Origin of the sequence: Enterobacter sp. BNK-14 (assembly GCF_047456095.1) — a bacterium.
Taxonomy (GTDB): domain Bacteria; phylum Pseudomonadota; class Gammaproteobacteria; order Enterobacterales; family Enterobacteriaceae; genus Enterobacter; species Enterobacter kobei.
In genome coordinates this window covers 862,605-919,069 of sequence record NZ_CP179897.1, presented here as the reverse complement: position 1 = coordinate 919,069, position 56,465 = coordinate 862,605, and the positions used below count along the sequence as shown (strand labels likewise).

Annotated in this window: 58 protein-coding genes, 1 pseudogene and 1 riboswitch (2 of these 60 cut by a window edge); of the genes and pseudogenes, 34 read left to right on the top strand and 25 right to left on the bottom strand. The window is 54.6% G+C overall.

Translation table 11 applies throughout. The annotated features are described in order from the left end of the window. The 7 genes from aspS to ACMGGM_RS04410 all read left to right on the top strand — a co-directional run. Positions 1-398, top strand: partial view of an aspartate--tRNA ligase gene (aspS, locus tag ACMGGM_RS04440; protein ID WP_014884322.1) — the final stretch only. It extends 1,375 nt beyond the left edge of the window; the window shows 398 of its 1,773 coding nt (coding positions 1,376-1,773); its start codon lies off the left edge, out of view; its stop codon occupies positions 396-398. Position 399: 1 nt separating this feature from the next. Then, positions 400-843, top strand: coding sequence for a dihydroneopterin triphosphate diphosphatase (gene nudB, locus ACMGGM_RS04435; protein WP_032636195.1), 444 nt, complete (start codon positions 400-402; stop codon positions 841-843). A gap of 27 nt (positions 844-870) precedes the next feature. Next, a complete protein-coding gene (locus ACMGGM_RS04430; RefSeq protein ID WP_014884320.1) occupies positions 871-1,611 on the top strand; it encodes a YebC/PmpR family DNA-binding transcriptional regulator in 741 nt (246 codons plus the stop codon). A gap of 34 nt (positions 1,612-1,645) precedes the next feature. After that, positions 1,646-2,167 (top strand): crossover junction endodeoxyribonuclease RuvC, encoded by a 522-nt coding sequence (gene ruvC, locus ACMGGM_RS04425; protein ID WP_014884319.1) that lies wholly within the window; start codon positions 1,646-1,648, stop codon positions 2,165-2,167. Between the two features lie 81 nt (positions 2,168-2,248). Beyond that, positions 2,249-2,863: a Holliday junction branch migration protein RuvA gene (gene ruvA, locus ACMGGM_RS04420; RefSeq protein ID WP_023330723.1), complete on the top strand. Its 615-nt coding sequence runs from the start codon at positions 2,249-2,251 to the stop codon at positions 2,861-2,863. Between the two features lie 8 nt (positions 2,864-2,871). Then, positions 2,872-3,882: a Holliday junction branch migration DNA helicase RuvB gene (gene ruvB / locus ACMGGM_RS04415; RefSeq protein WP_014884317.1), complete on the top strand. Its 1,011-nt coding sequence runs from the start codon at positions 2,872-2,874 to the stop codon at positions 3,880-3,882. Between the two features lie 195 nt (positions 3,883-4,077). Continuing rightward, on the top strand, positions 4,078-4,530 hold the full coding sequence (locus ACMGGM_RS04410) for a hypothetical protein (protein ID WP_047625631.1): 453 nt from the start codon (positions 4,078-4,080) through the stop codon (positions 4,528-4,530). Positions 4,531-4,673: 143 nt separating this feature from the next. On the opposite strand, the gene znuB is transcribed toward ACMGGM_RS04410, so the two are convergent. Then, positions 4,674-5,462, bottom strand: a complete 789-nt coding sequence (gene znuB, locus ACMGGM_RS04405; RefSeq protein WP_014884315.1) for a zinc ABC transporter permease subunit ZnuB — start codon at positions 5,460-5,462, stop codon at positions 4,674-4,676. Continuing rightward, the gene (znuC, locus tag ACMGGM_RS04400) at positions 5,459-6,214 is read right to left on the bottom strand and encodes a zinc ABC transporter ATP-binding protein ZnuC (protein ID WP_014884314.1); all 756 of its coding nucleotides are present in this window, start codon (positions 6,212-6,214) and stop codon (positions 5,459-5,461) included. The genes znuB and znuC overlap by 4 nt, the downstream gene beginning before the upstream one ends. A gap of 77 nt (positions 6,215-6,291) precedes the next feature. On the opposite strand from znuC, the gene znuA reads away from it, so the two are divergent. The 3 genes from znuA to lpxM all read left to right on the top strand — a co-directional run bounded on the left by znuA (position 6,292) and on the right by lpxM (position 9,662). Continuing rightward, positions 6,292-7,236 carry a zinc ABC transporter substrate-binding protein ZnuA gene (gene znuA, locus ACMGGM_RS04395; protein WP_047625632.1) on the top strand — a complete coding sequence of 315 codons (945 nt, stop codon included), beginning with the start codon at positions 6,292-6,294 and terminating at the stop codon, positions 7,234-7,236. A gap of 15 nt (positions 7,237-7,251) precedes the next feature. Then, positions 7,252-8,571 carry a murein DD-endopeptidase MepM gene (gene mepM, locus ACMGGM_RS04390; RefSeq protein ID WP_063943280.1) on the top strand — a complete coding sequence of 440 codons (1,320 nt, stop codon included), beginning with the start codon at positions 7,252-7,254 and terminating at the stop codon, positions 8,569-8,571. 119 nt (positions 8,572-8,690) lie between these two features. Continuing rightward, positions 8,691-9,662 carry a lauroyl-Kdo(2)-lipid IV(A) myristoyltransferase gene (lpxM, locus tag ACMGGM_RS04385; RefSeq protein ID WP_023330719.1) on the top strand — a complete coding sequence of 324 codons (972 nt, stop codon included), beginning with the start codon at positions 8,691-8,693 and terminating at the stop codon, positions 9,660-9,662. Between the two features lie 45 nt (positions 9,663-9,707). On the opposite strand, the gene pyk is transcribed toward lpxM, so the two are convergent. Together pyk and ACMGGM_RS04375 are read right to left on the bottom strand one after the other, a co-directional pair. Next, the gene (pyk, locus tag ACMGGM_RS04380; RefSeq protein ID WP_063943278.1) at positions 9,708-11,150 is read right to left on the bottom strand and encodes a pyruvate kinase; all 1,443 of its coding nucleotides are present in this window, start codon (positions 11,148-11,150) and stop codon (positions 9,708-9,710) included. A 134-nt stretch (positions 11,151-11,284) separates the two neighbouring features. Then, positions 11,285-12,160 carry a MurR/RpiR family transcriptional regulator gene (locus ACMGGM_RS04375; RefSeq protein ID WP_032629265.1) on the bottom strand — a complete coding sequence of 292 codons (876 nt, stop codon included), beginning with the start codon at positions 12,158-12,160 and terminating at the stop codon, positions 11,285-11,287. 358 nt (positions 12,161-12,518) lie between these two features. Here ACMGGM_RS04375 and zwf point away from each other — a divergent pair, with 358 nt between their 5' ends. The 3 genes from zwf to kdgA all read left to right on the top strand — a co-directional run bounded on the left by zwf (position 12,519) and on the right by kdgA (position 16,721). Beyond that, the gene (gene zwf / locus ACMGGM_RS04370; protein ID WP_014884309.1) at positions 12,519-13,994 is read left to right on the top strand and encodes a glucose-6-phosphate dehydrogenase; all 1,476 of its coding nucleotides are present in this window, start codon (positions 12,519-12,521) and stop codon (positions 13,992-13,994) included. 234 nt (positions 13,995-14,228) lie between these two features. After that, the gene (edd, locus tag ACMGGM_RS04365; RefSeq protein WP_250365869.1) at positions 14,229-16,040 is read left to right on the top strand and encodes a phosphogluconate dehydratase; all 1,812 of its coding nucleotides are present in this window, start codon (positions 14,229-14,231) and stop codon (positions 16,038-16,040) included. Positions 16,041-16,079: 39 nt separating this feature from the next. Next, a complete protein-coding gene (gene kdgA, locus ACMGGM_RS04360; protein ID WP_014884307.1) occupies positions 16,080-16,721 on the top strand; it encodes a bifunctional 4-hydroxy-2-oxoglutarate aldolase/2-dehydro-3-deoxy-phosphogluconate aldolase in 642 nt (213 codons plus the stop codon). 42 nt (positions 16,722-16,763) lie between these two features. Here the strand turns inward: kdgA and purT are convergent, their stop codons facing one another. Continuing rightward, the gene (gene purT, locus ACMGGM_RS04355) at positions 16,764-17,942 is read right to left on the bottom strand and encodes a formate-dependent phosphoribosylglycinamide formyltransferase (RefSeq protein WP_250365868.1); all 1,179 of its coding nucleotides are present in this window, start codon (positions 17,940-17,942) and stop codon (positions 16,764-16,766) included. 169 nt (positions 17,943-18,111) lie between these two features. Here purT and ACMGGM_RS04350 point away from each other — a divergent pair, with 169 nt between their 5' ends. Together ACMGGM_RS04350 and ptrB are read left to right on the top strand one after the other, a co-directional pair. Further along, complete coding sequence (locus ACMGGM_RS04350; protein WP_058690986.1) at positions 18,112-18,762, top strand: tellurite resistance TerB family protein; 651 nt, start codon at positions 18,112-18,114, stop codon at positions 18,760-18,762. Between the two features lie 85 nt (positions 18,763-18,847). Next, positions 18,848-20,908, top strand: a complete 2,061-nt coding sequence (gene ptrB / locus ACMGGM_RS04345; protein ID WP_058690985.1) for an oligopeptidase B — start codon at positions 18,848-18,850, stop codon at positions 20,906-20,908. Here ptrB and exoX read toward each other — a convergent pair. From exoX to ACMGGM_RS04330, 3 genes are all read right to left on the bottom strand, one after another. After that, on the bottom strand, positions 20,905-21,567 hold the full coding sequence (exoX, locus tag ACMGGM_RS04340; protein WP_014884303.1) for an exodeoxyribonuclease X: 663 nt from the start codon (positions 21,565-21,567) through the stop codon (positions 20,905-20,907). The two genes, ptrB and exoX, sit on opposite strands and share 4 nt — an antisense overlap. A 24-nt stretch (positions 21,568-21,591) precedes the next feature. Further along, on the bottom strand, positions 21,592-22,242 hold the full coding sequence (locus tag ACMGGM_RS04335) for a carbon-nitrogen hydrolase family protein (RefSeq protein WP_014884302.1): 651 nt from the start codon (positions 22,240-22,242) through the stop codon (positions 21,592-21,594). A 110-nt stretch (positions 22,243-22,352) separates the two neighbouring features. Next, positions 22,353-22,583: a DNA polymerase III subunit theta gene (locus ACMGGM_RS04330; protein ID WP_013096102.1), complete on the bottom strand. Its 231-nt coding sequence runs from the start codon at positions 22,581-22,583 to the stop codon at positions 22,353-22,355. Positions 22,584-22,720: 137 nt separating this feature from the next. Here ACMGGM_RS04330 and yobA point away from each other — a divergent pair, with 137 nt between their 5' ends. The 3 genes from yobA to ACMGGM_RS04315 are packed head-to-tail and all read left to right on the top strand — an operon-like array spanning position 22,721 to position 24,318. Further along, positions 22,721-23,092, top strand: a complete 372-nt coding sequence (gene yobA, locus ACMGGM_RS04325; protein ID WP_023338431.1) for a CopC domain-containing protein YobA — start codon at positions 22,721-22,723, stop codon at positions 23,090-23,092. Between the two features lies 1 nt (position 23,093). Further along, on the top strand, positions 23,094-23,963 hold the full coding sequence (gene copD, locus ACMGGM_RS04320; protein ID WP_045134189.1) for a copper homeostasis membrane protein CopD: 870 nt from the start codon (positions 23,094-23,096) through the stop codon (positions 23,961-23,963). Between the two features lie 16 nt (positions 23,964-23,979). Beyond that, positions 23,980-24,318: a YebY family protein gene (locus ACMGGM_RS04315; RefSeq protein ID WP_014884299.1), complete on the top strand. Its 339-nt coding sequence runs from the start codon at positions 23,980-23,982 to the stop codon at positions 24,316-24,318. Between the two features lie 405 nt (positions 24,319-24,723). Here the strand turns inward: ACMGGM_RS04315 and ACMGGM_RS04310 are convergent, their stop codons facing one another. Next, entirely contained in the window at positions 24,724-25,665 is a 942-nt protein-coding gene (locus tag ACMGGM_RS04310) for a VirK/YbjX family protein (RefSeq protein ID WP_023338430.1), read from the bottom strand. Positions 25,666-25,832: 167 nt separating this feature from the next. Between ACMGGM_RS04310 and pphA the strand changes: the two genes are divergently transcribed. After that, positions 25,833-26,477, top strand: a complete 645-nt coding sequence (gene pphA, locus ACMGGM_RS04305; RefSeq protein WP_348565426.1) for a protein-serine/threonine phosphatase — start codon at positions 25,833-25,835, stop codon at positions 26,475-26,477. Positions 26,478-26,511: 34 nt separating this feature from the next. Here the strand turns inward: pphA and ACMGGM_RS04300 are convergent, their stop codons facing one another. From ACMGGM_RS04300 to yebS, 4 genes are all read right to left on the bottom strand, one after another. After that, positions 26,512-26,751: a YebV family protein gene (locus ACMGGM_RS04300; protein ID WP_008500472.1), complete on the bottom strand. Its 240-nt coding sequence runs from the start codon at positions 26,749-26,751 to the stop codon at positions 26,512-26,514. Between the two features lie 104 nt (positions 26,752-26,855). Continuing rightward, positions 26,856-28,253 (bottom strand): 16S rRNA (cytosine(1407)-C(5))-methyltransferase RsmF, encoded by a 1,398-nt coding sequence (rsmF, locus tag ACMGGM_RS04295; RefSeq protein ID WP_023330644.1) that lies wholly within the window; start codon positions 28,251-28,253, stop codon positions 26,856-26,858. 122 nt (positions 28,254-28,375) lie between these two features. Continuing rightward, positions 28,376-31,009: an MlaD family protein gene (locus ACMGGM_RS04290; protein ID WP_414149121.1), complete on the bottom strand. Its 2,634-nt coding sequence runs from the start codon at positions 31,007-31,009 to the stop codon at positions 28,376-28,378. Beyond that, the gene (gene yebS / locus ACMGGM_RS04285; protein ID WP_047624802.1) at positions 30,978-32,261 is read right to left on the bottom strand and encodes a membrane integrity lipid transport subunit YebS; all 1,284 of its coding nucleotides are present in this window, start codon (positions 32,259-32,261) and stop codon (positions 30,978-30,980) included. Before yebS ends, ACMGGM_RS04290 begins: the two co-directional genes overlap by 32 nt. Before the next feature lie 132 nt (positions 32,262-32,393). Between yebS and ACMGGM_RS04280 the strand changes: the two genes are divergently transcribed. The 4 genes from ACMGGM_RS04280 to htpX all read left to right on the top strand — a co-directional run bounded on the left by ACMGGM_RS04280 (position 32,394) and on the right by htpX (position 36,817). Beyond that, a complete protein-coding gene (locus tag ACMGGM_RS04280; protein ID WP_014884293.1) occupies positions 32,394-32,891 on the top strand; it encodes a GAF domain-containing protein in 498 nt (165 codons plus the stop codon). A 96-nt stretch (positions 32,892-32,987) separates the two neighbouring features. Then, positions 32,988-33,674, top strand: a complete 687-nt coding sequence (gene proQ, locus ACMGGM_RS04275; protein WP_014884292.1) for an RNA chaperone ProQ — start codon at positions 32,988-32,990, stop codon at positions 33,672-33,674. 19 nt (positions 33,675-33,693) lie between these two features. After that, positions 33,694-35,742, top strand: a complete 2,049-nt coding sequence (gene prc, locus ACMGGM_RS04270; protein WP_014884291.1) for a carboxy terminal-processing peptidase — start codon at positions 33,694-33,696, stop codon at positions 35,740-35,742. A 193-nt stretch (positions 35,743-35,935) separates the two neighbouring features. Beyond that, the gene (htpX, locus tag ACMGGM_RS04265; protein WP_014884290.1) at positions 35,936-36,817 is read left to right on the top strand and encodes a protease HtpX; all 882 of its coding nucleotides are present in this window, start codon (positions 35,936-35,938) and stop codon (positions 36,815-36,817) included. Positions 36,818-36,867: 50 nt separating this feature from the next. Here htpX and ACMGGM_RS04260 read toward each other — a convergent pair whose 3' ends face one another. After that, positions 36,868-38,241, bottom strand: coding sequence for an MFS transporter (locus tag ACMGGM_RS04260; RefSeq protein ID WP_014884289.1), 1,374 nt, complete (start codon positions 38,239-38,241; stop codon positions 36,868-36,870). Positions 38,242-38,419: 178 nt separating this feature from the next. Here ACMGGM_RS04260 and kdgR point away from each other — a divergent pair, with 178 nt between their 5' ends. Further along, the gene (gene kdgR / locus ACMGGM_RS04255) at positions 38,420-39,211 is read left to right on the top strand and encodes a DNA-binding transcriptional regulator KdgR (protein ID WP_014884288.1); all 792 of its coding nucleotides are present in this window, start codon (positions 38,420-38,422) and stop codon (positions 39,209-39,211) included. A gap of 66 nt (positions 39,212-39,277) precedes the next feature. On the opposite strand, the gene ACMGGM_RS04250 is transcribed toward kdgR, so the two are convergent. Then, positions 39,278-39,517 carry a YobH family protein gene (locus ACMGGM_RS04250; RefSeq protein WP_045281186.1) on the bottom strand — a complete coding sequence of 80 codons (240 nt, stop codon included), beginning with the start codon at positions 39,515-39,517 and terminating at the stop codon, positions 39,278-39,280. A gap of 160 nt (positions 39,518-39,677) precedes the next feature. On the opposite strand from ACMGGM_RS04250, the gene mgrB reads away from it, so the two are divergent. From mgrB to rlmA, 6 genes and pseudogenes are all read left to right on the top strand, one after another. After that, the gene (gene mgrB / locus ACMGGM_RS04245) at positions 39,678-39,821 is read left to right on the top strand and encodes a PhoP/PhoQ regulator MgrB (RefSeq protein WP_014884286.1); all 144 of its coding nucleotides are present in this window, start codon (positions 39,678-39,680) and stop codon (positions 39,819-39,821) included. A 74-nt stretch (positions 39,822-39,895) separates the two neighbouring features. Further along, on the top strand, positions 39,896-40,186 hold the full coding sequence (locus tag ACMGGM_RS04240) for a YebO family protein (protein WP_014884285.1): 291 nt from the start codon (positions 39,896-39,898) through the stop codon (positions 40,184-40,186). 671 nt (positions 40,187-40,857) lie between these two features. Continuing rightward, positions 40,858-41,002, top strand: a pseudogene (locus tag ACMGGM_RS04235) (DUF2627 domain-containing protein). A 12-nt stretch (positions 41,003-41,014) separates the two neighbouring features. Next, positions 41,015-41,224, top strand: a complete 210-nt coding sequence (gene cspE, locus ACMGGM_RS04230; RefSeq protein WP_001062678.1) for a transcription antiterminator/RNA stability regulator CspE — start codon at positions 41,015-41,017, stop codon at positions 41,222-41,224. 236 nt (positions 41,225-41,460) lie between these two features. Further along, positions 41,461-43,161 carry a peptidoglycan glycosyltransferase FtsI gene (gene ftsI, locus ACMGGM_RS04225; RefSeq protein WP_072093614.1) on the top strand — a complete coding sequence of 567 codons (1,701 nt, stop codon included), beginning with the start codon at positions 41,461-41,463 and terminating at the stop codon, positions 43,159-43,161. Positions 43,162-43,228: 67 nt separating this feature from the next. Next, positions 43,229-44,044: a 23S rRNA (guanine(745)-N(1))-methyltransferase gene (gene rlmA / locus ACMGGM_RS04220; RefSeq protein WP_032636216.1), complete on the top strand. Its 816-nt coding sequence runs from the start codon at positions 43,229-43,231 to the stop codon at positions 44,042-44,044. Here the strand turns inward: rlmA and mntP are convergent. From mntP to manX, 5 genes are all read right to left on the bottom strand, one after another. Beyond that, a complete protein-coding gene (mntP, locus tag ACMGGM_RS04215; RefSeq protein WP_032629253.1) occupies positions 44,041-44,607 on the bottom strand; it encodes a manganese efflux pump MntP in 567 nt (188 codons plus the stop codon). The genes rlmA and mntP overlap by 4 nt on opposite strands. Before the next feature lie 10 nt (positions 44,608-44,617). Then, positions 44,618-44,808: riboswitch (yybP-ykoY riboswitch) on the bottom strand. A gap of 199 nt (positions 44,809-45,007) precedes the next feature. Further along, positions 45,008-45,466 (bottom strand): DUF986 family protein, encoded by a 459-nt coding sequence (locus tag ACMGGM_RS04210; RefSeq protein WP_047026974.1) that lies wholly within the window; start codon positions 45,464-45,466, stop codon positions 45,008-45,010. 61 nt (positions 45,467-45,527) lie between these two features. Then, a complete protein-coding gene (locus tag ACMGGM_RS04205) occupies positions 45,528-46,379 on the bottom strand; it encodes a PTS mannose transporter subunit IID (RefSeq protein ID WP_006810994.1) in 852 nt (283 codons plus the stop codon). A 12-nt stretch (positions 46,380-46,391) separates the two neighbouring features. Continuing rightward, complete coding sequence (gene manY, locus ACMGGM_RS04200; protein ID WP_008500490.1) at positions 46,392-47,192, bottom strand: PTS mannose transporter subunit IIC; 801 nt, start codon at positions 47,190-47,192, stop codon at positions 46,392-46,394. A 47-nt stretch (positions 47,193-47,239) separates the two neighbouring features. Beyond that, on the bottom strand, positions 47,240-48,202 hold the full coding sequence (gene manX / locus ACMGGM_RS04195) for a PTS mannose transporter subunit IIAB (protein ID WP_014884279.1): 963 nt from the start codon (positions 48,200-48,202) through the stop codon (positions 47,240-47,242). A gap of 264 nt (positions 48,203-48,466) precedes the next feature. Between manX and ACMGGM_RS04190 the strand changes: the two genes are divergently transcribed. After that, the gene (locus ACMGGM_RS04190) at positions 48,467-48,676 is read left to right on the top strand and encodes a protein YoaL (protein ID WP_370991304.1); all 210 of its coding nucleotides are present in this window, start codon (positions 48,467-48,469) and stop codon (positions 48,674-48,676) included. Continuing rightward, entirely contained in the window at positions 48,664-50,223 is a 1,560-nt protein-coding gene (gene yoaE / locus ACMGGM_RS04185) for a CNNM family cation transport protein YoaE (RefSeq protein ID WP_014884278.1), read from the top strand. The genes ACMGGM_RS04190 and yoaE overlap by 13 nt, the downstream gene beginning before the upstream one ends. Positions 50,224-50,229: 6 nt before the next feature. Here the strand turns inward: yoaE and ACMGGM_RS04180 are convergent, their stop codons facing one another. The 4 genes from ACMGGM_RS04180 to pabB all read right to left on the bottom strand — a co-directional run bounded on the left by ACMGGM_RS04180 (position 50,230) and on the right by pabB (position 55,417). Continuing rightward, positions 50,230-51,828: an EAL domain-containing protein gene (locus tag ACMGGM_RS04180; RefSeq protein WP_063943270.1), complete on the bottom strand. Its 1,599-nt coding sequence runs from the start codon at positions 51,826-51,828 to the stop codon at positions 50,230-50,232. 130 nt (positions 51,829-51,958) lie between these two features. Further along, entirely contained in the window at positions 51,959-53,323 is a 1,365-nt protein-coding gene (gene sdaA / locus ACMGGM_RS04175; protein WP_196347413.1) for an L-serine ammonia-lyase, read from the bottom strand. A 184-nt stretch (positions 53,324-53,507) separates the two neighbouring features. Beyond that, a complete protein-coding gene (locus ACMGGM_RS04170) occupies positions 53,508-54,086 on the bottom strand; it encodes a CoA pyrophosphatase (protein WP_014884275.1) in 579 nt (192 codons plus the stop codon). Between the two features lie 2 nt (positions 54,087-54,088). Further along, positions 54,089-55,417 carry an aminodeoxychorismate synthase component 1 gene (gene pabB, locus ACMGGM_RS04165; RefSeq protein ID WP_414149174.1) on the bottom strand — a complete coding sequence of 443 codons (1,329 nt, stop codon included), beginning with the start codon at positions 55,415-55,417 and terminating at the stop codon, positions 54,089-54,091. A 61-nt stretch (positions 55,418-55,478) separates the two neighbouring features. Here pabB and ACMGGM_RS04160 point away from each other — a divergent pair, with 61 nt between their 5' ends. Next, positions 55,479-55,673, top strand: a complete 195-nt coding sequence (locus ACMGGM_RS04160) for a YoaH family protein (protein ID WP_014884273.1) — start codon at positions 55,479-55,481, stop codon at positions 55,671-55,673. 6 nt (positions 55,674-55,679) lie between these two features. On the opposite strand, the gene ACMGGM_RS04155 is transcribed toward ACMGGM_RS04160, so the two are convergent. After that, a complete protein-coding gene (locus tag ACMGGM_RS04155; protein ID WP_014884272.1) occupies positions 55,680-56,024 on the bottom strand; it encodes a RidA family protein in 345 nt (114 codons plus the stop codon). 133 nt (positions 56,025-56,157) lie between these two features. On the opposite strand from ACMGGM_RS04155, the gene ACMGGM_RS04150 reads away from it, so the two are divergent. Continuing rightward, positions 56,158-56,465, top strand: partial view of an ATP-dependent DNA helicase gene (locus ACMGGM_RS04150; RefSeq protein WP_023330632.1) — the 5' portion only. 1,603 nt of this gene lie beyond the right edge of the window; 308 of the gene's 1,911 nt are visible here — the first part of the coding sequence; its start codon is at positions 56,158-56,160; its stop codon lies beyond the right edge, outside the window.

Below are 56,465 nucleotides of genomic sequence, written 5' to 3'. Positions count from 1 at the left end.
CGGCAGAGCTGAAAGCGTCTCCGGAAGATGCAGTGGCAAACGCCTACGACATGGTGATCAACGGCTACGAAGTGGGCGGCGGTTCCGTGCGTATTCACAGCGGCGAAATGCAGCAGACCGTGTTCGGCATCCTGGGCATTAACGAACAGGAGCAGCGTGAGAAATTTGGCTTCCTGCTGGACGCCCTGAAATACGGTACACCGCCACACGCGGGTCTGGCTTTCGGTCTTGACCGTCTGACCATGCTGCTGACCGGCACCGATAACATTCGTGATGTTATTGCCTTCCCGAAAACCACTGCCGCAGCGTGTCTGATGACCGAAGCGCCAAGCTTTGCTAACCCGACTGCACTGGCTGAGCTGGGCATTGAGGTGGTGAAGAAGGAAGAGAAAAACTGATATGACATACAAGCTTCCCGTTTCTGTCTTAGTTGTCATTTATGCCCAGGACACGAAGCGGGTGCTAATGTTGCAGCGGCGCGACGATCCTGATTTCTGGCAGTCGGTTACCGGCAGCCTGGAAGAGGGGGAAACCGCGCAGCAGGCCGCCGCGCGTGAAGTAAAGGAAGAGGTCACCATTGATGTTGCTCGCGAGCAACTGACCCTGAAGGACTGTCAGCGCACGGTGGAGTTTGAAATTTTTAGCCATTTACGTCATCGCTACGCGCCGGGCATTGAGCGCAATACGGAATCGTGGTTCTGTCTCGCGCTCCCCCATGAGCGGGAGATCGTGTTTACCGAACACCTGAACTACCGCTGGGTGGATGCGACGGATGCCGCCGCACTGACCAAGTCGTGGAGCAACCGGCAGGCGATTGAAGAATTTGTAATTAACGCTGCCTGAGAAGGCGCGATTTTTGGAGAACTTTTTATGGCAGGTCATAGTAAGTGGGCCAACACCAAACACCGTAAAGCGGCACAGGATGCCAAACGCGGTAAGATCTTTACCAAAATCATTCGTGAGCTGGTGACAGCGGCACGTCTGGGCGGCGGCGATCCGGCCTCTAACCCGCGTCTGCGCGCGGCGGTGGATAAAGCGCTGTCTAACAACATGACGCGTGACACCCTGAACCGTGCCATCGCACGTGGTGTAGGCGGTGATGAAGACGCGAACATGGAAACCATCATTTATGAAGGTTACGGCCCTGGCGGTACTGCCGTAATGGTTGAGTGTCTGTCCGACAACCGTAACCGTACCGTTGCGGAAGTGCGCCATGCATTCACTAAAACCGGCGGCAACCTGGGTACCGACGGTTCCGTTTCTTACCTGTTCAGCAAAAAAGGCGTCATCTCCTTCGAGAAAGGCGACGAAGATGTGATCATGGAAGCCGCCCTGGAAGCCGGTGCGGAAGACGTGGTGACCTACGATGATGGCGCAATTGACGTTTACACCGCGTGGGAAGAGATGGGCGCCGTGCGCGATGCACTCGAAGCCGCGGGTCTGAAAGCGGACAACGCTGAAGTTTCCATGATCCCATCCACCAAAGCGGACATGGATGCGGAAACTGCGCCAAAACTGCTGCGTCTGATCGACATGCTCGAAGACTGCGACGACGTGCAGGAAGTGTATCACAACGGTGAAATCTCTGATGAGGTTGCAGCGACTCTCTGATGAGAGCGTATAAGCCGTTTACGGGAGACGCGTGATGTCGATTATCCTTGGGATTGACCCCGGCTCGCGCGTCACCGGTTATGGCGTTATCCGCCAGGTGGGACGCCAGCTAACCTACCTCGGCAGCGGCTGTATTCGCACCAAAGTGGACGATCTGCCGTCGCGCCTGAAGCTGATTTATGCGGGCGTGTCGGAAATCATCACCCAGTTTCAGCCTGATTTTTTTGCCATTGAGCAGGTCTTTATGGCAAAAAACGCCGATTCGGCGCTAAAGCTGGGGCAGGCGCGCGGCGTGGCGATTGTTGCCGCCGTGAACCAGGATCTTCCGGTGTTCGAATATGCCGCACGTCAGGTAAAGCAGACGGTGGTGGGGATAGGTAGCGCGGAGAAAAGCCAGGTGCAGCATATGGTGCGTACCTTGCTGAAGCTTCCCGCGAACCCGCAGGCCGATGCCGCCGATGCACTGGCCATTGCGATTACCCACTGTCACGTCAGCCAGAACGCGATGCAAATGAGTGAATCGCGGCTCAATCTGGCGCGAGGCAGGTTACGATAAAGAGAAATCAGGCTGGATAAACATCCAGCCTTTTTTTATTATGTCGCCAGTCAAACATTTTCCAGAACGCAGGAGCGTCACGTGATAGGCAGACTCAGAGGCATCATCATTGAAAAACAACCCCCGTTAGTGCTGCTGGAAGTGGGTGGCGTGGGCTATGAAGTCCACATGCCAATGACCTGCTTCTACGAGTTGCCGGACGCGGGTAAAGAGGCGATTGTCTTTACTCAGTTCGTGGTGCGTGAAGATGCTCAGTTGCTTTACGGCTTCAACAACAAGCAGGAACGTACCCTGTTCCGCGAGCTGATTAAAACCAACGGCGTGGGACCGAAGCTGGCGCTGGCGATTTTGTCCGGTATGTCTGCTCCGCAGTTCGTGAATGCCGTTGAGCGCGAAGATCCTGCGGCGCTGATTAAACTCCCGGGGATTGGTAAGAAAACCGCCGAGCGTCTGATTGTTGAGATGAAAGACCGCTTTAAAGGTCTGCATGGCGATCTGTTCACCCCGGCCACCGATCTGGTTCTGACGTCACCTGGGGCGCCGTCAACAGATGATGACGCTGAGCAGGAAGCGGTTGCCGCGCTGGTGGCGCTGGGCTATAAACCTCAGGAGGCCAGTCGGATGGTAAGCAAAATTGCCAAACCGGATGCCAGCAGTGAAACCCTGATTCGTGAAGCGCTGCGCGCTGCATTGTGAGGTAAAGGATGATTGAAGCAGACCGCCTGGTATCGGCAGGCACCCTTCAGGCAGAAGACGTGGTGGATCGTGCGATCCGCCCGAAACTGCTTGATGAGTATATCGGCCAGCCGCAGGTACGTTCCCAGATGGAGATTTTCATCCAGGCGGCAAAGCTGCGCGGCGATGCGCTCGATCACCTGCTGATTTTTGGCCCGCCAGGGTTGGGGAAAACCACGCTGGCGAATATCGTTGCCAATGAAATGGGCGTCAACCTGCGCACGACCTCCGGCCCGGTGCTGGAGAAAGCCGGCGATCTGGCGGCGATGCTGACCAACCTTGAACCGCATGACGTACTGTTTATCGATGAAATCCACCGTCTGTCTCCGGTGGTAGAGGAAGTGCTCTATCCGGCAATGGAAGATTACCAGCTGGATATCATGATTGGTGAAGGCCCGGCTGCGCGCTCCATCAAGATCGATCTGCCGCCGTTTACCCTGATTGGCGCAACGACCCGTGCCGGATCGTTGACCTCTCCACTGCGCGACCGCTTCGGTATCGTGCAGCGTCTGGAGTTTTATCAGGTGCCGGACCTGCAACATATTGTCGGTCGTAGCGCGCGCTATATGGGGCTGGAGATGAGCGAAGAGGGCGCTTTTGAAGTGGCGAAGCGTTCGCGCGGTACGCCGCGTATTGCCAACCGCCTGCTGCGTCGCGTGCGCGACTTTGCCGAAGTGAAGCACGATGGCACCATTTCGGCAGAGATTGCCGCCCAGGCGCTGGATATGCTTAACGTCGATGCCGAAGGCTTTGACTATATGGACCGCAAACTGCTGCTGGCGGTGCTGGATAAATTCTTTGGCGGACCGGTCGGGCTGGATAACCTGGCGGCGGCGATCGGTGAAGAGCGTGAAACTATCGAGGATGTTCTGGAGCCGTATCTGATCCAGCAGGGATTCTTACAGCGTACGCCGCGTGGTCGTATGGCGACGGTGCGGGCGTGGAATCATTTCGGCATTACGCCACCGTCAATGCCGTAATGATGAGCAGGCGGGATGTTAAATTTCGCCTGCGACGCTGACCGATTAGTTACCTCATCTGATTTATCATCCATATTATTTTGGATAAATTTATCCTACCTATCATTTTAGATAATTCGCTTATTCCCTCTATGATGAATTTATAGCGATATCCATGCTATGAATAAATTTCATCACCCCTTTAGGAATAACAAAATGAAATTAATGACGGTTATATCTATTGCCGCTCTGACGATGGCGGCTTTGTCTGGCGCCGCGAATGCCGCTATTTCCGGAACCCAAACATGGAAAATGGTGGATAATAAACTTGAAAATACCAGTAACGGACGAAAATTATGTATGACTGGCATTGCTTACCAGCAGGCGGTGATGGAGCCATGTGGTTCTAATCCAGAATTGCAGAATATTCGTGAGCTCAATTTCGCTATGAATGGGATGCTGATGCTGGAAACATATCCAGAATATGCCTTCGCACCAGCAAGCGGCAAAGTTTATATACGCGAATATGAACCTATTGCGAGTCATTGGGACTATGTTAACGGACAGCTGAAAAAAGTTGATACCGATGGTATTGTCAAGTGTCTTGATATGGAAGGCGGTATAAACGTCCCAGGTGCCAAATTGCATTTAGCAACGTGTACCAGGTAATAAAATAAGCACCGATAATTTTATCGGTGCTTATTTACGCTGGCACCCAACATGGGCGCACTCCAGAGGTTTAAGTCCCGCCATGCGTTGATCACAGCACATGAAGCGAAGCGCCACCCTCTGTGGAAGCGCCAATCGTTCATTCAGGCATTTGGTTGTTTTTTCATCATACTAAAAATAAACAACACCGCCGCACACAACACCACTGACGGCCCCGCAGGCGTGTCATAGAACGCCGAGAAGGTTAACCCACCCGTTACCGCAATCATCCCGATAATCACGGCCACACCGGCCATCTGCTCCGGCGTGCGGGCAAAACGGCGCGCCGTGGCGGCAGGGATGATCAGCAGCGAGGTAATAATCAGCGCCCCGACGAACTTCATCGCTACGCCGATGGTTAATGCCGTCACCAGCATCAGCAGTAGCTTAACCCGCTGCAGCTTCACTCCGTCGACGAAGGCCAGGTCAGGGCTGACGGTCATCGCCAGCAGATTACGCCACTGCCAGAGCAGAATACCGAGTACCACCACCACACCGAAGGCGATGGAAATTAAATCTTCCGGCGTCACGGCAAGCAGATCGCCAAACAGATAGGCCATCAGGTCGACGCGGATATTCGACATCAGACTCACCACCACCAGACCCAGCGAGAGCGCGCTGTGGGCCATAATGCCAAGCAGCGTATCAATGGCGAGGTGCGGACGTTTCTCCAGCCAGACCAGCCCGGCTGCAAGCAGCAGGGTGACGACAATCACCGCGTAGAAGGGATTTACATCCAGCAGTAAACCAAAAGCCACGCCCAGCAAAGAGGCGTGCGCGAGGGTATCACCGAAATAGGACATTCTGCGCCAGACCACAAACGAGCCGAGTGGACCCGCGGCGCAGGCAAGCATAATCCCGGCCAGCCAGCCGGGCAGTAACAGTTCAATCATGAGTGTCCATTTCCCCGGCGCAGGACAATTCGTCCCTGTAAATCATGGCGGTGATTATGATGATGACGGTAAATACCCAGCTGTTCAGCGCCACGAGGGCCAAACATGGAGATAAACTCCGGGTGCATCGAGACCACTTCAGGCGTGCCGGAACAGCAAATATGATGGTTAAGGCACAGCACTTCGTCCGTTTTCGCCATGACAAGATGGAGATCGTGGGAGACCATCAGCACGGCGCAATTCAGTTCACGGCGAAGCTGATCGATCAAATCATAAAGCGCGACCTGACCATTAACGTCCACCCCCTGGGTAGGCTCATCAAGCACCAGCAGTTGCGGGCTGCTCAACAGCGCGCGCGCCAGCAAAACGCGCTGCGTCTCACCCCCGGAAAGTTTTTGCAGCGGCGCGTCAATCAGGTGGCCCGCCTGTACGCGTTTCAGCGCCGGGAGAATATCGGCTTTCCGCGTGCCGGGGCGCAGGCGCAGAAAGCGACTCACCGTTAAAGGCAGCGTGGCATCCAGATGTAATTTCTGAGGCACATAGCCGATACGCAATTTTTCCTCGCGGGTGATAACACCTTCATCGGGCGTCACCAGACCCAGTACAACCCGTACCAGCGTGGATTTACCTGCGCCATTAGGACCAAGCAGCGTCAGAATTTTGCCGGGCTTCAGATCCAGCGACACGTCAGAGAGGACGCGGCGCTGGCCGAAAGAGACCGAAATATTATCGAGAGAAACCAGTGTCGTCATGTCAATTTAAGCTTGAAGAAGTCAACGAATGTTATAATATCACATTTCACGCATTCACTACGATGATTAGTCGCATTATGTTACATAAAAATACGCTTCTTTTCGCAGCATTATCCGCTGCCCTTTGGGGTACAACCGCACAAGATGTTAACGCGGCGGTTGTCGCTTCGCTTAAACCGCTTGGATTCATCGCGTCGGCCATTGCCGATGGGGTGACGGAAACCCAGGTTTTGCTGCCTGACGGGGCGTCTGAGCATGACTATTCTCTTCGCCCTTCAGATGTAAAACGCTTACAAAACGCGGACTTAGTCGTCTGGATTGGACCAGAGATGGAAGCGTTTATGCAGAAGTCGGCCAAACAGATTCCAGGCGATAAACAGGTTGCGATTGCCGGGCTTTCCGGCGTGAAACCGTTGCTCATGAAAGGCATGGATAACGACGGTGATGAACATGACCATCACGCGGCAGAGGGTGAAAAAGGTGATGGAGATCACCATCATGGTGAGTACAACATGCATCTCTGGCTTTCCCCAGAGATAGCGCGGCTTTCAGCGGTTGCAATCCACGACAAATTAGTGGAACTTATGCCGCAAAGTCGAGCCAAACTAGACGCCAACCTGAAGGATTTTGAGGCACAATTAGCCGCAACCGATAAGCAGGTAGGTAATGAGCTCGCACCGTTGAAAGGAAAAGGGTATTTCGTTTTTCATGACGCCTATGGCTACTATGAAAAACACTATGGTTTGACCCCGCTTGGGCACTTCACCGTCAACCCTGAAATTCAACCTGGTGCGCAGCGTTTACATGAAATCAGAACACAGTTGGTTGAGCAAAAAGCGACATGCGTTTTTGCTGAGCCACAGTTCAGGCCAGCGGTCGTAGAAGCCGTGGCCAGGGGGACATCCGTGCGCATGGGGACCCTTGACCCGCTAGGAACGAATATCCAGTTGAGCAAAGCGAGCTATTCGCAGTTCCTCAGCCAACTGGCGAACCAGTATGCGAGCTGCCTGAAAGGAGATTAACGAGGAAGTGAATACGTGCAACAGATAGCCCGCTCTGTCGCCCTGGCATTTAACAATCTGCCTCGACCCCACCGCGTTATGCTGGGGTCGCTTACAGTACTCACCTTAGCGGTCGCCGTCTGGCGGCCCTATGTTTACCACCCGAGTTCTGCCCCTATCATCAAAACCATCGAGCTAGAAAAGAGCGAGATCCGTTCTTTACTGCCTGAAGCCAGTGAGCCTATCGACCAGGCTGCTCAGGAAGATGAAGCGATTCCCCAGGATGAACTGGACGATAAAATCGAGAACGAGGCCGGGATCCACGAGTATGTTGTCTCTACCGGTGACACGCTGAGCAGCGTGCTCAACCAGTACGGTATCGACATGGGGAATATCAGTCAGCTCGCTGCTGCAGATAAAGACCTGCGTAACCTGAAAATAGGGCAACAGCTCTCCTGGACCTTAACGGCGGATGGCGATCTCCAGCGGTTAACCTGGGAGATGTCCCGCCGTGAAACCCGCACCTACGATCGCATTGCAAACGGTTTCAAAATGACCAGTGAAATGCAGAAGGGCGACTGGGTGAACAGCGTGATGAAAGGCACAGTAGGCGGAAGCTTCGTTTCCAGCGCCCGTGATGCCGGTCTCACCAGCTCTGAAATCAGTGCGGTGATCAAAGCCATGCAGTGGCAGATGGATTTCCGCAAGCTGAAGAAGGGCGATGAATTTTCCGTGCTGATGTCTCGCGAAATGCTCGACGGCAAGCGTGAGCAGAGCCAACTGGTGGGCGTACGTCTGCGCTCTGATGGCAAAGATTACTACGCCATCCGTGCCGAGGACGGTAAGTTCTACGATCGCAGCGGTACGGGACTGGCGAAAGGCTTTATGCGCTTCCCGACGGCTAAACAGTTCCGCGTTTCCTCTAACTTTAACCCGCGTCGTCTGAACCCGGTTACCGGGCGCGTCGCACCACACCGTGGCGTTGACTTTGCCATGCCGCAGGGCACGCCGGTGCTGGCTGTGGGTGATGGTGAAGTGGTCGTGGCTAAACGTAGCGGTGCCGCAGGCTACTATGTCGCGGTGCGTCACGGTCGTACCTACACCACCCGCTATATGCACCTGCGTAAACTGCTGGTTAAGCCTGGACAGAAAGTGAAACGTGGCGACCGTATCGCGCTCTCCGGCAACACCGGACGCTCGACCGGCCCGCACCTGCACTATGAAGTGTGGATTAACCAACAGGCCGTAAACCCGCTGACGGCGAAACTGCCACGCACCGAAGGCCTGACGGGTAAAGATCGTTCTGATTACCTGGCGCAGGTGAAAGAGGTGATACCGCAGCTGAGCTTAAACTAAGCCTTCTGTTTTTGTGAAAAAAGCCGGTGTCAGTATGCGCCGGCTTTTTCTTTTGTGCGTGGACGACTGCCTCGCTACACTATCAATAAAATTTTGCGTCACCAGACCCTGGAACCAGCATGGAAACAAAAAAAAACAATATTGAATACATTCCTGAGTTTGAAAAATCCTTTCGCCATCCGCGCAACTGGGGCGCCTGGCTCGGGGTCTACACCTTTGCAGGCATCGCTATGCTGCCTGCTGCGCTGCGCGATCCCCTGCTGGGGAAAATTGGCCGTCTGGCCGGGCGTTTAGGCAAAAGCGCGCGTCGCCGTGCGCAGATCAACCTCTATTACTGTTTTCCCGAAAAAAGCGATGCCGAGCGCGAGGCTATCATCGATGCGATGTATACCACCGCGCCGCAGGCAATGGCAATGATGGCAGAGCTGGCGCTGAAAGGGCCGGAAAAAATCGTTGACCGTGTTGACTGGAAAGGGCTGGAAATCATTGACGAAATGCGTCGCAATGACGAGAAGGTGATTTTCCTCGTTCCTCACGGTTGGGGTGTCGACATTCCGGCGATGCTGATGGCTTCTCAGGGTCAGAAGATGGCGGCCATGTTCCATAACCAGGGCAACAAAATCTACGACTTTGTCTGGAATACCGTACGTCGTCGTTTTGGCGGTCGTTTGCATGCGCGTAACGATGGTATCAAGCCGTTTATTCAGTCCGTACGTCAGGGATACTGGGGCTACTATCTGCCGGATCAGGATCACGGACCGGAGCACAGTGAGTTTGTCGACTTCTTTGCGACCTACAAAGCCACACTTCCCGCGATTGGCCGCCTGATGAAGGTGTGTCGCGCCCGCGTGATCCCGCTGTTCCCGGTCTATGACGGCAAAACGCATCGCCTGAGTATTGAGGTTCGTCCGCCGATGGATGATTTGCTGACCGCTGACGATCGCACCATTGCGCGTCGCATGAACGAAGAGGTGGAAATCCTGGTGGGGCCGCATACCGAACAGTACACGTGGATATTGAAGCTGCTTAAAACGCGAAAGCCGGGTGAAACGGAGCCCTATAAGCGTAAAGAGCTTTATCCGAGGAAATAAAAAAAGCCCTCTCCATCTGGAGAGGGCTTTTTAACACAGACGTTGTTACTCAACGGTCATAACGCGGGTGGTGTTGGTTGAGCCAATGGTGCTCATCACATCACCCTGCGTCACGATAACGATATCACCGGACACCAGGTAACCTTTGTCGCGCAGCAGATTGACGGCATCGTGCGCGGCTGCCACGCCGTCATTGGTGCTGTCGAAGTGCACTGGCGTCACACCGCGGTACAGCGCCGTCAGGTTCAGCGTACGTTCATGACGGGACATGGCGAAGATCGGCAGACCGGAGCTGATACGGGAAGTCATCAGCGCGGTACGGCCTGATTCGGTCATGGTGATGATCGCGGTAACCCCTTTCAGATGGTTTGCCGCGTACATGGCAGACATCGCAATCGCTTCTTCCACGTTGTCGAACTGCACGTCCAGACGGTGTTTAGAGACGTTGATGCTTGGGATCTTCTCTGCGCCCAGGCAGACACGCGCCATCGCGGCCACGGTTTCAGCAGGATATTGGCCCGCAGCGGTTTCCGCAGACAGCATTACCGCATCGGTACCATCCAGCACGGCGTTAGCGACGTCCATCACTTCCGCACGGGTTGGCATTGGGTTGGTGATCATGGATTCCATCATCTGGGTCGCGGTGATCACCGCGCGGTTCAGTTGACGTGCGCGACGAATCAGCGCTTTCTGGATACCAACCAGCTCAGGATCGCCGATTTCCACACCCAAATCGCCGCGGGCCACCATCACCACGTCAGAAGCCAGGATCACATCGTCCATGGCGTCCTGATCGCAAACGGCTTCCGCGCGTTCAACCTTGGCAACAATTTTGGCATCACAGCCTGCATCACGGGCCAGACGGCGTGCATAGTTCAGATCTTCGCCACAGCGTGGGAAGGAGACTGCCAGGTAGTCAACGCCGATCAGAGCCGCAGTAACGATGTCCGCTTTGTCTTTATCGGTCAGCGCTTCCGCAGAGAGGCCGCCGCCCAGTTTGTTGATACCTTTATTGTTGGAGAGCGGGCCGCCGACGGTGACTTCGGTGAACACTTTCATCCCCTGAACTTCGAGCACCTTCAGCTGTACGCGTCCGTCGTCGAGCAGCAGGATATCGCCAGGCACCACGTCAGTTGGCAGGCCTTTATAGTCAATCCCGACTTTTTCTTTATCGCCTTCGCCTTTGCCCAGGTTGGCATCCAGCAGGAATTTATCGCCGATATTGAGGAAAACTTTACCTTCTTTGAAGGTGGAGACACGAATTTTAGGACCCTGCAGATCGCCGAGGATAGCGACATGGCGGCCCAGTTTAGCGGCGATCTCACGCACTTTGTCGGCACGTAATTTATGGTCTTCTGGCGTACCGTGAGAGAAGTTCATGCGCACCACGTTGGCACCCGCGGCGATAATCTTTTCAAGGTTATTATCGCGGTCGGTAGCCGGGCCTAAGGTGGTAACGATCTTGGTTCTGCGAAGCCTTCTGGACATGTAATACTCCGTTGACTGAAACAACTTTGGTGTTGCGTGAACATTGAATCGGCCTTCATCTGCCGCAAGGCAGCAAAGAGTGGACCGAATGCCGTAAATCATTACATCGTAATTATTGGTTACGTCTTCGTTATCTACTTTAAGGAAACATCGCTCTTTATGAGCAATTCTTTATCAAAACGCGATTCCTTCAGCGCTTCCTTGACTCGCTTCAAGTTATCTCTGAATTTTGCGCCCCGGCGCAAGGTAAAACCGGTCGCCAGCACGTCTATAACCGTGAGCTGTGCCAGACGGGAAACCATAGGCATATACATATCGGTATCCTCCGGGACGTCCAGCGTAATGGCGAGCGTCGCCTCTCGTGCCAGCGGCGTACCGGCGGTGGTGAGGGCGATCACCATGGCATCGTTTTCACGGGCCAGCTGCGCCAGTTCCACCTGACTTTTGGTGCGGCCAGTATGCGAAATGAGTACCACGACGTCATCTTCACTGCAATTCATACAGCTCATGCGTTGCAGCACAATGTCATCGGAATAAATCACCGGCACGTTGAAGCGGAAGAATTTATTCATGGCATCGTGCGCCACGGCGGCCGACGACCCAAGTCCGAAGAACGCGATCCGCTTGGCCTGGGTAAGTAAATCCACCGCACGGTTCACCGAACTCATATCCAGAGACTGACGAACGTGGTCAAGCGTGGCCATAGCTGACTCAAAAATTTTCGCCGTGTAGGCATCTACGCTGTCGTCTTCATCCACATTACGATTAACATAAGGGGTGCCGTTTGCCAGACTTTGTGCCAGATGCAGTTTAAAATCAGGAAAGCCGCGCGTTTCCAGGCTACGGCAGAAGCGGTTAACGGTCGGTTCGCTAACGCCTGCTTCCTGAGCCAGCGCGGCGATGCTTGAATGAATCGCCTGAGCGGGAGAGGCAAGAATGACTTCAGCCACTTTTCGCTCGGATTTGCTAAGGTGTTCCAGTTGATACTGGATTTTTTCAAGCATATTCATTGTTAACAGGGCGCTCGTGGGGGTGGAAACGATTTCATAAATGGATGAAATCTTCTTTCGATTAGCCGATATTACCCCTGTGGCTTCCATAAAGGGTAACAGTCGACAAGATAATGTTGTTGTTTTTTTTCATTACTTGATCGATGTCGGGTTTTGCTATGACCCTGTTGCGCAAATTATCGACGCTTGTTGCGTCATAATGCCCCCTTAATCGGCTGCAAGGCGAAAAATTGCCGTATCGCACGAGACGATAAGTGCTAATGGTTTCGGGAATGACGTAAAAGCAGTACAGTGCATTGTAATAAAATTACAACGATACCTGGCAGAAGTACCAGGTGATCCAACTGAGGAGAATGACATGGCGGTAACGCAAACAGCCCAGGCATGTGACCTGGTCATTTTCGGCGCGAAAGGCGATCTTGCACGCCGAAAATTGCTGCCTTCCCTGTATCAACTGGAGAAAGCGGGCCAAATTCATCCGGATACCCGTATCCTGGGGGTAGGGCGCGCCGACTGGGATAAGGACGCTTATACCAAAGTCGTCCGCGAGGCGCTCGAAACTTTCATGAAGGAAAAAATTGATGAAAGTTTGTGGGATACTCTGAGCGGTCGTCTTGATTTCTGCAACCTGGACGTCAATGACGTCAGCGCGTTTAACCGCCTGGGCGCCATGCTGGATCAGAAAAACCGTGTCACCATTAACTATTTCGCCATGCCGCCAAGCACTTTCGGCGCCATCTGCAAAGGTCTCGGCGAAGCTAAACTGAACGCCAAACCGGCGCGCGTGGTGATGGAGAAGCCGCTGGGTACCTCTCTGGCAACCTCGCGTGAAATCAACGACCAGGTGGGCGAGTTCTTCGAAGAGTGCCAGGTTTACCGTATCGACCACTATCTCGGTAAAGAGACGGTACTGAACCTGCTGGCGCTGCGTTTTGCTAACTCCCTGTTTGTGAATAACTGGGACAACCGCACTATCGACCACGTGGAAATCACCGTGGCGGAAGAGGTAGGTATCGAAGGCCGCTGGGGTTACTTTGACCAGGCAGGCCAGATGCGCGACATGATCCAGAACCACCTCCTGCAAATTCTGTGCATGATCGCCATGTCACCGCCGTCTGACCTGACGGCAGACAGCATTCGCGACGCCAAAGTCAAAGTGCTCAAGTCGCTGCGCCGCATCGACCGCTCCAACGTGCGCGAGAAGACCGTTCGCGGCCAGTACACTGCCGGGTTTGCGCAAGGCAAAAAAGTGCCGGGCTACCTGGAAGAAGAGGGCGCGAACAAATCCAGCAACACAGAGACTTTTGTGGCGATCCGCGTGGACATCGATGACTGGCGCTGGGCGGGCGTGCCGTTCTACCTGCGTACCGGTAAACGTCTGCCAACCAAATGTTCCGAAGTCGTCGTCTACTTCAAAAACCCGGAACTGAACCTGTTTAAAGAGTCCTGGCAGGAGCTGCCGCAGAACAAACTGACCATTCGTTTGCAGCCGGACGAAGGGGTAGATATCCAGATCCTCAACAAAGTGCCGGGCCTGGATCACAAGCATAACCTGCAGACCACCAAACTGGATCTGAGCTACTCCGAAACCTTCAACCAGACGCACCTCGCGGATGCTTATGAGCGTCTGCTGCTGGAAACCATGCGTGGTATCCAGGCGCTGTTCGTGCGTCGCGACGAAGTGGAAGAGGCGTGGAAATGGGTCGATTCCATTACCGAAGCCTGGGCAGCCGATCAGGATGCTCCAAAACCGTATCAGGCGGGCACCTGGGGGCCGGTTGCATCGGTGGCCATGATCACCCGTGATGGCCGCTCCTGGAACGAGTTTGAGTAGGATAATCCACTAGCCCGAAAGTGTTATTTTACCGGTAACATGATCTAACACAGCTAGTGGCACAATTTTTATTTTTTTAAGCGCCGCGTGGATTTCCCCGCGGCGCTTTTTTTATTACACTGCCGGAAGTGATTTTGCCCCAGAGCTCCGGACGGCAAGCGTTTCAGCGGTGTTAACAACTGCCAGCGACGTTGTAAACTCCTGAGCCCGGACAGATAAATTAGAGGAGCTTTTATGAATCCGACATTGTTACGCGTAACACAACGCATTATTGAGCGCTCGAAGGAGACCCGTTCGGCCTACCTCGCCCGGATTGAACAGGCAAAGAGCAATACCGTCCATCGCTCCCAGCTGGCCTGTGGTAACCTGGCGCACGGCTTCGCGGCCTGCCAGCCCGATGATAAAGCCTCCCTGAAAAGCATGTTGCGTAACAATATCGCCATTATTACCTCCTATAACGACATGCTCTCCGCCCACCAGCCGTATGAGGTCTATCCCAATATCATTCGTAACGCGCTGCACAGCGTGAATGCGGTAGGTCAGGTCGCGGGTGGCGTGCCGGCAATGTGCGACGGTGTGACCCAGGGGCAGGATGGTATGGAGCTGTCGCTGCTCAGCCGCGAAGTGATTGCGATGTCTGCTGCAGTAGGCCTGTCACACAACATGTTTGATGGCGCACTGTACCTGGGCGTGTGCGACAAGATCGTTCCGGGACTGGTGATGGCAGCGCTGTCGTTTGGCCATCTGCCCGCGATCTTTGTGCCGTCTGGCCCGATGGCAAGCGGTCTGCCGAACAAAGAAAAAGTGCGTATTCGCCAGCTGTATGCGGAAGGAAAAGCAGACCGTCAGGCGCTGCTGGAGGCGGAAGCCGCGTCCTACCATGCGCCGGGTACCTGTACATTCTACGGCACGGCCAACACAAACCAGATGGTGGTGGAATTTATGGGCATGCAGCTGCCGGGCTCGTCCTTTATCCAGCCGGATGCACCTCTGCGTCAGGCCTTGACTGAGGCCGCAGCACGTCAGGTGACGCGTCTGACCGGAAACGGCAATGAATGGATGCCGATGGGCAAAATGGTCGACGAAAAAGTGATCGTCAACGGTATCGTGGCTCTGCTGGCCACCGGCGGTTCGACCAACCATACCATGCACCTGGTGGCCATGGCGCGCGCGGCGGGCATTCTGATCAACTGGGATGATTTCTCTGAGATCTCTTCCGTGGTGCCGCTGATGGCACGTCTTTACCCGAACGGTCCGGCGGACATCAACCACTTCCAGGCTGCGGGTGGCGTACCGCTGCTGATGCGCGAGCTGCTGAAAGGCGGTTTGCTGCATGAAGACGTCAACACCGTGGCAGGCTTTGGCCTGCAGCGCTATATCCAGGAGCCGTGGCTGAACAATGGCGAGCTGGACTGGCGCGACGGGGCGACCGCATCTCTCGATGCGCAGGTGATTGCCACCATCGACAATCCGTTCTCTCCTCATGGTGGCACCAAAGTGCTGAGCGGCAACCTCGGTCGTGCGGTGATGAAAACGTCTGCTGTACCGGAAGAGAACCAGGTTATTGAAGCGCCGGCTGTGGTGTTTGAAAGCCAGCACGACGTATTACCCGCTTTTGACGCGGGTCTGCTTGATAAAGACTGTGTGGTGGTAGTGCGTCATCAGGGGCCAAAAGCGAACGGCATGCCAGAATTACATAAACTTATGCCACCACTTGGTGTATTATTGGACCGCCGTTTCAAAATTGCGTTAGTGACCGATGGACGCCTCTCCGGTGCATCCGGCAAAGTGCCTTCAGCTATCCACGTCACGCCGGAAGCTTATGACGGCGGTTTGCTGGCGAAAGTGCGCGACGGTGACATGATCCGCGTGAACGGTCAGACAGGTGAGTTAACCCTGCTGGTGGATGAGGCAGAGCTGGCGGCACGTCAGCCACATATTCCTGACCTGGGCGCATCGCGCGTGGGGACCGGACGCGAAATGTTCAGCGCGCTGCGTGAGAAACTCTCCGGTGCGGAGCAGGGCGCAACCTGTATTACGTTTTAAGACGACTTGATTTTAACGATCTGGCGAGAGAAGACTCTGATGAAAAACTGGAAAACAAGTGCAGAAGCAATCCTGACCACTGGCCCTGTCGTGCCAGTTATCGTGGTAAACAAGCTGGAGCACGCTGTGCCAATGGCGAAAGCGCTGGTTGCGGGTGGCGTTCGTGTTCTGGAAGTGACCCTGCGTACCGCCTGCGCGATGGATGCGATTCGCGCTATCGCCAAAGAAGTGCCGGACGCCATCATCGGTGCGGGCACTGTTCTCAACGCGCAACAGCTGGCAGAAGTCACGGAGGCCGGAGCTCAGTTCGCTATCAGCCCTGGCCTGACCGAGCCGCTGCTGAAAGCAGCGACCGAAGGCACTATTCCTTTGATCCCGGGTATCAGCACCGTGTCTGAACTGATGCTGGGCATGGACTACGGCCTGAAAGAATTCAAATTCTTCCCGGCAGAAGCCAACGGCGGCACCAAAGCGCTGCAGGCGATTGCAGGTCCATTCTCTCAGGTGCGTTTCTGCCCGACGGGCGGTATCTCTCCGGCGAACTACCGTGACTACCTGGCGCTGAAAAGCGTGCTGTGCATCGGGGGTTCATGGCTGGTGCCAGCGGATGCGCTGGAAGCGGGCGACTGGGATCGCATCACGAAACTGGCTCGCGAAGCGGTTGAAGGCGCGAAGCAATAAGTTTTTTATCGTATGAAAAACGGGCCTTTCGGCCCGTTTTTTTTATCCTGCTACCTTAACGTTCGCTGCCGCCGTTTTTGCGCGTGCGATGGCCTCGTCGACGTTATTCCCGGTTGCTAACGCCACGCCCAGACGACGGGTGCCGTCGATCTCCGGCTTACCGAACAAACGTACCTGTAACCCGGCGCCCGTTGCGCCCTCGACGTTATCAAACGTCACGTTCTTACTGGTCAGCTGCTGCAGGATCACCGCCGAGGCCGCCGGGCCGTACTGACGAATACCGCCAACCGGCAGGCCAAGGAAGGCGCGAACATGCAGGGCGAACTCGGAGAGATCCTGCGATATCAACGTCACCATACCGGTGTCATGCGGGCGAGGGGAGACTTCGCTGAAAATCACCTCGTCGCCGCAGACAAACAGCTCCACGCCGAACAGACCGTAACCACCTAACGCCAGAACGGTTTTACGGGCGATATCCTGGGCACGTTCCAACGCCAGGGCGCTCATCTGCTGTGGCTGCCAGGATTCGCGGTAATCGCCATCCTCCTGGCGGTGACCAATCGGATCGCAGAAATGGACGCCATCCACGGCGCTGACGGTAAGCAGGGTGATTTCGAAATCAAACTTCACCACCCCCTCGACGATCACGCGGCCAGCTCCGGCACGGCCACCCTGTTGCGCATAATCCCAGGCTTTGTCCAGCGTGCTGCTGTCGCGGATAAAACTCTGCCCTTTTCCGGAGGAGCTCATCACCGGCTTAATGATGCACGGGTAACCCATCTCGTCGACGGCCTGCAGGAATGCGGTTTTATCGCCCGCAAAACGGTAGCTTGAAGTGGGCAGCCCCAGCTCCTCTGCCGCCAGGCGGCGAATGCCCTCGCGGTTCATGGTCAGTTTCGCTGCGTTGGCGCAAGGCACCACGCGCTGACCTTCCTGCTCAAGCGCGATCAGCGTATCGGTCGCGATAGCTTCAATCTCCGGCACCACAAAATCCGGTTTCTCCTGCGTGATGAGTGTCCGCAGAGCCTCTCCGTCCAGCATGTTAATCACATAAGAACGATGGGCAACATGCATGGCGGGCGCGTCGGCGTAGCGGTCTACGGCAATCACTTCTACCCCTAAACGCTGGCACTCAATGGCGACTTCTTTCCCCAGCTCGCCCGATCCTAACAGCATCACACGCGTCGCCGCAGGTCGCAGCGCGGTTCCTAAACGAGTCATAACATTCCCCCTGAAAAAGATGCGCGCAGTATAAACGAAAACGTTTGCGTCTGTCTTGCGCAGGGCAAAAAGGCCGACGAGAAATTTGCGCTTCTTTAGCCTCGACGGACATTTCCTGACGCCTGCTCGCTTACGCTGTGGAAATGTTAACCGTTAAGTGAGGGAAACTATGTCAGGCTGGTTAAATCAACTGCAATCCATGTTAGGGCAGAAAACATCAGGTTCCGGCGACCAGGGGCTAAGCAAACTGCTGGTACCGGGGGCGCTCGGAGGGCTGGCAGGGCTGCTGGTCGCCAATAAATCCTCACGTAAGCTGCTGGCAAAGTACGGTACCGGCGCGTTGCTGGCCGGTGGCGGCGCTATCGCCGGTACCGTGCTGTGGAATAAGTACAAGGACAGGGTACGCGCGGCGCACCAGGATGAACCCCACTTTGGGGAGGATACTTCGCCGCTGGATCTGCGTACGGAGCGGCTCATTCTTGCGCTGGTGTTTGCCGCAAAAAGCGACGGGCATATTGATGATAAAGAACGAGCGGCTATCGAGCAGCAGATGCGAGAAGCCGGCGTGGAGGAGCAGGGCAGAACGCTGGTGGCGCAGGCCATTGAGCAGCCGCTCGATCCGCAGCGTCTGGCGCAAAGCGTGCAGAATGAGGAAGAGGCGCTGGAACTCTATTTCCTGAGCTGTGCCGCCATTGATATTGACCACTTTATGGAACGCAGCTATCTCAACGCCCTGGGCGATGCGTTGAAAATTCCTCAGGATGTTCGCGAGGGGATCGAGCAGGATATCCGGGAGCAAAAACAGACGCTACAGGGCTAGCTATCGCTGATGTAGCCATGTTTCGCTTGCATCATGCGCGGGTTTTGCCAACCTTATAGGGTGTAAAACTTAAAAGAATGATGTCATGCCACCGAAAGCCCGACGTACTCCGTATGCGATCACCACCCATGGCGATACGCGTATAGATAACTATTACTGGCTACGGGACGATTCACGTTCCCGGCCAGAGGTACTCGACTACCTGCATGAAGAAAACGATTACGGTCGCAAGGTCATGTCCAGCCAGCAGGCGCTTCAGGACCAGCTGCTGAACGAAATGGTGCAGCGCATTCCTCAGCGCGATATCTCCGCGCCCTGGACCAAAAACGGCTATCGTTATCGGCATATCTACGAGCCCGGCTGTGAATATCCCATCTATCAGCGACAGTCGGTATTAAGCGCCGAGTGGGATGAATGGGATATTCTGCTGGATGCCAACCAGCGTGCCGCCCACAGCGAGTTTTATACGCTGGGCGGTATGTCCATCTCCCCGGATAACACCATTATGGCGCTGGCGGAGGATTATCTCTCCCGTCGTCAGTATGGCCTGCGATTCCGCAATCTGGATACCGGTAACTGGTATCCGGAAATGCTGGAAAACGTCTCCCCGGATTTTGTCTGGGCGAACGATTCCGAGACGGTCTACTACGTTAAAAAGCACGCCGCCACGCTGCTGCCTTATCAGGTGTGGCGCCACAGTGTAGGCACGGACTCCGCCGATGACGAACTGGTCTATGAAGAGAAAGACGAAACGTTTTATGTCAGCCTGCATAAAACGTCCTCGCGCCACTATGTGATTATTTTCCTTGCCAGCGCTACCACCTCAGAGGTGCTGCTGCTGGATGCCGAGCTGCCTGATGCCCAGCCGCTCTGCTTTCTGCCGCGCCGAAAAGACCATGAGTACAGTCTGGATCACTTCCAGCACAGCTTTTATCTGCGCTCAAACCGCGAGGGAAAAAACTTTGGCCTGTATAAGACCAAGGTGCGCGACGAGCGCAAGTGGGAGGTGCTTATTCCCGCGCGGGAACAGGTGATGCTCGAAGGGTTCACGTTGTTTACCGACTGGCTGGTGGTGGAAGAGCGTCAGCGGGGGTTGACCAGTATCCGGCAAATCAACCGCAAAACGCGCGAGGTGATAGGGATCGCGTTTGACGACCCGGCCTACGTCACCTGGATTGGTTTTAATCCTGAGCCTGAATCGTCCCGGCTGCGCTATGGCTACTCGTCGATGACCACGCCGGATACGCTGTTCGAACTGGATATGGATACCGGCCAGCGCCAGGTGTTGAAGCAAACAGAAGTGAAGGGATTTGAATCCGACAATTATCGTAGCGAACACCTGTGGGTTACCGCGCGCGATGGTGTCGAGGTGCCGGTTTCGCTCGTGTATCACAAGGCGCATTTTCAGAAAGGTAAAAACCCTATCCTGGTTTACGGCTACGGCTCCTATGGTTCCAGCATGGATGCCGACTTCAGCAGCAGCAGATTAAGTCTGCTCGACCGCGGCTTTGTTTTTGCCATCGCTCATATTCGCGGCGGCGGTGAGCTGGGCCAGCACTGGTATGAAGACGGGAAATTCCTGAAAAAGCAAAACACGTTCAATGATTACCTCGACGTTTGCGACGCCTTAATTGAACAAGGCTATGGCGATCCGCAGCTCTGCTTTGGCATGGGCGGCAGCGCGGGCGGCATGCTGATGGGCGCTGTGATCAATCAGCGTCCCGAGCGTTTTAAGGGCATCGTTGCGCAGGTACCGTTTGTCGATGTGGTCACCACCATGCTCGACGAATCTATCCCGCTCACGACCGGGGAGTTTGAAGAGTGGGGGAATCCACAGGATGAAACCTATTATCGCTATATGAAAGCGTACAGCCCGTACGATAACGTGGAAGCGAAAGCCTACCCGCACATGCTGGTGACCACCGGTTTGCACGATTCACAGGTGCAGTACTGGGAACCGGCGAAATGGGTGGCAAAGCTGCGGGAACTGAAAACCGACGACAACCTGCTGCTGCTCTGTACCGATATGGACTCCGGGCACGGAGGGAAGTCGGGGCGGTTTAAATCTTATGAAGGGGTGGCGCTGGAATACGCCTTTTTGATCGGCCTGGCGCAGGATACGCTTCCAGGCCAGGCTGAACGTTAAGCTTCACCCAGATAATGCTTCAGGGTTAAGCGTAGCTCCGGGCTCATCTTGTCGAGGTTGTTATACAGCCAGCGCAGATAGCCTGGATCTTTATCTGCAATATCCGATACTGCTCTCCCGCGGTATTTTCCGAAGGTGAACGTCGTCAGCAGTGCAGGACGGCCGGTAATCGTCGCCATATCATCCGGTGTCCAGCCGGAAGTATTCATAATATCGATCAGCAGCGCAGCGGTGATATAGCAGTCATACAGCGCGCGGTGATGGTGAAGCCCTTCAGGCGTTCTGACGCTGAGCTTGCGGGATTTATACAGCGCCATATTGCTGTATTTGATCCCCGGCCACAGGCGACGCGCCAGCTTCATGGTGCAAATCCATTCCCCGGGCATGTCGGGGAGAACCCGACGGTCGAAGCTGGCATTGTGGGCGACATACCACGGGCTGCCATAGTAGTGCGGGATAATGTCTTCTATCCAGGGTTTATCCGCCACCATTGATTCAGTGATGCGATGGATAGCCATGGCCTGCGGGCTAATAGGGCGATCGGGCCGCACCAGATGGCTCATCGGGTTGACTATTTTTCCGTCAACGACGTCGACCGAGGCCACCTCCACAATTCCGCCCTGAAGATCGCAAGTTTCGGTATCAATGACGCGCAGCATGAAAATCTCCTGAGCTTAAAACGCTTAGCCTAAAGGAATGATATCGCCTTGCCAACCCTGTCGGTTAAGCGTGCCGGTTAACAGCAGCTCGCCTTTATCCGCCCGCACGATCAACTGGCCTTTTTCATCCCATAATGCGCTGCCGGTGCTGGCGTTCGCCATTAATACCGCAATGGCATATTTGTGTGCAAAGCGTTGCAGGGTGCTGATGGACTGCCGCCAGCGGTTGTCCCTTACCGACTGGCTGCTGGTGAACAGCGTTGCCTGCGGATCGAGATTGGGGGAATCGCCCTGCGCATCAATGATGGTGAGCTGTTTATCCCCCGGAACCAGGCTCGCACCGCCGCCTTGCGGATAGCGCACGATGCTCGGCCGAGAGGGCGTAAAGAGCACGAGACCTTTCTGACGCTGGCCATTCCGCTCAAGGGGAAGCCCGGCAATAACGCTAATCTGGTAAAAATGTGCCGCATCAAGCAAGGGTTCCAGCTGTGCGTCGCACGGTGGGGGAGGTAACGTCGTTGTGCCTGAGCCGGTTAAGGAGAGTTCCGGGAAGACCAGCAGATCGCACTGCTGCTGTGCCGCTTCGGCAATGAAGCGTAGGTGGTGGGTAACGTGTTCATCAACACTGTGATACTGCCCGCCATACTGGGCTGCCGCTATATTCCATTGTGACATCGTGACTTCCTTATACACTGAGTCGCAGGGATTTAAGAATACACCTAATTTAATCAGGGTTTTCTTATCCTGCCAGATTTCGCGTAAGGAAGTGTAACGACTCGTTAAGCTTATTTAACTTTAGGCTCGTACGGCAGACGAGAGAGGTTGACCGAAGCGAGACGGTGAGCAATTAATCTTTCCCGGAACCAGTCGCGCAAATGGGCGGGTTGTTCCCGTTCCACAACTTCAGCTACGATGGGCATGTTGTAACGCTCTTTGAACGCAACGCCAGCGGCTGCGAGATCGACATTCACTTTATCCATCTCGTCCTGAGGAAGGGCGGCCAGATTGATTTTCATTTCCTTCTCCTGTTTATGCGGCGGCAACGTTACCGCGATTGCGCGACGATGACAAGCGGAGGCGGGATGATCCTCGACTCGTCTATTATACAGCGTTATTCTTTAGCATACAGACATAACAAAAAGGAATGATCGCGATGGGGTTATCCACTTCCCGCACGGTATGCGCGCTGGTTTTTCTGGCATCAGTCATTATCTCGCCCGCTGTGCTGGCGCATGCGCATCTTAAACAGCAGAGCCCGGCAGCAGACAGCGTGGTGAGCGCTCCGCAGTCACTGACGCTGAATTTTTCGGAAGGTATCGAACCGGGATTTAGCGGTGTGGTGGTGACGGATGCGCACAAGCAGGTCGTCAAAACGGGAGCCGTAACGCGAGACGAAAAGAACAAGGCTCAACTGATCGTTCCGCTGGCGCAAACGCTGGCGACCGGAACCTACCAGGTGGACTGGCATGTGGTTTCCGTCGACGGCCACAAAACCAAAGGCAGCTATCACTTTAGCGTGAAATAGCATGCTGGCACTGGTCTATGTTGGGTTGCGCTTTATCCATTTCGCGGCGCTGATGCTCGTTTTTGGTAATGCGCTATACAGCGTCTGGTTGGCGCCTTCCTCTCTCCACCGTCTGATGGCTCTGCGTTTCGCGCTACAGCAGCGGGTGGCATCTTTAATCAGCCTGGCCGCTGCGCTTCTGATGTTCATGCTTCAGGGCGGATTAATGGGCGACGGCTGGGGAGATGTGATTAACACGCAAGTCTGGCACGGCGTACTGGGGACGCAGTTTGGCAGCGTCTGGCTGTGGCAAATTATCCTGGCTTCCATTACGGTTGCTGCCGCGTGGCTTGCGCCGCTGAAAGGCTCCCGGCTGCTACTGCTCGCAATGGGGCAGTTTGTCCTGCTGGCAGGGGTAGGCCACGCGACGATGAACGAAGGTCCGTTGGGGGCTGTGCAGCGTCTCAATCATGCCGTTCATCTGTTATGTGCCGCAACCTGGCTCGGCGGATTACTGCCGCTGCTGTTCTGCATGCATCTGGCAAAAGGGCGCTGGCAGAACGCGGCCATCTACACCATGATGCGTTTCTCGCGCGTAGGCCACTATGCCGTCGCGGGCGTGCTGCTCACAGGGACGATCAATTCGCTCTTGATTCTGGGCGTCCATATTCCCTGGCAGGCTGGCTACGTGCAGCTTTTATTGTTCAAATGTGCGCTGGTGGCGTTGATGGTGGCAATTGCGCTGGCAAATCGGTATTTTCTGGTGCCACGGTTTCGTCCGGATTCCGGGTGGGCACAACAGCTTTTTATCAGGATGACACAGGCAGAAGTGGTGCTGGGAGCGCTGGTTCTGGCAGCGGTCAGCCTGTTCGCCACCTGGGAACCCTTCTGACAAGGTTAACTAACATATGAAAAAAACAGTACTTTCGCTCTTATTGCTGGCCTGCACGGGGAGCGCTCTGGCCGCGCCGCAGGTGATCACCGTCAGCCGTTTTGAAGTGGGTAAAGACAAGTGGGCGTTTAATCGCGAAGAGGTGATGCTGACCTGTCGTCCGGGCCATGCGTTATACGCGATCAACCCGAGTACGCTGGTGCAATACCCGTTGAATGAGGTTGCAGAGCAGCAGGTGGCCAGCGGCAAGAGCAGCGGCCAGCCCATCAGCGTGATCCAGATTGATGACCCGGCTCACCCAGGGCAGAAGATGAGCCTGACACCGTTTATCGAACGCGCTGACAAGCTCTGCTAGCGTTCAGGTTTCCAATAAAAAACCGCAGATGCTCGCGAAAGCACTGCGGTTTTTTGTTTTTGATGATGATTTAACGCTTTTTTTCTGGCCGCTTTAACTGTGGACTGGAAAACCTGGCGTCGTCATCTATTCTTAAAAGGCAAGGCGACTTAGCCTGCATTAATGCCAACTTTTAGCGCACGGCTCTCTCCCAAGAGCCATTTCCCTGGACCGAATACAGGAATCGTATTCGGTCTCTTTTTATCTGTATGAAAGACAATACGTTACGCCTTTTATCATCTTTATGCAGCGGATGCATCCTGTGCGACTTCGTAAAACATATCACAACACCGCAGGCGGAAGTCCAGCCCTTTTTGCCTGTTTTGTTAAATTTTTGTGAGCAATTAAGGAAAGTCAGCGCCGTGCTTAAAAGCGGGATTTTACCGACGCCTCAATTTCATCAAGCAATTCAAAACGACGGCGGTATTCCGCACGCTTCTTGCTCGCGATCTCGTCGAGAGATTTGCGTTCCATCTGCAGCGGGAGTTGCCAGCAGAAGCCGGAGACCTTTTTACCGCCCAGAGAATCCCAGAATTCGTCATAGCTGGCGTGGAAATGGCGGCCTTTGCTGAGGCGATAGCGCAATGCGCGGAAAACGTGTCCCTCGTCGCTGACGGCAAAAATCGCCTTAACAGATGACTGTAAGGCCAGCTGGAAAAGAACTTCCATCAGCACGCGTTTAGGGAACAGGCCGTGACAGGCGCGGGTGGATTGTTTAATGACGTCCCGCGACACGCAGCGGCGGGGGCCCTGAAGCCCGCCAATTACTATTACGCGTTGTCCGTTGCTGCGGGCTACGCTAAAGGTCAGGCTGGCAAGCAGCGTATCCTCGTTATCGCGCAGCCACAGCGTGCTCTCACCTTCGCGCTCGGCTTTCCCGGCAGAGGATGCATTAACCGTATAGATCACGCCCTCTTTTGCATGGAACTGAACAACGGTTTGTTCCTGCGGGCTGGTCAGCGCCTGGGCGAGGGTGCGCTCTTTCAGGCTATCGATCCAGTAATAATGGTTAACGATAGCGTCGGCGCGATCGTTCGCGGTCAGGCCACGCATCAGATACTGCCGATGGGTCTTGCTGGGCAATGTAATTTGAGCGGCGAGCAGTTTGTCGAAATCGTCACGCCCTGAAAGGGCTTCCAGCATGCGACGGGTGGAAGACCAGAACAGAAGCGAACGTAAAAGGAACTTCAGCCGATAATCGCGTTTTCGCCAGATGGGTCCCGGGACACGTTCGCCGTTCACCAGCTCGGAAATTATATTTGTGCGATGTGGGTAGAACACATCGTTATGCAGGTGTGTATTAGACACGTGAAGATCCCTCGTTTTTTTCTGCCTCTATTCTAAGGAGCCAGGAATAAGGGATTAATAGCGTGAGGATCTTTATTTCTGGTTGGTTTACCGTTTGTTTGACTTTGTCAGGACCGCTCCCGTCTTTTGCTTTTTATACGGCGGCTATACTGTTTAAAGGAGGCCTTATGTATCAGCGAATAGAGGGTGGGATGTGGCGTCACGTCTGGGTTGTCAGCGATATACATGGCTGTTATCAGTGGCTTATGGACGAACTGAAACGCCGCCATTTTAATCCGTATGAGGATTTGCTTATTTCCGTTGGCGATTTGATCGATCGCGGTCCTGACAGCGTAAAAACACTGCAGCTCATCAATGAGAAATGGTTCAGAGCCGTGCGGGGTAACCATGAGCAAATGGCAATGGATAGTCTGGACAATAATGATTCTGCGCTGTGGGCGATGAATGGTGGAGTGTGGTTTACGCGCCTTGATCGCGAGCAGCAGGCGCTGGCGCGAACGTTACTAAACGCCTGCCGCGAATTGCCGCATATTATCGAGATAACCTGCGCAAACGGTCTCAATGTTATTGCGCACGCAGATTACCCCGCCGCGGAATACCGCTGGCAAAAACCGGTGAGCGCCCAGCGCGTGCTGTGGGATCGCGACAGGTTGATGGGCTTTATGGTGGGCAAAGGGCAGGGGATTAGCGGTGCGGATCATTTCTGGTTCGGGCATACGCCCGTCGACAGGCGGTATGATTTTGAAAACCTGCACTATATTGATACCGGAGCGGTGTTCGACGGTTACTTCACGCTGGCACAGCTACAGTAATAAATAACCCGCCTTCGGGCGGGTTCTCTTTAGATCAGGCAAGGCGCATGACCCAGGCATCGGTTTTGCTATCGTAATGCTCACGGTAAAGAACAGAGTGTTCGCCATCAAGTATCGCCGGGACGCTGGTATCCGCATCCCATGCGTCGAGTTGCATGCACAAATCCGGGTCGGATTTGCAGGGAATACTTAACGTTCGATCGCCTTGTGCTTCGCCGCGCAGCTCTGCGTCGTCGATCTCAAAAGCGCCAATACGCACGCTGGTTTTCGTCATAGTGCTCTCCGGGTCGGTTTTCAGAATCTGGTATGACCAGTATGGGCATCCATTTTTGATCGTAGACAAGGAGAGCAAAATCGCCAGTAAAAAAATGCGCTTTTTTAGTCGGTGGGACTGTTACCCGTAAACAACCGGCCATCGCGGACCAACTCCCGCGGATAACTATTTTTCAGCCGCGAGCCGACCTTTTTCGCCAGACCCAACGGGAAGCCCTGATACGTCACAATAACCTCATCCTGAGACGGGGTGGTTTCCGGGTAAACGTCGCGACCACGATACCACTCTTCGGCTTCCTGATGCGTCAGTTCAAACGTGTTATCGCTGTCCGCCAGGGCGATGACCGCTTCGTGCTGCCAGCGGTACCCTTTATTATGCACTTCCGCCAGGCGGATCCCGATACGTGAAAAACGGACTTTGCCAATAAGCGGCTCAATGGGTGCCGGGAACAGCCATATCTCTTTATCACGCATCCAGAGGTGCAGATTCTCATCCCAGATCAGCCCAACCTTGTTGGCGGCGGCTTTAAGTTGCACAGCATCGCGGCCTTTCAGCGGGGCGAACGGGAAATTGCCGACCTTGAATTTCGGGGCTGGCAGGGGAGCCACCGCCTGAGTTTTGCGCAGACGAGCCACAAAGAACCCTTCGCAGTCGTAAATCTGCGGGAACACGTGCAGGAAACCTTCCGGCGTGGCGGCCTCATCTGCCGTGGCAAACAGATCGTTAAGTGGCAGGAACTCAACGGCATCCGGGTATTGCGCTTTCAACCACAGACAGACGTCTTCGTTTTCATCGCGGTTGAGGGTACAGGTGGAGTACACCAGCGTGCCGCCGGGGCGCAGGGCGTGAAAGGCGCTGTCGATCAGTTCGCGCTGCGTGGCAGCGATCTCAAGATTGCTTTCCACAGACCAGTTCTTTAACGCATCGGGATCTTTACGCACCACCCCCTCGCCGGAGCAGGGGGCGTCGAGCAGAATGGCATCGAACGCTTCCGGCAAGGCGGCGCCAAACACGCGTCCGTCAAAATGCGTCAGGGCGACATTCTGGATACCGCAGCGGCTGATGTTGGCATGCAAGACTTTCACGCGGCTGGCGGAAAATTCGTTGGCAAGAATCGCCCCGTGATTACCCATCCGGGCGGCAATTTGTGTGGTTTTCGAGCCGGGCGCGGCGGCAACGTCCATCACGCGTTCAGGTGCGTTGCCTTCTGCGAACAGGGCGGCAACCGGCAGCATCGAACTGGCTTCCTGAATATAAAACAGACCGCTCAGATGTTCTGCGGTACTTCCCAGCGGCACGGCATCTTCGTCATCGCGCTCGATCCAAAACCCCTCTGCACACCAGGGCACCGGCGTAAGCTGCCAGTTGTAGGGGGAAACCAGCGTCAGAAAATCATCGACGCTGATTTTCAGCGTGTTGACGCGAATGCTCCGGCGTAACGGACGCTGGCAGGCGGCGATAAAATCATCTAACGACAGATGAGAGGGGAGCGCCTCGCGCATTTGCGCAAGGAATTGTTCAGGAAGAAATACGGAGTTTTGAGCCACGTGCACACCACAGGGAAAAGTTCAGGTCCGCAGTGTAACATAAAGGCTCCGGCGCGTTGACACCGGAGCCTTTCAGATTAACGCGGCAGGGCCGTTCCCCATTCACGCCACTCTTTCGGTTCGCTTTCGAGCAGCAGGAAGTGTTTCCCTGACTGCGCTTTTGGCGCCAGTGGCGTGCCCGGCGGGGTGGCAAACGCAATACCGCCACGGATGAACTGGTTGAAGGTACCGGTTTTCACCACGCCCCCCGTCAGGCCGAAGTCCAGTGAGTAGCCAGAGGCCAGCCAGAATACCGAGTTATTTCGTACCAGGTGCTGGTAACGATCGCTGATACGTAACGCCACCATCACGCGATCGGAGAGCGTACCAAGCGTCAGACCCGTTACCGTACCTACCTCAATACCGCGGAACAGAACCGGCGTGCCGATGCCAAGTGAGCCTGCTTCCGGGACTTCCACCACAATGCTCAGGCCACCGAGGTAGCGCGAATCGGTGATGGTGGCTTCCTGCAGTTCGAAATCACGCCGTGCATTGCCCTGGCCGGGTTCGACGTTGATATAGGGCTGCAGAATAGTGTCGAGATGTTCAACGCCTGCGGCCGAAATCTGCGGCGTCACCACCGAGAAGCGGGAACCGGTACGGGCGAAGGTCTGCACATATTCCGGGTAGAGCACCGCGGTGGCCTGTACCTCGTTGCGGGAGGTGATCAGCGTCAGCTTCTGGATCTGGCCGATATCAATGCCCAGGTAGCGAATCGGCATGCCTTCCGCCAGCTTACCGGCATCAAACGCATGCAGGGTAATCTGCCCACCCACGGCACGCGCGGCGGTTTCGGACGGGAAGAGAATACGCTTATCGCCCTTACGCAGGTTTGCGCCTGCACCGCTGAGGTTATCGAAGCTAATGGCGCCGCGCAGCGCGCGTGAGAGCGGGGAGGCCTGCACGGTCAGCCCGTTACCGTTAAGCTGAACTTTCGCGCCGCCTTCGGCCCAGAAGACGCTGTTTGGCGTCAGCAGCTTGCGATACTCCGGCTTGATATGCAGTTCGATATCAAACGCGTCCGCACGCGGGCGAACGGCGATCACTTCCCCGACTTCAAACTTGCGATACAGCACAACAGAACCTGCCTGGACGTCCGGTAGCGTCTCGGCGCTCAAGGTCAGCGTGGTCGTCGGCAGATCGCTCAGGCTGTTTTCAATCGCTTTGTCCAGGTTGGCATACAGCGGGTAATTTTCGCGGATGGGGCCTTTATCGCCCGGCAAAATGCGAATGCCGCCGTTAACCCATTCGCTGGCACTGGCACCAAGGAACTCTACGCCGTCCAGGCCTACCTTCACATCGACGCGGCTGTTAACCACGAATTTACTGTCGCCATGGACGAGGTTGCTGTATTGCGGATCGATCGCTACCGAGAAGCTCACGCCGTTTTCGGAAAGCCTTCGCTCCAGAACCTGACCCACCTGGACACCGTGGAGGATCAGCGGCTGACCGGCTTCAATACCATAACTTTCGGGTGCATTTAGCGTAACCGTCACAACGCCCGGTTTTTGCAGCAGGGCTTTATCCGCCGGGGCGATCACGAAGTTATTGCTTGGCTTTCCTTCACCGGGGATCAGTTCAAACGTGTTGCCGGTCAGCAAAGTGCTGAGACTGGCATCGTTAAGAGAGAGCTTCGGACTGCGCATTTCGATACGCGTTTTCTCGCGCAGGAGATCGACCACGCTGGGGTCTACGGTCATTTCGCCCGTCACCGAGCCGCCAGGGTTGAGCGTCATTTTGGTGAGCTGACCTACCTGCAGACCCTGATACATCAGCGGTGTTGATCCGGCTTTCAGACCTTTCGCATCGGGCAGAACAAGTTTGACGATCACCCCTCGCTGGCTGTGCGCCAGATCAGCGTACAACCCGAACGTATCATCGGCAGCAGCAGGGCTGGAGTTCTCCGGGGAGTCAAAGGCAATCGCCCCGTTTACCAGCGCGGCCAGGCTCTCCAGCTTCACTTTAGCACCGCTCAGGCTGAGGTCGGCATCTACGCCAGACACGTTCCAGAAGCGGCTGCCTTTTTTCACCAGGTTGGTGAATCGGCGTTCGATCAGCACATCGATGGTCACGCCCTGTTTGTTAGGATTGATGGCGTAATCGTAAACGCGACCCACCGGAATTTTTCGGAAATAGACCAGCGAGCCACTGTTCAGTGAGCCGAGATCCGGCGCCTGCAGATGGATCATCAGATCGCCGTTATTGAGACGGTATTTTGGCTGCGTATCCAGCGCGACAAAGTGATCCTGCGGTTCGCCTTTGCCTGGCATCATACCGATGTAGTTACCGCCAACCAGCGCATCCAGCCCCGAGACACCCGCCAGAGACGCCTTCGGCGTGACCAGCCAGAACTGCGTTTCGCTGCGCAGCGCGTCCTGCATGTCCGATTTAATGCTGACCCGCACCTGAATTTTGTTCAGCCCTTTTCCGAGTGAGATGTCCTGAACCGTACCGACTTCAACCCCCTGAAAACGAACGGGGGTTCGTCCGGCGACGATGCCGTCGGCGGTCTGGAAATCAATGGTGACGGTACTTCCGCGATCTTCATAGCTCGTCCAGATAAGCCAGCCTGCAATCATCAGGGCGATGACAGGCAGCAACCAGAATGGCGAAATGCGGCGTTTAGTTTTAATTCTCGCTTCAGTCGGCGAAGCGGGGGTTTCCTGACTCATGTGCATCCCAAAGTAAGCGGCTATCCAGCCATTCCACAGCAAGAATAGTCAATATCACCGCAGAGCCGAAATAAAAAGCTGCGGGTCCCATAGTAAAAGCAAGTAACTGGTCGCGATTTATTAGCGACATCATCAGCGAAATCACAAACAGATCCAACATGGACCAGCGGCCAATCCAGGTGACAAATCGCAGAAGCAGTATTCGGGTTCGTAATCCTTGTTCACACTTAAAGTGAATGCTGATGAGCAGGGTGAACATCACCACGACTTTGGTAAAAGGAACCAGGATACTGGCGATAAAGACGATGGCCGCCACCCCAACGTTGCTGTGCGCCAGGGAGATAATGCCGGAGAGGATTGTATCCTCCTGACGGGCACCATTCACGTAAATGATGGAAATCGGCAGCATATTGGCGGGGATCAAGAACACCAGGGAGGCAATCAGCGCCGCCCAGCATTTTTGCAGACTGTTATTGCGTCGATGCAGCAAGGGTATGTGGCAGCGCGGACAGCGCCCACGGGGATCGGGCAACCCGGTGTAATGGCATCCCAGACAGACGCGGAGATTCTCATCCGGACGGGTGGCAGGGCGCTGAGGGTAAAAACGCTCCCAGAGTTGCTCAACGTTCAGGTGGATCAGCGTCAGGATGCTGAGCAGCACCAGGCAGATAAAGGCAAAAAGCCCGACGCCCGGCTGCAGAAAAGCATAATCCTGCACTTTAATTGATGCCACGCCCACACCGACCAGATAGATATCCAGCATCACCCACTCTTTGAGTTTATCCAGCATCAGCAGCACCGGGCGAAGATTCATCCCCAGGATGTTGCCAAACCACAGATAGGCAATGGCTGCAACCAGCACCAGTGGCGCGCCAATGGCGCAAAACAGCACCATGGCAGCGGTAATCGGATCGCCCTGGCGGGTCATCTGCCAGATCCCCTGCAGCACGTTGGCATCAATGCGTACGCCAAGCAGGTAGAGCTTCAGCAGGGGCTCGGTCCAGGCGAAGGGCATCAGCAGCAGCATGGTGACGGCCATGGCGGCCAGACGGGTTAACGACCAGTCTCGGCCGTCACGAATTTTCGCGTCACATCGGGGGCAAAAGGCACTTTGGTGCGATTTCATCTTCGGCAACATAAAAAGCGTATCGCACTGGGGGCAACGCTGATAATGTGCACGAGGCAAAGCGTCTCTTACCGTATGGACCGTTATCTTTTTTGTCGGCGTAATTTTGGTTGTTTTTAAGGCCATCAGCTGCGCACAAATAAGTATTGTTGAACGTTATATTAACTCATGAACGGATTCATCTTGAGCATGAGCGCATTTAATGCTTATTTTAATAGGCTATGCGGTAATTTTGTAAGACAACTAAGTGATTGAATAATGAACAAAACAGAATTCTACGCGGATCTGAACCGCGATTTTAAGGCATTGATGGCGGGTGAGACCAGCTTCTTAGCCACTCTGGCAAATACTAGCGCATTGTTGTTCGAACGTCTCTCTGACGTGAACTGGGCTGGCTTTTACCTCCTGGAAGGTGACACGCTGGTACTTGGCCCGTTCCAGGGCAAACTGGCTTGCGTGCGTATTCCGGTCGGGCGCGGTGTATGCGGTACTGCGGTGGCCGAGAATCAGGTACAGCGTGTGGAAGATGTTCATGCGTTTGACGGGCATATCGCCTGTGATGCCGCCAGTAATTCTGAGATCGTACTGCCGCTGGTCGTAAGAAATCAGATTATTGGCGTTTTGGATATCGACAGCACCGTCTTCAGTCGCTTCACAACCGAGGACGAGCAAGGGCTGCGCGAGCTGGTGGCGAATCTGGAAAACGTCCTTGCCGGCACCGATTATCAAAAATTCTTTGCGAGCGTCGCAGGATAATCAACGGATAACGTAGCATTTACTGATAGCGTCATTATAATGACGCCTGTTCATGCCTGCGCTTGTTGGCAACGTCCGTTGTAATCAGGAAATTTCATGGAAAATCAACCTAAGTTGAATAGCAGTAAAGAAGTTATCGCATTTCTGGCCGAGCGTTTCCCGCAGTGCTTCAGCGCGGAAGGTGAAGCTCGTCCCCTGAAAGTCGGTATTTTTCAGGATCTGGTAGCGCGCGTTGAGGGGGAAATGAACCTCAGCAAAACTCAGTTGCGTTCTGCCTTACGTCTTTATACTTCGAGCTGGCGTTACCTGTACGGTATCAAACCGGGCGCGACTCGCGTGGATCTCGACGGCAACCCTTGTGGTGAGCTGGACGAGCAGCACGTTGAACACGCACGCAAGCAGCTTGAAGAAGCCAAAGCACGCGTTCAGGCACAACGTGCAGAACAGCAAGCGAAAAAACGCGAAGCCGCAGCGGCAAACGGCCAGGAAGAAGCGCCTCGTCGTGAGCGTAAACCGCGCCCTGCGCCGCGTCGTCACGATAATAACGATCGCAAACCGCGTGCAGACAAACCAGCAGCCAAAGCCCCACGTGCGCCTCGTGAAGAGCCGCGCCATACCCCGGTTTCTGACATCAACGCGCTGAGCGTGGGTCAGGCGCTGAAGGTCAAAGCGGGCAACAATGCTATGGACGCCACCGTACTGGAAATCACCAAAGATGGCGTTCGTGTACAGCTGACTTCTGGTATGTCAATGATTGTACGCGCAGAACACTTGTTGTTCTGAAACGGAGGCCAAGCCTGGCATGAACACTTTTTTTAAGCTCACCGCGCTGGCGGGTCTGTTTGCTATAACAGGCCATGCTTTCGCAGTGGACGATATCACGCGTGTTGATCAAATTCCGGTACTCAAGGAAGAGACGCAGCACGCGACGGTGAGCGAGCGCGTGACGTCTCGTTTCACCCGCTCGCACTATCGTCAGTTCGATCTCGATCAGGCCTTTTCGGCCAAAATCTTTGACCGCTATCTGAACTTGCTGGATTACAGCCATAACGTTTTGCTCGCCAGTGATGTCGAGCAGTTCGCTAAGCGCAAATCCGAGGTGGGTGATGAGTTGCGGTCAGGCAAGCTGGATCTTTTCTACGACCTCTACAACCTGTCGCAAAAGCGCCGCTTTGAACGCTATCAGTACGCCCTGAAAGTGCTCGAACGTCCGATGGACTTCACCGGCAACGACAATTTCAATCTTGATCGCAGCAAAGCGCCGTGGCCGAAAGATGAAGCCGAGTTGAATGCGCTGTGGGACGGAAAGGTCAAATACGACGAACTGAGTCTCAAGCTGACCGGCAAAGATGAAAAAGAGATCCGTGACACGCTGACGCGTCGTTACAAATTTGCCATTCGTCGTCTGGCGCAGACCAACAGTGAGGATGTCTTCTCTCTGGCAATGACGGCCTTTGCGCACGAAATCGATCCGCACACCAACTATCTCTCCCCGCGCAACACCGAACAGTTCAATACCGAAATGAGCCTGTCTCTGGAAGGTATCGGTGCGGTACTGCAGATGGACGATGATTACACCGTGATCAATTCCATGGTGGCGGGTGGCCCGGCCTCCAAAAGCAAAGCGATCAGCGTAGGTGACCGCATTGTTGGGGTCGGACAAACCGGTAAAGGCATGGTCGATGTCATTGGCTGGCGTCTTGACGACGTGGTTGCGCTGATTAAAGGTCCGAAAGGCAGCAAAGTTCGTCTGGAAATTCTGCCAGCGGGTAAAGGCACTAAAACCCGTATCGTTACCCTGACCCGTGAGCGTATCCGTCTGGAAGACCGCGCGGTGAAAATGTCGGTGAAAACCGTGGGTAAAGAGAAGGTGGGTGTCCTGGATATCCCTGGCTTCTACGTAGGGCTGACCGACGATGTGAAGGTTCAGCTGCAGAAACTTGAGAAACAGAACGTCAGCAGCGTCATCATTGACCTGCGCAGCAACGGCGGTGGTGCGCTGACAGAAGCGGTATCGCTCTCTGGCCTCTTCATCCCGTCTGGCCCTGTGGTTCAGGTGCGTGATAACAACGGTAAAGTCCGTGAAGATGCCGACAACGATGGTGTGGTCTACTACAAAGGCCCGCTGGTCGTGCTGGTCGACCGCTTCAGTGCGTCTGCGTCTGAGATCTTTGCCGCGGCAATGCAGGACTACGGCCGTGCGCTGATCGTGGGTGAGCCAACCTTTGGTAAAGGCACCGTTCAGCAGTATCGATCGCTGAACCGTATCTACGATCAGATGCTGCGTCCGGAATGGCCTGCGCTGGGTTCAGTGCAGTACACCATTCAGAAGTTCTACCGCGTCAACGGCGGCAGTACGCAGCGTAAAGGCGTCACGCCGGATATCATGATGCCGACAGGAACGGAAGAGACCGAAACTGGCGAGAAGTTTGAAGATAACGCGTTACCGTGGGACAGCATCAATGCTGCGACCTACGTGAAAGCGGGTGATATGACGCAATTTGGCCCTGAACTGCTGAAAGCGCATAACGACCGCATCGCGAAAGATCCGGAATTCCAGTACATCATGAAGGACATTGCGCGTTTCAATGCCCTGAAGGATAAACGGAATATTGTTTCTCTGAACTACGCCCAGCGTGAGAAAGAGAACAACGAAGACGATGCCACGCGTCTGGCCCGTATCAACGACCGCTTCAAGCGTGAAGGTAAGCCTCTGCTCAAGAAACTGGACGATCTGCCAAAAGATTACCAGGAGCCGGATCCTTACCTGGACGAGACGGTGCATATCGCCCTCGACCTGGCGAATCTGGAAAAAGATAAGCCTGCTGAGCAACCCGCTCCGGCGAAATAATCCCCCAACAGGCACAAGAAATTGTGCCTGTTTCTTTTTGTTCCGCATCCTTCCGTCAGGCAGATTTCCAATTGTGTAAAGTTGTGTCTTTCTGGTGACTTACGCCCTCCGGATGCTTGAAAATAGCCGCAATACCCATACGATGTGGGTAATCGCATAGTGCGCTTTGTTAAACTGAGGTTAAAAGAAAATTATGATGCGAATCGCGCTCTTCCTGCTCACCAACCTGGCGGTGATGGTGGTTTTCGGGCTCGTGCTAAGCCTGACAGGAATTCAGTCGAGCAGCGTTCAGGGTCTGTTGATTATGGCGCTGCTGTTTGGTTTTGGTGGCTCGTTCATTTCCCTGCTGATGTCAAAGTGGATGGCGCTGAAATCCGTCGGCGGTGAGGTGATTGAGCAGCCGCGTAACGATATGGAACAGTGGCTGATGAATACGGTGGCTCAGCAATCCCGTCAGGCCGGGATCGCCATGCCGCAGGTGGCCATTTATCATGCGCCCGATATTAACGCGTTTGCCACGGGTGCCCGTCGTGATGCATCGCTGGTTGCTGTCAGCACCGGGTTGCTGCAAAACATGAGCCGTGACGAAGCCGAAGCGGTCATCGCTCACGAAATCAGCCATATTGCCAACGGCGACATGGTGACCATGACGCTGATTCAGGGCGTGGTGAACACCTTCGTTATCTTTATCTCCCGTATCCTGGCGCAGATTGCGGCGGGCTTTATGGGCGGCAACCGTGATGAAGGTGAAGAGAGCAACGGTAACCCGCTGATCTACTTCGCCGTGTCGATGGTGCTGGAACTGGTGTTCGGTATTCTGGCGAGTATTATCACCATGTGGTTCTCGCGCCACCGTGAATTCCACGCGGATGCCGGCTCTGCGAAACTGGTGGGACGCGAGAAGATGATTGCTGCCCTGCAGCGCCTGAAAACCAGCTACGAGCCGCAGGAAGCGAACAGCATGATGGCCTTCTGCATCAACGGTAAATCAAAGTCGCTCAGTGAGCTGTTTATGTCTCACCCGCCGCTGGATAAACGTATTGAAGCGCTGCGCAGTGGGGAATACCTGAAGTAACGCGATGCGTCACAATAAGCCGGGCAGGCGTATTCTCCGCCCGGCTTTTTTTATGCCTGAACCCTGGGCTGGGTAACGCGCAGACCGCTGACGATGGCCGCGAGGGTGGCAAGCGCGCCGGCGGTGAGCAGCGCAACGTGGTTACCGTTTTGCCCGGCAAGGTTAAACATCAGGGCAACCAGCGCCGCGCCGCTGCTTTGCCCCAGAAGGCGCGCAGTTCCCAACATCCCGCTGGCGCCGCCACTGCGGTGACGGGGCGCAGAGGTGATGATGGTGTGATTATTGGGGGACTGAAACAGGCCGAACCCCGCACCACAGAGGATCATGCGCCAGACGATGTCCAGATCGCTGGGTGATGACGGTAACAGTGCCAGCGCGAAAAGGCCGGTTGCCATGACGGCCAGTCCCACCGCACCCAACAAACCGGCATGGATACGTTCAATTAAGTAACCCGCCAGCGGCGCCATCACCATCGTCGCCAGTGGCCAGGGCGTTAGCAGCAGCCCGGTCTCCACCTCCGAACGTCCTACCACGCTTTGCAGAAAGAAGGGCAGAGAAACCAGCGCCAGCATCTGAGCGCAGAACGAGCAAATGGACGTACAGATGGAGAGAGAAAAGAGGGGGATACGCAGCAGATCTACCGGCAGCAAAGGAACGGGCAGGGCGAGCTGACGGCGAACAAAGAAGAATCCTGTTACCAGCAGGGCGATAAGCTCGATGCCGGTAAGCGCCATGGATTGCCCCTGAGCAAAGCCGCTCAGGGCTGTAATCAGCAGACCAAAGGTCAGTGCATTCATCACTGCGCTGGGGACGTCAAAACGCGGCATGGTACTTTTGGGGCCGTTAGCAGGAAGAAAACGCAGGGCAAAGAAGATAGCCACGATACCCAGCGGCACGTTTATGGCAAAGAGCCATTGCCATGAGGCGACAGAAAGTATGGCTGCTGCAATTGTTGGTCCGGCGGCGGAGGAAACCGCGACAATAAACGAGTTTATCCCCATCCCGCGTCCAAGGTGGCGCTGCGGATAGATCAAGCGGATCAATGCCGTATTTACACTCATCAGCGCCGCACCGCCAAAGCCCTGCGCTATGCGCGCCAGCGTCAGCGTGTGCAATGAGTCAGACAGGGCGCATAACAGCGAGGTAAAGGTGAACACCACCAGGCCGCACTGATAGACCCGACGGTGGCCGAACATGTCGCCGAGGAAAGAGAAGGAGAGCAGGGAAATCACAATCGCAATCTGATAGGCGTTAACAATCCATATCGAGCTGGCCGGGGAGGCCTGCAGGTCGCTGGCGATAGTGGGCAGGGCAACGTTCGCAATCGCGCCATCGAGGACGGCCATTGAGATCCCAATAATAATCGTAGCAATGGCGCCGTACCGCAGGGGCAAAGGCAGACCATCGGAAAGGTTCTTTTCCATCGGGGATAAAAAGCTCAGGGTGAAATTATTCTCAGGGTAACGATTTTAGCACTGTTAACGCCGTTATATGTCGCAGATTTGTAACGAAACAAACGCGCATTGATTGCAGGTAACATCACAGGAATTTATAATAAAAACCGGTTCTGATTTTTATAAAACACTCTCTATGAGGTGGTAAATGGCAATTGCGGATTTGGATAAACAGCCAGATTCTGTTTCTTCCGTGCTGAAGGTGTTTGGCATCTTACAGGCGCTCGGAGAAGAGCGTGAAATTGGTATTACAGAGTTGTCGCAGCGTGTGATGATGTCGAAAAGCACCGTTTACCGCTTTTTGCAAACCATGAAGTCACTGGGTTATGTAGCGCAGGAAGGAGAGTCTGAAAAATACTCTCTGACGCTAAAGCTGTTCGAACTGGGTGCCCGGGCGCTGCAAAACGTTGATTTGATCCGCAGCGCGGACATTCAGATGCGTGAGATCTCCCGTCTGACCAAAGAGACCATCCACCTGGGTGCACTGGATGAAGACAGCATTGTTTACATCCATAAAATCGACTCCATGTACAACCTGCGTATGTATTCGCGCATTGGCCGCCGTAACCCGCTTTATAGCACGGCAATTGGCAAGGTTCTGCTGGCGTGGCGCGATCGCGAAGAGGTGAAGCAGATCCTTGATGGTGTGGAATATAAACGCAGTACGGAACGAACCATTACCAATACTGATGAACTGTTAACGGTACTCGACAAGGTGCGTGAACAAGGATACGGCGAAGATAACGAAGAGCAGGAAGAAGGGCTGCGTTGCATCGGCGTTCCGGTGTTTGACCGTTTTGGCGTGGTGATCGCGGGTTTAAGTATCTCTTTCCCAACCCTGCGCTTCTCAGAAGAGCGTCTGCACGAGTATGTGGCTATTCTGCACACTGCCGCGCGTAAGATTTCCGAGCAGATGGGCTATCACGACTATCCCTTTTAACGCGTTTTAGCATAAAAAAACGCCGCATCTTCTGCGGCGTTTTTCGTCAGTGGTTAACCAGGCCAGTTAGCCATTATCAACCACTACGGACATCTTTCTCAGTACCGGGCAGTTGGTTAAACCAATGATGCCGCTATCAGAATGGAGATACTGCGCCGTGCTTACGCCTTGTGCTGTTACGTACTTACACTGAATACCTAAGCCTGCTGCATTTTCGGTGCTTCCCACAAGCACACCGTAGCCGGTTAACAAAAGTCCAATCCAGAGTATCGCCAGTACTAAAATCGTTCGAATGATTACGCGCATTGTTACCTCTTTTATCGTTGTTATCATGAGGCTAGCCTAAACGGTTTACGTAATGAAACAAGTGCAGGATTCTGAAAAAGACCTGATGTTGGTACAGTTAGTCCTTGTTTAAGGTCACCGTGATAACCTGGTTGTATCAGGTCTTTAGACGGAGTGTGGAGTGAAAAAAATACGCTGGGTGATTCTGATTGTCGTACTGATAGCGTGCGTGGTGTTATGGACGCAGACGATCAATGTGATGTGCGATCAGGATGTACAGTTTTTTAGCGGCGTTTGCGCAATCAATAAGTTTATCCCGTGGTAGCACGCATTTTTTCTTAAGGTGATTTCCTTCCTTCGCACCAGTGGTAAAATAGGCGTTTTTATTGAGGTGGTGAAATGGGTGAGTTACTGAACTCAGGGTTGCTGAATGTAGCATCCCTGATGATCTCTTTGGTTGTTCTGCTGGTGGGTCTGGTCATTTGGTTTTTCGTGAACCGTGCCAGTTCCCGTACAAACGAGCAGATTGAACTGCTGGAAGCGCTGCTCGATCAGCAAAAGCGTCAGAATGCGCTGCTGCGTCGTCTGTGCGAGGCTAACGAACCGGAAGGGAAAGACGAGTCAAAAGAGGCTGTCGCTGAAAACAACCAGGATCAGGACGATTTTATCCGTCTGGTGGCTGAGCGCTGATTGCCGTGTCCCGGGAGGGACTGTGGTCTGGTTCAGTCCAGGTGTAATCCCTCCCTGAAAACGCGTTAAGTGGTAAGGCAGATAATTTAGCACCAGTTAATAGTACTTTCAGGATACTGAAAACTGGCGATTATTTATCCTTATAAACGAAGCGATGAATTGTTGCATATATTCTGTATGTATCTACGCTCAAAAATGTTTTATTTTTATCGAAACGTTTTGCTTGCCTTGTTTTGATGCAGCGTCATAAAAATTTCATTATTTTGGTGCATAACCCTCCTTATTACCTGTTGCATTTTAATACAGTTCGGTGCGGATTATTAACATTGAGTTTTTCCTGAAACAATACGCCCCCGTTGCAATGAATTAAGCATAAGTTTTCACAATTTGTTCTAACTCAATCAATTCCGAAGATTTCTTTTCACGGTAGCTGGACGCATTGTAATGATTGAGCTATGTTAAAAAAGTCTTAGATTACAGTGCTTGCGAAAGCACGGTAGAGCCTGTGTAAAAGCGTTAAGCTGTCTGTGTGTATCGCGCATAATTGTGCAAATCCTTACAGACAGTGTTCGAATTTGTGCGGCGGATCGAGACATGTTTAAAAATGGCTTGCCATATTAAACATAGTGTGTGATAACACGTTTTGGGTCAAACGAGGTACAGTTCTGTTTATGTGTGGCATTTTCAGTAAAGAAGTCCTGAGTAAACACGTTGTCGTTGAATACCGCTTCTCTGCCGAACCTTATATTAGTGCCTCATGCAGTAATGTCTCAGTTTTATCTCAGTCAATGCCTGCGGGCTAAGAAAACACTCTAAGGAATTTTGCAAATGGCAAAGATTAAAGGTCAAGTTAAGTGGTTCAACGAGTCTAAAGGTTTTGGTTTCATTACTCCTGCTGACGGCAGCAAAGACGTGTTCGTACACTTCTCTGCAATCCAGGGTAACGGCTTCAAAACTCTGGCTGAAGGCCAGAACGTTGAGTTCGAAATTCAGGACGGCCAGAAAGGCCCAGCTGCAGTTAACGTAACTGCTATCTGATCGAACCGCTGCTGACTGAAGCGCGTAGCACTTCAATCTCAGACATAAAGCCTCGCACAATGCGGGGCTTTTTTATGCCCTTATCTTTCAAAATATGACTATCCTCTGTCTCGTTAGCAACTTGTTGCAAAGCTGCGAGGTTAGAAGCACAGTTTCGCCTCCCTCAGCGCATCTTTTCCCGTTAAATCAGAGCGTTGTTTAACAGCTCTGGGGTTCAGGTGAAAAAGAAATTAATTATGAGCGCTGGCAATTTCACACCAGCGCGTTTTGCGCTGCTCTGTTTTGCTATTTTCTGCAGTCTGGCTTTTTTGCTGGGTCGTGTTGCCTGGCTACAAATCATCAAACCAGACAACCTGGTGAAGCAGGAAGATATGCGATCGCTGCGTCAGCTGACGATTGATGCTCCACGAGGGATGATCACGGATCGTGAAGGCCGACCTCTGGCGGTCAGCGTGCCCGTCAGAGCCGTATGGGCCGACCCTAAAACGGTACTCGCAAAAGGGGGCGTTGGTTTTGACGATCGCTGGCAGGCGCTGGCGAGCGCGCTTCATCTCTCCCTGAATACCCTCTCTTCGCGCATTAACGCCAATCCCAGGGGCCGGTTCATTTACCTGGCTCGTCAGGTTGATCCTGCGCAGGCCAAATGGATTGATAAACTGAATTTGCCGGGAATTAACCTGCGTGATGAATCGCGCCGTTTTTACCCGGCAGGCCACGTGGCGGCCAATCTGATTGGCTTCACCAATATTGACGGGCAGGGCATTGAAGGGGTGGAAAAAAGCTTTAATACTCAGCTGACGGGTAAAGCGGGTGTCCGACAGGTAAGGGAGGATCGCTACGGCCGGGTGGTTGAAAACCTGACGGAAGTTGCGCCCACGCCAGCGCATAACATTCAGCTCAGCATCGACGAGCGGCTACAGACCATTACCGAAGACGCGCTGGATAATGCCGTGGCCTGGAATAAGGCCGAGTCAGGGGCATCGGTATTGATCAATATCCCAACCGGCGAAATACTCGCCATGGCGAGTTACCCGGACTTCAACCCCAATAACCGGGAAGGCGCGACAATTAACGATTTTCGTAACCGGGCTATTAGCGATACGTTCGAACCCGGTTCGACCGTTAAACCGCTGGTGCTGATGACGGCGCTGCAGCAGGGGCTGGTCCAGCCGGACAGCGTGATTGACACCCATCCTTATACACTTGATGGACACCGTATTCGCGACGTGGGCTACTACCCGGAGCTGACGATGACCGGGATCCTGCAGAAATCGAGCGATACCGGAGTCTCCCGGCTCTCGCTGGCAATGCCCATACAGCACCTTCTTGATACCTACCGGAACTTTGGTTTTGGCACGAACACGGGTCTTGGCTTAACGGGGGAGAGCGCGGGCCTGTTGCCACAGCGTAAGTACTGGAGCCAGCTCGACCGCGCGACCTTTGCCTTCGGCTATGGCCTGATGGTGACGCCGCTCCAGCTTGCCCACGTCTATGCGACGATTGGCGGATTTGGACTGGAGCGTCCCCTGTCGATCACCCGCATCGATCCCCCCGTTATCGGGCACCGCGTTATGCCGGAGGAGATCGCGCATGACGTGGAGCATATGATGGAGAGCGTTGCGCTACCCGGTGGCGGTGGCGTTAAGGCCGCGGTGCGTGATTACCGCGTGGCGGTAAAAACCGGTACGGCGAAGAAGATTGATGACAGCGGCAAATATGTCGATAAATATGTCGCCTATACCGCGGGCGTCGCGCCTGCGAGCGATCCGCGTTTTGCGCTGGTCGTGGTGATTAACGAGCCTCAAAACGGGGCGTACTACGGTGGGGCGGTTTCAGCGCCGGTTTTCAGCGAAATCATGGGCAACGTGCTGCGCCTGGAGAATATAAAACCTGATGGCCTCCCGGCCGGTTCTGACCACCTTATCGTCATGCGGTAATCCAGCCGTTTTATAGCGGGGCGAATAGCGGTACACTTCGCCCTTTGGTTTATGCCCCGGAGTTGCCATGTCCTTCAGTTGCCCCCTTTGTCATGCGTCGCTGATGCGCTCAGATAAAAGTTATCGTTGTCCGCAGGGACATCAGTTTGATATGGCGAAAGAAGGATATGTGAATCTTCTGCCGGTGCAGCATAAGCGCTCCCGCGATCCGGGCGATAGTGCGGAGATGATGCAGGCACGCCGTGCATTTCTCGATGCCGGACACTATCTGCCGCTGCGGGAGACAGTTGCGCAGATGCTGGATGATATGTTGCCTGATTCGGCGTCCGCCATGCTGGATATCGGTTGTGGAGAAGGATACTACACCGCGCGGTTTGCGGAAGTGGTGCGTGAGAAGGGGGCCGTAACATTCGGTCTCGACGTGTCGAAAGTGGCCATTCGCGCGGCGGCTAAACGCTACGCTGGCGTGACGTACTGCGTGGCTTCAAGCCACCGGTTGCCGTTCGAAGATGCCAGTATGGACGCTATCATCCGCATCTATGCTCCCTGTAAAGCGCAAGAGCTTGCACGGGTGGTGAAACCCGGCGGATGGGTCATTACCGTCACACCCGGCCCGCGTCACCTGATGGAACTGAAAGGGCTCATCTATGATGACGTGCGTCTGCATGCCCCCCATTCTGAACAGCTGGCAGGTTTTACGCTGAAGCAGGAGCAGTCAGTGGCGTATCAAATGGATCTGGAGGGGCAGGAGGCGGTAGCACTGTTGCAGATGACGCCGTTCGCGTGGCGGGCAAAACCGGAAGTTTGGGCGGCGCTAGCGGCCCGGACGACGTTTAGCTGCCAGACAGATTTCAGTATCCATGTCTGGCAGCGCGACGCTTAACCCGCGAAGTGTGCCCAGAGGATCTGGGCACCAATGCCGATCAAAACGATACCGCCTAAGATCTCGGCGCGTTTACCCAGTAGCGGGCCGATAAAGCGTCCGACCATTATGCCCAGCGTGGACATAATCAGTGTTGCACAGCCAATGGCCAGCGCAGTGGCGATAATGTTAACCTGCAGGAAAGCCAGACCCACCCCGACGGCCATGGCGTCAAGGCTTGTGGCGATAGCGGTTGTCACCAGCAGCCAGAATCCATGGCGGTATTGCGGTTCCGCATCTTCATCATCCCCGCCGCGAAAACCCTCGATGACCATTCGGCCACCGAGAAACACCAGCAGAACGAACGCGATCCAGTGATTCCACTCGAGCACGAACTGGCTGGCGAGCATACCCAGACCCCAACCGATGAGCGGTGTCAGCGTTTCGATGGCGCCAAAAATCAGCCCGGTACGCAGTGCTTCTGAGAATTTAGGTTTGTGGAGCGTGGCACCCTTGCCAATGGAGGCAGCAAAAGCGTCCATGGACATGCCAAAAGCGAGAAGGATCGTAGCGGAGATATTCATAACAGCGTCCAGACCGGGGATATCCATATGACACATCACTGCCCCCAGTAAACAGCAGTTGATGTATCTATGGTCTCGCCTGATCTCTTTTGCACCGTAAGCGTGCTGAAAGCGATCCGTACGTGCCACGTTTTTCAACGAGTATGTTGACACGTACATTTCCTGCGTGCAGGAAATCGGCTACTCCCCAACGACGGGCGCAACCTTAACATATTTTGAGAATATAAAACAACATCGAGGAAGGCTTAATTTACTCGCTTTCTTGATAACGATTTTCATTTAGGTTTATGCGTGAAAATATCGTTAATGAATATAAGTCAAAAGAGGATAGCAGATATAGCAACGGCTATATTCAGGGTGAGAAAATAGCGTAATATATAGCCGATGCTATAAATTTAACTTATTGAGTTTTAAGGAGTAATGTGTAGATTTTCTCAAGGTCATCAATATTCTTGACCCGGATGAGCAGGCGGCGTTGTTCTAATTGCATCACTAACACACCGTCTTCGGATAAATTCATCTCTTTAATGCGGTTATATTCTATCCATACGTTGGCGAAGAAGAATCCGTGTTTTTTAAAAATGAGTTTTGGCGAACGGATCCAGAAAAGGTAAATCGCCATTAATGCCAGCGCACATAATAACCATGTGGTTAATATTGCACCGTGGCTGGTGACGTTATTGTAGATCAGAATGACCACCAGACCCGCGAAGATAAACGCATCAATGCGTCCGCGGCGTAAGAGGGGAAGGGTCAGTAGCGTCTCGCCGTGGCGGCGAGGCATAATGAACTCGTCATAGATAGCGTAAGCCAGAAGGGCAACAATAAATAAAACCAGTACGATGTCCGTGACAGTCATTCATCCTCCGGATAAGCGATAAAAAACCGGGGGCAAGCCCCCGGCGTCTCACGTTACTGCTTTACAGACCAAGCAGGCCGACAGCGTAGCCCGCGATACCGATGACGAAGAAGCCAACGATGATCCACAGCGGGTTCACCTTCTTACGCAGCAGCCACATACAGGCGAAGGTCAACAGCAGCGGTACCAGGCCCGGCATCAGCTGATCCAGGATAGTCTGCACGGTGGTGACGCGGGTCTGACCATCCTGGCCGGTGATGGTCGATACCACCAGCGGGATGTTCACGTGCGTCCACTTGTTCACCAGTGCCCCCATCACAAACAGGCCCAGGATTGACGCCCCCTCGGTCAGTTTCTGCAGGAAGCCGCCGCCCATATCCTTAACAATATCCACGCCCTTGCGGTAGCCGTAGGCCACGCCGTAGTAACGTGTCAGCAGTCGCACCGCGTTGAACAGGATAAAGAACAGCAGAGGACCGAGCAGGCTGCCGCTCATGGCGATCCCCGCCCCCAGCGCGGCAAAGACCGGACGAACCGTACCCCAGAAGATAGGGTCACCTACACCGGCCAGAGGACCCATCAGACCGACTTTGATACCGTTGATCGCACCATCGTCAATCTCTGCGCCGTTGGCACGCTGCTCTTCCATCGCCAGCGTTACGCCCAGAACCGGCGCGGCTACATATGGATGGGTGTTGAAGAATTCCAGGTGACGCTTAATCGCCTGACGCCGTGCTTCGTTATTTTCCGGGTACAGGCGCTTGATCGCCGGTACCATGGAGAAGCAGAAGCCCAGCGCCTGCATACGTTCGAAGTTCCATGAACCCTGAAACAGGTTAGAACGGATGAACACGCCACGAATATCACCCGGAGTGAGTTTTTTCTCGGTGGTAGTTTTTGTCATATCAACCATTTCGCTCACCTGTTAGTCCAGTTCGTTATCGAGATCGTTGTTACCAGCAGCCTGCGCTGGGGCACCCGCAACGCGGTTATATTTCGGGCTGAGCTGGATGTAGAGAATTGCCATGACGGCACCAATGACACCCAGTGCAACCAGGTTGAAGTTGGTGAATGCTGCGGTCACGAAGCCGAGGTAGAAGAACGGCATCAGGTAGCCTGCGCGCATCATGTTAATGACCATCGCATAACCAACGACCACGATCATACCGCCCGCGATGTTCAGACCGCCGGTGACCACTTCTGGAATGGCGTTCAGCATGCTCTGGACTTCACTGGTACCGACTGAGATCGCAACGATAACCGCCGGAATGGCGATACGCATCGCCTGCAGGAACAGGGATGAAACGTGGATCCAGGAGAGTGCCGTAAGGTTGCCGTTTTCGGCCGCCTTATCCGCCGCGTGCTGGAAAGCAACGGTGATGGTACGTACGATAATGGTCAGAACCTGGCCTGCTGCGGCCAGAGGAATGGCCAGAGCGATACCTGCACCGATACTCTGATGACCGGCAATAACCAGAACGGTCGAAATGATGGAGGCCAGCGCGGCATCTGGCGCAACGGCAGCACCGATGTTCATCCAGCCGAGGGCGATCATTTCCAGCGTACCCCCGATGATGATACCGGTTTTCATATCACCCAGTACGGCACCAATCAACGTACAGGCCACCAGAGGACGGTGGAACTGAAATTCATCAAGTACGGATTCCATACCCGCAATACATGCGACGACGAACACCAGCACAATCTGAAGAGTGGTAATCTCCATTGTACTTCTCCTATTACATAAGCTTTATGTGAAAAACCGGCGCGGGCTTATTTCCCAACTTTACCGATCAAATCCATCATTTTCAGTTTCTGGTCAGTGGAAACTTTACGGGCTTCCAGCTCAATACCGCGCGCATTCAGCTTGTTGAATGCCTCGATATCTTTCGCATCGACTGAAATGGCGTTGTTGACCTGCGTTTTGCCCTGACGGAACGCCATACCCCCAATGTTCACGGAGGTGATTTTCACGCCGCCTTCAACAATGCGCTCAACGTCAGTCGGGTTAGTAAACAGCAGCATTACGCGTTCACCCGCGTATTTCGGGTTGTTGTAAACGCGGATCATCTTGGCGACATCCACCACGTGCGCGGTGACGCCAGGAGGAGCAACCTGAGTCAGAAGGGTTTTACGTACGGTGTCGGCAGCAACTTCGTCGCTGACGACGATAATGCGGCGAACGTTGGTCTCTTTAGTCCAGCGCGTTGCCACCTGGCCGTGGATTAAGCGGTCATCAATACGCGCAAGGCCGATGACCATATAATCATTCGGACCCATGGGTTTTGCCGGTGTAGCCACTTTCGGTGCTGCTGCCGCGGGAGCGGGTTTCTCAACCGGTTGTGCTTTCAGGGCTTTCACGCCTTCACGGCCCGTTTCAACCGCCAGGGCGACAAGCTCATCAAACGTCGGGTTGTCGTCGCGCGCCATAAAGGTTTCCACCAGCATGGGAATGTTAACGCCAGCGACGACTTCATAATGCTCTTTATCGACGACAATACGGCTGGCAGCATTGAACGGGCTGCCGCCCCATGTATCAACGAGAAACAGCACGCCTTTGCTGGTATCCAGCTTCGAGAGTTGAGCGTTGTACTTCTCAATCAGCGTCTCGGCGTTTTCACCGGGAACGAAATCGATCCAGCCGACGTTTTCCTGCTCGCCCAACAGCATCTCTGCCGTTTTGAGTAGCTGCTCAGCAGCCCAACCATGTGTGCCTATGACAATAGCAATGGTCACTTGCTACCTCCTTTTATTATCATTAATACGCCTGCCGGGCAGACGTACTGAGAATCGTATTGGCGAACCGAATCGATTCAGATAAGGGTTAGAGTTCAAAAAACTAAGACTTCCGCGAATTATTTTAGACAGTGAAAAAATAATTTATGTGATGAAGATCCGTAATTTAGCTTTCCCGATCGAGAAAATTCTCAACACAAATTTAGTCATATTGCGTTTTTGCAAAAGAACGTAAATCTTTGCTTAAAACCTGGTGTCTCTGATATGTTTAGCCTCCGTTTACCTGTTCAGGAGTATAGGGCTACAGCCCACTATATGGACCGTCACCGACGTCAGTCATCTTTCAGGCCAATTTGCGCCTTTTTCACCGGCGATCCTCGCCATGTACCGACTCTGTCTTCCTCTGTTTTGCCCACGTTGAGTGGGGCACCGTTTCGTCATTCCTTTAGCAGGAGCTTGTCATGGAATTCTTAATGGACCCGTCAATCTGGGTGGGATTGCTCACGCTGGTGGTGCTGGAGATCGTTCTCGGCATCGATAACCTGGTGTTTATCGCCATCCTTGCGGATAAGCTGCCGCCAAAACAGCGTGATAAAGCGCGTCTGATTGGCCTCTCGCTGGCGCTGGTCATGCGACTGGGACTGCTTTCCGTCATCTCCTGGATGGTCACGCTGACAAAACCGCTGTTCTCCGTCATGGATTACACCTTCTCCGGGCGTGATTTAATCATGCTGATCGGGGGGATATTCCTGCTCTTTAAAGCGACCACGGAACTCCACGAGCGGCTGGAAAACCGTCAGCACGACGATGGACACGGTAAGGGCTACGCCAGTTTCTGGGTGGTGGTGCTGCAGATCGTCGTGCTGGATGCGGTCTTCTCGCTGGATGCGGTAATCACGGCGGTCGGCATGGTGAACCATCTCCCGGTGATGATGGCGGCTGTGGTCATTGCTATGGCGGTCATGCTGCTGGCGTCGAAACCGCTGACGCGTTTCGTCAACCAACATCCGACGGTGGTTGTGCTCTGTCTGAGCTTCCTGCTGATGATTGGTCTGAGCCTGGTAGCGGAAGGTTTTGGCTTCCATATTCCGAAAGGTTATCTGTACGCCGCAATTGGCTTCTCGATCCTGATTGAACTGTTCAACCAGATTGCGCGCCGGAACTTTATTAAGCAGCAGTCGAATCAGCCGCTGCGTGCCCGTACCGCGGATGCCATTCTGCGTCTGATGGGCGGTCGTCGCCAGGTGAACGTTCAGTCTGATACTGAAAACCGTAATCCGGTGCCGGTTCCGGAAGGGGCGTTTGTAGAAGAAGAGCGCTACATGATCAACGGCGTGCTCTCCCTTGCTTCCCGTTCGCTGCGCGGAATCATGACCCCGCGCGGGGAAATCAGCTGGGTCGATGCGAACCTGAGCGTGGATGAAATTCGTCAGCAGTTGCTCTCTTCACCGCACAGCCTGTTCCCGGTGTGTCGCGGTGAGCTGGATGAGATCATCGGCGTCGTGCGCGCGAAAGAGATGCTGGTGGCCCTGGAAGAGGGTGTCAACGTCGAAGCCATTGCGGCTGCATCGCCTGCGATTGTCGTGCCGGAAACGCTGGATCCGATCAACCTGCTGGGCGTGTTGCGACGCGCACGCGGCAGCTTCGTTATCGTCACCAACGAGTTCGGTGTGGTGCAGGGGCTGGTCACGCCGCTGGACGTGCTGGAAGCGATTGCCGGTGAGTTCCCGGATGCCGACGAAACGCCTGAGATCGTCGCCGACGGCGAAGGCTGGCTGGTTAAAGGCACGACCGACCTGCACGCGCTCTCGCACACGCTCGGGGTGGAAAACGTGGTCAACGATGAAGAAGACATCGCGACCGTTGCCGGTCTGGTTATCGCCGTGAACGGGCAAATCCCGCGTATCGGGGATGTGATTGAGTTGCCGCCGCTGCACATTACCATTGTTGAAGCCAACGACTATCGCGTTGATATGGTCCGTATTGTTAAAGAACAATCTGTCCACGATGAAGAAGAATAGCTCTGCTTAACGCAGGGGCATTAAGGGCACAATGTGTCCGTTATGCTGTGCTGGCGGGGGAGCACTTCCCGCCAGCCATTGTGGAAAGTCTCTCAGCGGCATCGGCCGCGCATAGTAAAATCCCTGCAGGACCGATACGCCATGGCGGCGCAGATATCGCGCCTGCTCCTCTGTTTCGACCCCTTCAGCCACCAGTTCGATATTGAGTCGCTGACCCAGTGCAATGATGATATCCGTCACCGTTGAATTCACGGCGTCGGTGCCAATGGCGGTGATAAACGACTGGTCGATTTTTAGTACGTCCGGGTGCAGCTTTTCAAGCCAGGAGAGGGAGCTGTTTCCGGTACCAAAATCGTCGATGGCAAGCTTCACCCCTTTGCGATGCAGTTCGCGCACAATACGGTATTCCGCATCCGGAAGGGCATCCCGTTCCGTTAATTCAATCACCAGCTGCTGACGGGGGTTAGCGCTGAACCACAGGCGGTTCAGGTCCTGTAACAACACCGCCTGACGGAAATGGCTGGCAGCGACGTTAATGCCGATGTGAAAACCGGCGCTGGAAGGAAAGTAGCCTATCTGACGTACGGTTTCGGCGAGGACATAGCGTGTCAGAGGGACAATCAGATTATGTTCTTCCGCCAGAGGAATAAACACTTCCGGGGAGATCCACCCCTGTCGCGGGTTATTCCAGCGCAGCAGAATTTCAACGCCGACGCACGCCTGCGTACGGGCATTCACCAGCGGCTGGCAGAAAAGCTCGAATTCCCGGGCCGCAATGCCCATATCAATCTCCCAGGTGAAACTCATCCTGTTCGCCGTCGCCAGCCAGGCGAGATAGCCCAGCAGCAGGCTCAGCATAAGACCCAACGGAAGCTGCGCGGGCAGGGTCTTCAGGGCCAGCTCTCCTGGACCTGGCCCGCTGACGATGATGGAGAAGGGGTTGTGGGTGGATGACAGCTGAACAAGCGCGCCAGCCTTTCCGAAAGTCAGGCTATCGGTGACCCGTTGACCATAGCGCAAAAAACGATCGCCCACGGATAACGCCACATCATCAATAAGTGGACGCTCGGGCTCCAGTATCATTCTGGTGATCAAATCAATATTAATGATCTCTATGACGCCATCTTCCCCGTCCTGGGACACCGGGTTCCACTGGATCAAGATCGGACTGCCCTTCATCAGCCACCGATCGGTCGATAAAATCAGCTTCGGCGTGCTGGCGGGTAATTCCGGGAGAAAGTCGCGGATGGGAATATTACGGCTGCCGAAAACACTGGAGCAATACAGGATACCGTCTTTAATCAGGGCAATGGAGCGTACCGTTTGCAAAATGGCCGCCTGTTTTCGCAGGGCCAAATGTGCCTGAGGGCAGGGCTGACCCACCAGCTGCTGGAACACGCTGCGGCGTTTTTCCAGCGAAAGGAGAAGATTATCCAGAGAGCGAACGGTATGGCTGCTGAAGTCGAATACCCGCTGCTGGTTAACGTTGCGCTGAGAAATAAAGCGAGCGCCCAGGGTCAGAATGAGCGTAAGGATCGCAACCGTCACACAGACGATAACGCGTTTTCGGCGGTAATGTTTAATGATCGTTTGTGCAGTTTGCATGAACGGTCGCCTGATAAGCCACCAGCCCCAAAAGCCGGACGCAACAGTAAAAGTGTAGTGGGGAAAGCGAAAGGAGACGAGAAAGAGGGGGGAAATTCGCCCATCCGTTGCAGATGGGCGAAAGCGAGTATTAGTCGCACTGCACCTTAATAGCCAGACCACCACGCGACGTCTCACGGTACTTCGCGTTCATGTCTTTGCCGGTTTCGTACATGGTTTCGATGACCTTATCCAGCGACACGCGCGGTTCGCTGGTACGGCGCATCGCCATGCGTGAGGCGTTGATCGCTTTGACAGAGGCAATCGCGTTACGCTCAATGCACGGTACCTGTACCTGGCCCGCGACAGGGTCACAGGTCAGACCGAGGTTATGCTCCATACCAATCTCTGCCGCCACGCAAACCTGTTCAGGGCTTGCACCCAACAGTTCAGCCAGACCGGCGGCAGCCATCGAGCAGGCAACGCCCACTTCACCCTGACAGCCCACTTCCGCACCGGAGATGGACGCGTTCATCTTGTACAGCGCGCCGATGGCCCCTGCCGCGAGGAAATAGCGGATATAGATATCGGGCGTGACAGGCTCAATAAAGTGATCGTAGTAGGCCAGTACCGCTGGAACGATGCCGCAGGCACCGTTGGTTGGCGCCGTCACGACGCGGCCACCGGCGGCGTTCTCTTCGTTAACCGCCAGGGCAAACATGTTTACCCAGTCGACCACGTTCATCGGGTCATTCGAGAATTTATCCGTGGTCACCAGCATACGGCGCAGGGCAGAGGCACGACGCGGCACGCGCAGTGGCCCAGGCAATACGCCTTCGGTGTTCATCCCGCGGTCAATACAAGCGCGCATGGTTTGCCACACGTTAGCAAAATAGTCTTCAATCTCTTTTTTGCTGTGCAGCGCCAGTTCGTTCTGCATAACCATACCGGACAGGGAAAGACCGGTCTCTTTGCAGTACCCCAACATCTCGGTAGCCGACTTAAACGGATACGGGACGCTGACGTCGCCAACGCTGTCTTTGCCAAAATGCTCTTCATCCACGATGAAGCCACCGCCGATGGAGTAGTACGTTTTGCTGTAAATCTCTTTTTCACCGCTCCAGGTATGAATGGTCATGCCGTTTTCATGCAGCGGCAGGTTGTCGCTGCGAAAACGCATGCCGTCATCCTGCGGGAAATCCACTTCATGCTGGCCGTTAGCCAGCAGCAGGCGTCCGCGCGTTTCCACGTCGCGGATAAATGCCGGGATGGCATCAATATCAACAGTGTCCGGCATATTGCCTGCCAGACCCATAATAATGGCGATATCGGTGTGGTGGCCTTTACCCGTTAATGACAGTGATCCGTAAACGTCTACGGCGACACGGGTAACGCTTTCCAGTAATCCTTTTTCGACCAGATCATCGACGAACTGTTTACCGGCCTTCATAGGCCCAACAGTATGGGAAGACGAAGGGCCAATTCCCACTTTAAACATGTCGAATATACTAATCACTTTCACACTCCTGACAGGGTTACCGGGGTTCCAGTAACGATGTTATAACTGCGCATAGTGTAAGAGGGAACACCGACCTCGGCTTAACTATTCACATGAATTAAACTAATGGTTAACGATGGGTTTTGCTAATAGCGCGACGCGGATCGCAAACCTGCAAAAAAGGATGGAATGTAAAGTATAGTCAAGGTTTCAGGCCGATTTGCAGCGCCAGTTCACGAATGATCCCCGCCGTCATGCCCCAGACAAAATAATGCTGATACCAGGACAACCAGACCCGATGATCATGCCCACGACGCTGAATATCCAGCGGATGATAACGGCTGAGCCGGAGCGCCTCTTCAAGCGGCATCTCAAACACGGCTGACACTTCATCGACGCTGGCGTGATACTGCAGGCCCGGCGGGATAATCCCCACCACGGGCGTGACCTGAAAACCGGTCACGCTGTCGACCGGCGGCAGCACGCCTATCACCTCGACCGCCTCAGGTGGGATGGCCACTTCTTCCTGGGCTTCCCGCAGCGCGGCGGCGATCAGCGACGCATCGGTGCTGTCCACCGCGCCTCCGGGAAAAGCAACCTGACCGGCGTGTTTACGCATATGCGGCGAGCGCTGCGTCAACAACAGCCCCGGCTGCTCCCGGCGCACCACCGGGATCAGCACCGCCGCCTGACGTTGATTCAGCGTGGCGCGGTTGACCTGCGGTCGCAAAAGCTGAAAGCGCGACAGAAAATCATCCAGCGTCAGGTTCTCTTTCTCCACCGTTAGTTCTCCAGTTGTTTCAGGATACGGTTAACTTTATCAAAGGTTTCCTGATATTCCGCCTCGACCTGGCTATCCGCCACAATGCCACCGCCTGCAGAGCAGTACAGATTGCCGTCGCAGGCCGTCAGGGTACGAATGGTGATGCTGGTATCCATGGTGCCGCACAGGCTGATATAGCCGATACTGCCGCACCAGGCGTTGCGGCGGTGCGGTTCCAGTTCGTCGATGATCGCCATCGCGCGAATTTTGGGGGCTCCGGTGATGGAGCCGCCCGGAAACGCGGCGCGAAGCAGATCGCAGGCGGTGCGCGTGGCGGGCAGGCGCGCGGTAATGGTGCTGACCAGATGATGTACCGCCGGGAAAGGCTCGACGACAAACAGCTCCGGCACGCGCACGCTGCCGGGTTCGGCGACGCGGCCAATATCGTTACGCATCAGGTCGACGATCATCAGGTTCTCGGCGCGATCTTTCGGCGATGCGGCGAGTTTCTCCGCCTGCTGGCGATCGGCGTTGGGGTCCGCCAGACGCGGTAGTGTGCCTTTAATCGGGCGGGTTTGAATGACCCCTTCGGCCAGATGAATAAAGCGCTCTGGCGACAGGCTGAGGATAGCGCCCTGAGGCAGACGTACGAATGCGCTGAACGGCGCCTTGTTGCTGGCATTAAGACGGGAAAACGCCTGCCACTCATCTCCGTGATAAGTCGCCTGGAAACGCTGGGCAAGGTTCACCTGATAACAGTCGCCGCTTTGCAGATACGCCTGAACGCGCGCGAATTTTTCAGCGTATTCCGTCTCGCTCATATTCGAGCGCCAGCCGGAGGTCAGCCTGAACGTCTTGGCCGGGGCGGGCTGTTGCGCTTCAAGCCAGGCCAGTCGCGCCTGCACGCCACTATGGCTCAGCAGAGAAACCGTTTTTTTCTGGTGATCGACAATTAACGCCCAGTCATACAGCCCCACGGCCATGTCTGGCAGGGAAATATCAGCCTGCGCATGCTCGGGCAGCGTTTCGAAACGGCGACCCAAATCGTAGCCAAACAGACCAAGCGCGCCACCCTGAAAAGGGAGATCCGGGTCTGGGGTGGCGGATAAGCCCAACGCGTTGAGCGCTTGCTGAAGCTGCATCAGGGGATCATCCGTCGGCGCCAGGTCATTGGTTGTCAGCGTTTTAAGCGGGTCGGCAACCAGAATATCAAAGCGGCTGTAGGGGTGATCCGCATGGCCAGAATGCAGCAGCATGGCAAAGGGAAGGTGGCTTATGCGGGCAAACCAGAACTCCGCGGCGTCAGCACGCCAGTGCAACGTCAATACAGTGGGGAAGCGCATGTTCATGTGTGGCATACTACCGGGCAGCGTGAAATAATTAGCGCGAATAATTTAGCAGGAGTTGACGATGTTTGCAGGTTTACCTTCTCTGAGCCATGAACAGCAGCAGAAAGCGGTTGAGCGAATTCAGGAACTGATGTCCCAGGGAATGAGCAGCGGACAGGCGATTACCGTCGTCGCTCAGGAGATTCGCGCCAGTCATTCCGGCGAGCGGATTGTGGCGCGATTCGAAGATGATGATCCAGAAGATCAAGAGGAGTGATCGGGCTTAAACCGCCGCGATAATCTTAATTTCGACCTTATACTCCGGTTTCATCAGCGTGGCCTGTACAGTGCAGCGTACAGGCGCGTGACCCGCCACCACCCATGCATCCCAGGCTTTGTTCATCGCCGCAAAATCATCTTTATTGGCCAGAAAAATGGTCGCATCCAGAATGCGGGATTTATCGCTGCCCTGTTTTTCCAGCACGGCATCAATTTGCGCCAGCGTGTTGGCCGTTTGCTCGAAGGCATCCGCGTCCAGGTTAGCCGGTACGCCAGTGTAGTAGAGCGTCTGGTTGTGGATCACCACATCAGACCAGCGGGCTTCGGCATCAATGCGCTTAATCGTCATAAACGTTTCCTCGTTATTTTTCGTCATCAGGCGGCAAGACTGCCATATTGTGCTGGCGTCGTCACTATTTGGGGTGGCACTGGAGAGGCGGGACTGACATAATCCCTGTGCAAAAATACAGTGAGAGAGCACCGTGGCAGACGATTTTTCCCCTGAAGGTCAGTTAGCACAAGCGATTCCCGGCTTCAAACCGCGTGAACCTCAGCGGCAGATGGCGCACGCCGTAGCGCACGCTATCGACAAGGCGCAGCCGCTGGTGGTCGAGGCCGGTACCGGCACGGGGAAAACCTACGCGTATCTCGCTCCGGCGCTGCGGGCGAAAAAGAAGGTCATTATCTCCACCGGTTCAAAAGCGCTGCAGGATCAGCTCTACAGCCGTGATTTGCCCACCGTGGCGAAAGCGCTGAAATACAAGGGCCGACTGGCGCTGCTGAAAGGCCG

Coding starts and splice junctions, on each gene's coding strand:
- ACMGGM_RS04350 (WP_058690986.1), top strand. CDS start 18,112: ATGTCAGGCTGGTTAAATCAACTGCAATCCATGTTAGGGCAGAAAACA.
- prc (WP_014884291.1), top strand. CDS start 33,694: ATGAACACTTTTTTTAAGCTCACCGCGCTGGCGGGTCTGTTTGCTATA.
- ACMGGM_RS04330 (WP_013096102.1), bottom strand. CDS start 22,583: ATGAAAATCAATCTGGCCGCCCTTCCTCAGGACGAGATGGATAAAGTG.
- ACMGGM_RS04210 (WP_047026974.1), bottom strand. CDS start 45,466: ATGACTGTCACGGACATCGTACTGGTTTTATTTATTGTTGCCCTTCTG.
- pyk (WP_063943278.1), bottom strand. CDS start 11,150: ATGTCCAGAAGGCTTCGCAGAACCAAGATCGTTACCACCTTAGGCCCG.
- ACMGGM_RS04430 (WP_014884320.1), top strand. CDS start 871: ATGGCAGGTCATAGTAAGTGGGCCAACACCAAACACCGTAAAGCGGCA.
- znuC (WP_014884314.1), bottom strand. CDS start 6,214: ATGACGACACTGGTTTCTCTCGATAATATTTCGGTCTCTTTCGGCCAG.
- mntP (WP_032629253.1), bottom strand. CDS start 44,607: ATGAATATCTCCGCTACGATCCTTCTCGCTTTTGGCATGTCCATGGAC.
- ACMGGM_RS04160 (WP_014884273.1), top strand. CDS start 55,479: ATGTTTGCAGGTTTACCTTCTCTGAGCCATGAACAGCAGCAGAAAGCG.
- yoaE (WP_014884278.1), top strand. CDS start 48,664: ATGGAATTCTTAATGGACCCGTCAATCTGGGTGGGATTGCTCACGCTG.
- yobA (WP_023338431.1), top strand. CDS start 22,721: ATGGGGTTATCCACTTCCCGCACGGTATGCGCGCTGGTTTTTCTGGCA.
- ptrB (WP_058690985.1), top strand. CDS start 18,848: ATGCCACCGAAAGCCCGACGTACTCCGTATGCGATCACCACCCATGGC.
- ACMGGM_RS04250 (WP_045281186.1), bottom strand. CDS start 39,517: ATGCGCGTAATCATTCGAACGATTTTAGTACTGGCGATACTCTGGATT.
- ACMGGM_RS04155 (WP_014884272.1), bottom strand. CDS start 56,024: ATGACGATTAAGCGCATTGATGCCGAAGCCCGCTGGTCTGATGTGGTG.
- ruvB (WP_014884317.1), top strand. CDS start 2,872: ATGATTGAAGCAGACCGCCTGGTATCGGCAGGCACCCTTCAGGCAGAA.
- ACMGGM_RS04240 (WP_014884285.1), top strand. CDS start 39,896: ATGGGTGAGTTACTGAACTCAGGGTTGCTGAATGTAGCATCCCTGATG.
- ACMGGM_RS04180 (WP_063943270.1), bottom strand. CDS start 51,828: ATGCAAACTGCACAAACGATCATTAAACATTACCGCCGAAAACGCGTT.
- lpxM (WP_023330719.1), top strand. CDS start 8,691: ATGGAAACAAAAAAAAACAATATTGAATACATTCCTGAGTTTGAAAAA.
- ACMGGM_RS04290 (WP_414149121.1), bottom strand. CDS start 31,009: ATGAGTCAGGAAACCCCCGCTTCGCCGACTGAAGCGAGAATTAAAACT.
- ACMGGM_RS04315 (WP_014884299.1), top strand. CDS start 23,980: ATGAAAAAAACAGTACTTTCGCTCTTATTGCTGGCCTGCACGGGGAGC.
- ACMGGM_RS04190 (WP_370991304.1), top strand. CDS start 48,467: ATGTTTAGCCTCCGTTTACCTGTTCAGGAGTATAGGGCTACAGCCCAC.
- manY (WP_008500490.1), bottom strand. CDS start 47,192: ATGGAGATTACCACTCTTCAGATTGTGCTGGTGTTCGTCGTCGCATGT.
- rsmF (WP_023330644.1), bottom strand. CDS start 28,253: ATGCGCGAGGCGCTCCCCTCTCATCTGTCGTTAGATGATTTTATCGCC.
- ACMGGM_RS04300 (WP_008500472.1), bottom strand. CDS start 26,751: ATGACGAAAACCAGCGTGCGTATTGGCGCTTTTGAGATCGACGACGCA.
- edd (WP_250365869.1), top strand. CDS start 14,229: ATGAATCCGACATTGTTACGCGTAACACAACGCATTATTGAGCGCTCG.
- ruvC (WP_014884319.1), top strand. CDS start 1,646: ATGTCGATTATCCTTGGGATTGACCCCGGCTCGCGCGTCACCGGTTAT.
- ftsI (WP_072093614.1), top strand. CDS start 41,461: ATGAGCGCTGGCAATTTCACACCAGCGCGTTTTGCGCTGCTCTGTTTT.
- ACMGGM_RS04410 (WP_047625631.1), top strand. CDS start 4,078: ATGAAATTAATGACGGTTATATCTATTGCCGCTCTGACGATGGCGGCT.
- yebS (WP_047624802.1), bottom strand. CDS start 32,261: ATGGCCTTAAAAACAACCAAAATTACGCCGACAAAAAAGATAACGGTC.
- purT (WP_250365868.1), bottom strand. CDS start 17,942: ATGACTCGTTTAGGAACCGCGCTGCGACCTGCGGCGACGCGTGTGATG.
- ACMGGM_RS04335 (WP_014884302.1), bottom strand. CDS start 22,242: ATGTCACAATGGAATATAGCGGCAGCCCAGTATGGCGGGCAGTATCAC.
- pphA (WP_348565426.1), top strand. CDS start 25,833: ATGTATCAGCGAATAGAGGGTGGGATGTGGCGTCACGTCTGGGTTGTC.
- pabB (WP_414149174.1), bottom strand. CDS start 55,417: ATGAACATGCGCTTCCCCACTGTATTGACGTTGCACTGGCGTGCTGAC.
- cspE (WP_001062678.1), top strand. CDS start 41,015: ATGGCAAAGATTAAAGGTCAAGTTAAGTGGTTCAACGAGTCTAAAGGT.
- ACMGGM_RS04260 (WP_014884289.1), bottom strand. CDS start 38,241: ATGGAAAAGAACCTTTCCGATGGTCTGCCTTTGCCCCTGCGGTACGGC.
- htpX (WP_014884290.1), top strand. CDS start 35,936: ATGATGCGAATCGCGCTCTTCCTGCTCACCAACCTGGCGGTGATGGTG.
- znuB (WP_014884315.1), bottom strand. CDS start 5,462: ATGATTGAACTGTTACTGCCCGGCTGGCTGGCCGGGATTATGCTTGCC.
- copD (WP_045134189.1), top strand. CDS start 23,094: ATGCTGGCACTGGTCTATGTTGGGTTGCGCTTTATCCATTTCGCGGCG.
- ACMGGM_RS04280 (WP_014884293.1), top strand. CDS start 32,394: ATGAACAAAACAGAATTCTACGCGGATCTGAACCGCGATTTTAAGGCA.
- znuA (WP_047625632.1), top strand. CDS start 6,292: ATGTTACATAAAAATACGCTTCTTTTCGCAGCATTATCCGCTGCCCTT.
- exoX (WP_014884303.1), bottom strand. CDS start 21,567: ATGCTGCGCGTCATTGATACCGAAACTTGCGATCTTCAGGGCGGAATT.
- kdgA (WP_014884307.1), top strand. CDS start 16,080: ATGAAAAACTGGAAAACAAGTGCAGAAGCAATCCTGACCACTGGCCCT.
- rlmA (WP_032636216.1), top strand. CDS start 43,229: ATGTCCTTCAGTTGCCCCCTTTGTCATGCGTCGCTGATGCGCTCAGAT.
- zwf (WP_014884309.1), top strand. CDS start 12,519: ATGGCGGTAACGCAAACAGCCCAGGCATGTGACCTGGTCATTTTCGGC.
- ACMGGM_RS04205 (WP_006810994.1), bottom strand. CDS start 46,379: ATGGTTGATATGACAAAAACTACCACCGAGAAAAAACTCACTCCGGGT.
- kdgR (WP_014884288.1), top strand. CDS start 38,420: ATGGCAATTGCGGATTTGGATAAACAGCCAGATTCTGTTTCTTCCGTG.
- nudB (WP_032636195.1), top strand. CDS start 400: ATGACATACAAGCTTCCCGTTTCTGTCTTAGTTGTCATTTATGCCCAG.
- ACMGGM_RS04375 (WP_032629265.1), bottom strand. CDS start 12,160: ATGAATATGCTTGAAAAAATCCAGTATCAACTGGAACACCTTAGCAAA.
- proQ (WP_014884292.1), top strand. CDS start 32,988: ATGGAAAATCAACCTAAGTTGAATAGCAGTAAAGAAGTTATCGCATTT.